Consider the following 55,170-nt stretch of genomic DNA (forward strand, 5'->3'; position numbering starts at 1 on the left):
ATGGCCACCCCCTCGGTTCCACAGGCGCAGGAGACGGCGCCCAGCTCTCCGCCACCCGCCGCCCCGCCGCACTCGCGCCGGGCGGCCCGCAAGGCCGCGTTCGCTGCCGCGGTGTCGACCTCCCTCGAGTGGTACGACTTCTTCATCTATGCCACCGCCGCGGCGCTCGTGTTCAACAAGACGTTCTTCGCCACCGGCAGCGAGGTCGTGGCCGCGCTCAATTCGTTCGCCACCGTCGCGGTCGGCTTCGTCGCCCGCCCCATCGGCGGGATCGTCTCGGGCCACTTCGGCGACAAGTACGGGCGCAAGCCGGTACTCGTGACCGCCATCCTGCTCATGGGTGTCGCGACCACCCTGATCGGCTTCGTGCCGAACACGTCGATCACCTGGCTCGCCCCCGCGATGCTCGTCCTGCTGCGCATCTGCCAGGGACTGGCGGTCGGGGCGCAGTGGGGCGGCGCGGTCCTGCTGGCCACCGAGTACGCCCCGGCCCATCGCCGCGGCTTCTACGGAAGCTTCGCCCAGCTCGGCATCCCGATCGGCGTGGTGATGGGCAACGCGGTCTTCCTGGCGGTGGCGTGGGCGGTCTCGCCCGAGGCGTTCACCTCGTGGGGCTGGCGCGTGCCGTTCTGGATCAGCCTGTTCATGCTGTTCGTCGCCTTCGCCATCCACCGCTACCTCGAGGAGACCCCCGAGTTCCAGCAGGTGGAGGCCAAGCTCGCGGCCGCGCCGGCCCAGCGGCGTTCCCCGGTCCTCGAAGTCCTCCGGCACAACAGCGGCACCGTGCTCATGGCCGGCGGCACCTATCTCGTCGGCATCGTGATGTTCTACATCACCATCACCGGCTCGGTGCAGGTGGCCACGACCAACCTCGGCATCACCCGTTCGGACGTGCTGGCGATCATCCTGATCGCCGCGGGTGTACTCGTGCCGATGGTGCCGCTGACCGCCTACCTGTCGGACCGCTACGGCCGCAAGCTGATCTACGGCATCGGCATCGTCGGCATGGGCCTGTGGGCCGTGCCGATGTGGCTGCTCATCGGGGCGTCCTCGTCGGAGGACATCTGGCCGCTGGCCGTCGCGCTGATCGTCTCCTGCGTGGTGATGTCGTTCCAGACCGGGCCGCAGGCCGCCCTGTTCGCCGAACTCTTCCCCCCGGAGATCCGTTACTCCGGAGCGTCCCTGGGGTACCAGGCGGCATCGATCCTCGGCGGCATGGCGCCCATGGCAATGGTCGCGCTGATCAACGGGGAGGTCGCCAACCTCTGGCGCGTGGGGCTGCTCATCGCGGCGCTCTCGGTCCTCGCCCTCGCCTGCCTGGTGGCCCTCGCCCGTCGTCGCGCCTGACCTCCCGGCGCCACTGACCCTTCGGCGCCACTGCCCCTTCGGCGCCACTGACCCTTCGGCGCCACTGACCCTTCGGCGCCACTGACCCTTCGGCGCCACTGACCCTTCGGCGCCACTGCCCTCCCGGGCGCCACTGACTCTCCGCCCGAACGAACACTGGAGACCCCATGTATCCCGGTGCCTACCTCGACACCACTGCGCACAAGCCGGCCGTGATCATGGCCGACACCGGCCGGACGGTCACCTTCGCCGAGCTCGAAGCCAACTCGATCCGCATCGCCCGCCACCTCCGCACGCTGGGACTGCGCCGCGGAGACCACGTCGCGGTGCTCGCCACCAACACTCCCCGGGTGTTCGACATCTACTGGGCGGCAATGCGGTCGGGCCTCTACGTCACGATGGTGAACTGGCATCTCACTCCCGGCGAGGCCGCCTACATCGTCGACGACTGCGGCGCGAAGGCCGTGCTCGTCGACGCCGCGCTGGAGGAGATCGCCCGGGTGCTTCCCACTCTGCTGCCGAACACCGAACACCGGCTCGCCTTCGGTGGCACGCTCCCCGGATACGCCGACCTGGACGCGGCCGCGGCCGCCGCGTCGGATGCCGCGCCCGCCGATCAGCCCCGGGGGGCGGACATGCTCTACTCGTCCGGCACCACGGGCCGCCCCAAGGGCATCAAGCCCGCGCTGCCCGACCGCCAGGTTCACGAACCCGGTGACACGATGACCGCCATGAACGCCTCGGTGTGGGGCGTAAATCCGGAGACGGTGTACCTGTCCCCCGCACCGCTGTACCACGCGGCACCGTTGCGCACCTGCGCCGCGGTGCAGGCCCTCGGCGGCACGGTCGTCGTGATGGGCCGCTTCGACCCCGAGAAGGCCCTCGAATACATCGAGCGGTACCGGGTCACCTACAGCCAGTGGGTGCCCACCATGTTCGTGCGCATGCTCAAACTGCCGGAGGACGTGCGCTCCCGCTACGACGTGTCCAGCCTGCAGGTCGCCGTGCACGCCGCGGCCCCCTGCCCGGTCGAGGTCAAGCGGCAGATGATCGCGTGGTGGGGCCCGATCCTGTCGGAGTACTACTCCTCCACCGAACTCAACGGCCTCACCCTCGTCGACACGGAGGAATGGCTGCGCAAACCCGGCACGGTGGGCCGGGCCGCGCTCGGCGTCGTCCACATCTGCGGCGAGAACGGCGAAGAACTGCCGGCGGGGCAGATCGGCACGATCTATTTCGAACGCGACCTGCTGCCGTTCGAGTACCACAACGCACCGGAGAAGACCCGCGACGCCCAGCACCCGCACCACCCGGCGTGGACGACGACCGGCGACGTCGGTTACCTGGACGAGGACGGGTATCTGTTCCTCACCGACCGTGATTCGTTCATGATCATCTCCGGCGGAGTCAACATCTACCCGCAGGAGATCGAGAACGCGCTCGTCGAGCACCCCAAGGTCCTCGACGCCGGCGTGATCGGGGTGCCCGATGCCGAGATGGGCGAGATCGTCACCGCGGTGATCCAACCGGCCCCCGGCTTCGACGGCGACGACGCGCTCGCCGCCGAACTGGCCGACCACCTCCGCGGTCGCCTCGCCAAGTACAAGCTCCCGCGCCGGATCGTGTTCAGTGACGACATGCCCCGGACACCGACCGGCAAGCTGGTCAAGCGCAAGCTGAAGGAGCGCTTCGTCGACACACCGGTGTGACGCCGGGCCGGGAAACCCGGTCGACGACGAAAACGACTCGGCCTGCCGCTCGTTGCGAACGCGGCAGGCCGAGTCGTCGTCGGTTCGCGGGTGCGTTCTCGCCGGTTCGGCAGCCCGCAGCCGTCCCGGCCGCAGCAGCGGTTCCAGTTCGCTCCACTGCGCCCGCAGTAGCCGCTACAGCCGAACGTGTCGGCGGCCGCCCACTGCACGGCATCCCGGTGACAGCTCAGTTCGATGCGGTCGCGTCGGGGCCGCTGTCCGCGGGCGGTCACGTCCACATCGAAATCGATGCCGGCGACGCGGTCGCCGGCGGGCGCGGGATCCGGTGCCCGTCCTCGGCGCAGTCACCGCCGACGCCGACGGCAGGGTCAGGCTCCGGTGGCGTGCTCACCCAGGATGGTGGTGAGTTCTTCCGCGTACGCGAGCTGCGTGCGCAGACGAGCGCAACTGTCCTCGGCCCGCCGATGGAACTCCGCCAGCACGCCGCGTGCGTCGGCGGCCCCCTGCCCGGAGGTCGCGGCGGCGGCGATCCGATCGAGAGCGGCGAGCAACGCGCGCATCTCGTCGAGGGTGAACCCGAGCGGTTTCATCCGCCGGATCACCAGCAGGCGCTGCACGTCGTCCTCGGTGTAGAGGCGGAACCCGCCGGCGCTGCGGGCGGACGGGGTGACCAGGCCGACCTCGTCGTAGTGACGGATGGTCTTGATCGACAGCTCGGTGCGCGCAGCCACCTGCCCGATCTGCATATGCCCCGAATCGATAGTCACAGCCGCACCCTTTCCTCCCGGTCGCGCCTCCACCGTAGCGAGCGGCCCGACCCTCGATTCGAACTCTACCCTCACCGGAGGGTAGAGTTCTGCGGGTTCCGCGGACGAGACGATGCCGTCCCGCCCGCGCGGGGGCGTCGCCCCCGGCTTCTCATGGAAAGAAGACACGACTGTGACAACTCCTGCCGGGACAACTCCTGCCGGCAACGCGCCGGCGGTCCACGAGGCGGACGACGATCCCGTCCTCTCGGTGCGCGCCGCCCTGCGCTCCCCGAAACGCCTGAAGACCGAGATCCTGGCCGGCCTGGTCGTGGCCCTGGCACTGATCCCGGAGGCGATTTCGTTCTCGATCATCGCCGGCGTCGACCCGCGGGTCGGGCTGTTCGCCTCGTTCACCATGGCCGTGACGATCTCCATCGTCGGTGGCCGGCCGGCGATGATCTCTGCCGCCACCGCCGCGATCGCGTTGGTCGTCGCGCCGGTGGCCCGCGAGCACGGCTTCGACTATCTCGTCGCCACCGTCCTCCTGGGCGGCCTGTTCCAGGTGGTGCTGTCGGTCCTCGGAGTGGCCAAGCTGATGCGGTTCATCCCGCGCAGCGTCATGGTGGGCTTCGTCAACGCCCTGGCCGTCCTGATCTTCACCGCCCAGCTGCCGCACCTGATCGACGTCCCGTGGTTGGTCTACCCGCTGGTCGCCGTCGGACTCGGCGTGATGGTGTTCCTCCCCAAGCTCACTTCCGTGGTCCCGGCGCCGCTGGTGGCGATCGCGGTGCTCACCGCCGCCGTGCTCGCCTTCGGCTGGGACGTGCCGAACGTCGGCGACGAGGGTGCGCTGCCCGAGTCCCTCCCGGCGCTGTTCCTCCCCGACGTGCCGCTGACCACGCAGACCTTCGCGATCATCGCCCCCTACGCGCTCGCGATGGCCCTGGTCGGCCTGCTCGAATCCCTGATGACCGCCAAACTGGTCGACGACATCACCGACACCCACTCGAACAAGACCCGTGAGGGCTGGGGCCAGGGGGTTGCCAACCTGGTCACCGGATTCTTCGGCGGCATGGGCGGCTGCGCGATGATCGGCCAGACCATGATCAACGTCAAGGTCTCCGGGGCCCGCACCCGCATCTCCACCTTCCTGGCCGGGGTGTTCCTCCTGATCCTCGTCGTCGCCCTCGGTGACGTCGTCGCCCTGATCCCCATGGCCGCCCTCGTGGCGGTGATGATCATGGTGTCGGTCGCCACCCTCGACTGGCACAGCATCGCCCCGCGCACCCTGAAGCTGATGCCGCGCAGCGAAACCCTCGTGATGCTGGTGACGGTCGCCGCGACCGTGATCACCCACAACCTCGCGATCGGGGTGATCCTCGGCGTGGTCACCGCGATGGTGCTCTTCGCCCGCCGGGTCGCCCACCTGACCAGCATCGAGAAGGTCTCCGAAGCCGACACCGACCACGACGGCAAGGTCGACACCCGTGTCTACAAGGTGCACGGCGAGCTGTTCTTCGCCTCCTCCAACGACCTGATCTACCAGTTCGACTACGTGGGCGACCCGCGCAACGTCGTCATCGACCTGACCGGCGCCGACATCTGGGACGCCTCCACCGTGGCCACCCTCGACGCGATCCGGCACAAGTACGCCAACAAAGGTAAGAGCGTCGAGATCGTCGGCCTCGACGGCGCCGGCCTCGAACGCCTCGACCGGCTCTCCGGGCGACTCGGCGAAGGTCACTAGCTGCCGGTGTGCTCGCCTCGTCCATGCGGGCGCGTGCTCGACGAGCTGCGCACCGCCCGGCCGGTGCGAGTGGTGGATCTACCGGTTCCGAAGTCGCGCGGATCGACGCCGGAGTGTGGCCGACCGAGTGCGATCCCTCGGGGCACCTGCACACCCGGTGTTGGGCGGCCGTCGTTCTCGTCGCGAATCCGGATGTCGACGGCGCGCAGGAGCGGCCCCGCCACGACGAGCACACTCCGGCGTGGATGCTCGCCGTCTCCCCTGCCGCCCGCACTCACCCTGCCGTCGTCGTCGCGGTGGGGTGTAGTCCTATCCGCGGACCTCGCGCAGCACCGGAGTCGCGGCGAACTCGGCGCGAGCGAGGGACCTGCGGTGCACCTGATCGGGGCCGTCGGCGATCTGCAGGAACCGCGCCTGCGAGTACAGCATTGCGAGCGGTGTGTCCTGGGACAGGCCCGCACCGCCGAAGATCTGGATGGCGTCGTCGACGATCTTCTTCACCGTCAGCGGCACCATGACCTTGGCGGCGGCGATGTCGTGCCGGGCGGCCTTGGCGCCCTCGACATCCATCCGCCACGCGGCGCGCAGCACCATCAGGCGGGCCGCATCCACCTGGATGCGTGCGTCGGCGACAGTGGCCTGCACGACCCCTTCGTCGGCCAGCGGCCTGCCGAATGCGACGCGGGTGCGCGCCCGCTCCGTCATCAGCGCGACGGCGCGTTCGGCCATGCCGATCAGGCGCATGCAGTGGTGGATCCGGCCCGGTCCCAGGCGGGCCTGCGCGACGGCGAATCCCTTGCCGCGCGGGCCGAGCAGGTTCGCCTTGGGCACCCGCACCCGGTCGAAGACGATCTCGCCGTGCCCGCCCTCATGCCGGTCGTCGAACCCGAGCACGGACGTGGAGCGGACGATGTCCAGGCCCGGCGTCTCCATCGGGACCAGCACGATGGAGTGCCGGGATCCGGCCGGAGCGCCGGGATCGGTGACCCCCATGACCATCGCGACGCGGCAGTCCTCCCGCAGTGCGGCGGTGGACCACCATTTGCGTCCGGTGAGCACCCACTCGTCGCCGTCGTCGGCGATCTCGAGGCGGACGTTGCTCGCGTCCGAGCTGGCGACGTCGGGTTCGGTCATCGAGAAGCAGGACCGGATCTCACCTTCCAGCAGGGGGCCGAGCCACTGCTGCTTCTGGGCGTCGGTGCCGTATCGGGCGAGCAGCTCCATGTTCCCGGTGTCCGGCGCGGCGCAGTTGAGCGCCTCCGGGGCGAGATGCGGGCTCCATCCGGTCAATTCGGCCAGCGGGGCGTATTCGAGATTGGTCAGGCCGGCCCCGCCCGCCTCGGGGAGGAAGAGGTTCCACAGCCCCTGCCGCTTGGCGGAAGCCTTGAGGTCGGCCATGATCGGCGGGGCACCCCAGTAGTCGGGCTTGCTCGCGAGCTGCTGCGCGGCGATCGGCTCGGCCGGCAGGATGCGTTCCTGCAGGAAGCCGGTGAGCCGGTCCTGCAGTTCGCGGACCTTGGGGCTGTATTCGAAATCCATTGTTGCTCCGATTCTGAGGGAGTGATCGCCTAGCGGCGCAGTTCGGGAAGGGCCGAGGTGGCAGCGAGATCGAGGGCGCGCCGGAGCAACGGCCCGACCATGTCGGCGATGCCGTCGAAGCCCTCCCCCACCGTCTCGCCCCGGTCGTGGCGGGCACCGATGCCCTCGAGGATGACGGCGATCTTGAAGTCGGCGAAGACGGTGTACCAGTCGATGTCGGCGAGATCGATTCCGCGCGCGGCGGCGTAGCGCTCGAGCAGCTCCGTGCGGGTGGGGAATCCGTCGAGGGTGGCGAGGCCGCGGGTGATGGGGTTGTATGCCGCACCGGGAACATCCCAGAAGCTCAGCATGATTCCCACGTCGGCGAGGGTGTCGCCGAGGGTGGCCATCTCCCAGTCGAGCACGGCGGCGATGCGTCCGCGATCCTGCGGCGCGGCGAGGACGTTGTCGAGCTTGACGTCGCCGTGGACGATCCCGGGGTGGCGGGTCTGCGGCAGCGCGCGACGGAGCTTGTCGAGCAGCACCGCCACCTCGGGCCGGTCGACGCGGCGAGAGGCCTCCCACTGCTTCGCCCACCGGCCGAGCTGGCGCTCGAGGTAGCCGTCCGGACGGCCGAAGCTGCCGAGCCCGACGGCGTCGGGGTCGATGTCGTGCAGCGCGGCCAGGGTGTCGGCGAGCGAGAACCCGAGGCGGCGACGCTCGTCGGCGGTGAGGGCCGAGGCCTGTTCGACGGTACCGACGGCCACGCCGTCGACGAGTTCCATCAGATAGAACTTCGCGCCGAGGATGCTCTCGTCCTCGCACAGGTGCACCGCGCGGGGCACGGGGACGGACGTGCCACCGAGGGCGTTGATGACGGTGAACTCGCGCCGCATGTCGTGCGCGCTGGGCAGCACGTGCCCGTACGGCGGTCGGCGCAGCACCCATGCGTGCTCGTCGTCGGCGAGCCGGTAGGTGGGGTTGGAGCGGCCACCGCCGATGAGGGAGGCGGTGAGCGCGCCGGTGACCTCACCGCCGAGTACGCGCTGCAGGTGGACGGTCAGCGCGTCGAGATCGAGGTCGGCGACGGCGCCCGCAGGCGATGCAGTCATCGCGGATTCCTTCCTGCGTAGGCCTGTCGGCCAAACGATCGTTCGGATGACCTACAGAGTCGCCGAACGAGCGTTCGGTGTCAACACGGCTACCGAAGGACGGGATCCCATCTGCGATAATGCCGATGCGGAAGGAAGATGCTGCAGCACCGAAGAGGCGGCAGCCGATCAATCGTTAGGAATCGGAGAGGCCGCCGTGACGGGGACGGTGCTGCACCATCGCCAGGGCCAGATCCGCGTAGCGGTCCGCGAGCTCCTCCGGCCGCAGCGGCCCGTCGGACCGCCACCAGGCGCACACCGACTGGCCCATGTTGATGATTCCGCGCACCGCATCGCGCGGGAACTCCACCTCGAAGGCCCCCTCCTCGACGCCCCGCTCGACGACGTCGCGGAACAGACCCTCCTGTTCGTCACGCAGCGCGACGACGAGCCGGCGGCCGGCCTCGTTCAGGCTGCGCAGTTCCGTCGCACCGACCAGCGCATCGAGCTGCCGGGTGGTGTGGAACATGACCCACGCGCGCACCAGCGCCTGCAGCTGCGCGTCCGGCGAACCCCCCGCCCGCAGCAACGCCCCGCGGGTCATGGCGATCGCATCGTGCAGCGCCCGGGTCATGATGTCCTGCAGGATCTCCTGCTTGGACTTGAAGTGGTGGTAGATCGAGGCGACGGTGATGTCGGCGTCCCGGGCGATGTCGCGCATCGAGGTGCCGTGGTACCCGCGCTCGTTCATGTTCCGCATCGCCGAGTCGAGGATCGCCTGCCGGCCGTTGCCGGTCCCGACCGTAGCCGCCTTCGCCGCGCACATCGTCAACTCCGTCCCGCCGGTCGTGAACCGGTGACAGCGTAGTCGCAGGGCACGGGCCGGGATCGGCCGGATCCGCACCGCGAACCCCGCGGATCTGCCGTCCCCGCGTGCCGGAACGACGAATTGTCGGTCCGACCTGGCAGCATCAGCCGCGGCAGCCTCGCCCGGGGCCGCTCACCATCGGACAACACAGGGGGCCGTCATGCCAGCACCCGTTCTCACCGACGAACAGCGCACCGCCGCACTCGCCAAGGCCGCCGAAGTGCGCAAGGCCCGCAGCGAGCTGCTCGCCGCCGTCAAGGCCGGAGAGCTCGACGTCTCGGCCGTGCTCGACAAGGCGGAGACCGACGAGGTCGTGAAGAAGACGAAGGTCTCGGCCCTGATCAAGGCGCTGCCCGGCGTCGGCGCGGTCAAGGCCGCCAAGCTCCTCGAGCAGCTGTCGATCCCGGACACCCGCCGCATCGGAGGCCTCGGCGCCAACCAGCGTCAGGCGCTGCTCGACGCCACGACGGCCGCCTGACGCACCGTCCGACCCGACGCAGGTGTTCCCGCGCCCCGAAGTGGGAACACCTGTCCGGGCGCGTTCTGCGCCGACCGCGCGCTCCGCGACCGAGGAGACCGACGGACCGGGAGGAGCCGGATGGGGACGACGTCGACGCCCGAATCGCGGCAGCGGCAGGATCGGCTGCTGTTCCGCTTCATGCTGCTCTCGCTGGCCGCCGCCGTGGTCACCATCGTCCTCAAGGCGAGCGCCGCGTGGGCAACCGGCTCGGTCGGGTTCCTCTCCGACGCCCTCGAATCCGGGGTCAACCTCGTCGCCGCAGTGGTGGCGCTGATCGCACTGCGGGTGGCGGCCCGGCCCCCGGACGCCAGCCACCACTTCGGTCACGGCAAGGCCGAGTACGTCTCCGCCCTGGTCGAGGGTGCGATGATCTTCGTCGCGGCCACCGCGATCGTCTGGACCGCGATCGAACGCCTGATCAGTCCGATTCCGCTCGTCCAGCCCGGGCTCGGGCTGGCCCTGACGACCGTCGCCTCCCTGATCAACCTGGCCGTCGGGATCACCCTGCAGCGCGTGGGTCGCACGCACCGCTCGATCACGCTCGTCGCGGACGGCAAGCACCTGTTGACCGACGTGTGGACCTCCGCCGGAGTGATCGTCGGCATCGTGCTGGTCACCGTCACCGGCTGGGAACCCCTGGATCCGATCGTGGCCCTCGTCGTGGGTGTCAACATCCTGTGGACCGGATACCGGCTGCTTCGCGGCTCGGTCAGCGGCCTGCTCAGCGCCGCCCTCCCCCAGCACGAACAGGACCAGGTCAACGCCGTGCTGGACCGGTTCCGCGCCGAGTGCCCGGTCGAGTTCGCGCCGCTGCGCACCGTCGAATCGGGCCGGCAACGCCAGGTGTTCGTCGTCGTGACCGTTCCGGGCGACTGGACCGTGCGGACCGCCCACGACATGGCCGACCGCATCGAGGCGGCCATCGACGCGGTGCTGCCGCACACCGAGACCTTCATCCACGTGGAACCGGCCACCACCGGGCCCGGCAACGCCTGACCTCGGTCCGCCTCGTCACGGTCGTCGGCTCGGCTCGATCGGGTTCAAGGCAACGCCGGCACCGACGGCCTCAGCCCACGGCCTTCCTCACGAGCGCGCTGATGCGCTGTTCTTGGGCTGCGGTCAGCTCCTTCAGGGCGTAGGCGATCGGCCACATGGCGCCGTCGTCGAGCGCCGCCTCGTCGCTGAAGCCGAGCGTGGCATACCTCGACCCGAACTTCTGCGCGCTCTGGAAGTGGCAGAGGACCTTGCCGTTTCTGGCGTACGCGGGCATCCCGTACCAGAGCTTCGGCGCGAGGTCCGGAGCGGCGGTCTTGATGATGTCGTGGATCCGCTCGGCGAGGACCCGGTCCGCTTCCGGCATCTCGGCGATCTTCGCGAGCACGTCCCGCTCCGCTGCCGCCTCCTTCTCCGCCCGCGAACCGCGCCGCGCCGCCGCCTTCTTCTGCTCCTGCGCGTGCTCCTTCATCGCGGCCCGCTCCTCGGCGGTGAATCCGTGGTACTGCTCGGCGCTCGCGCCGGAGTTCTCGGTGGACGACTTCGCTTGCTGCATGGCAGGTTTCCTCTCACAACAGGGATGAGGCAGGTCAGGACTGTGCAGGCACCGCGGGCGGCGCGGGGGTGAGCGATGTGGCAGCCTCCCAGGCGAATCCGTCCGGGTCGATGAAGGGGCCGGCCGTGCTGCCGAGGACGATGCGGTGCGAGCCGGTGCCGTCGGCGGGGACGCCGAGGTCCTTGGCCAGGCCGCGACGCTTGTACAGCGCCAGCTTGACGGGGCTGGACTCGCCGGCAGTGAACTGGGCATACTTGCCGCCGAAGCTCTTGGCCACGGTCAGGCCCCGGCCGACGTAGAACTGCTTGCTGGCCTTCACGTCCTCCACACCGAGCAGCAGGACGATCTCGTCGATCTCAGAGGTGGCCGGGCCGGTGTCCTTCTTCGCCGAGGTCGCGACCTTCCAGATCGTCCCGTCCGGGGCCTGGACGACTCCGCCGTAGCCCCAGAGCGACTTCGCGGCGGGTCTGAGCACCGTGGCGCCGGCGTCCACGGCGGCGCCGAGGAAGCTGTCGACGGTGGCCGGCCGGGACACCGTGAGCGCCAGGGTGAAGCCACGGAATCCGGTGGAGTGCGACTCGGATGCCCGCAGGCGTAGGTACGTGTCCACGCCGAAGGCGGTGTAGAAGCGGTGGGCGGTCTCGGGGTCGGCCACCTCGAGGGTGACAGATGCGATGGACGTGTCGGATGCGGTGGTTGTCATGACCATCACGCTAGGGACTGCTTGCAGGCCGGGGCTTCTCGATTCCTGACCGGTCGTGCCACCTGCTTCGCCACACACGCCGGCATCCCGCCCGTCATGACCGCAGAGCCCGCATCGCGGGCCGTACCCGCAGCATCGTCATGGCCGGACGCAACATCCGCCGCCAGGCGCCGGAAGACGCCGGGCGGCATGCCGACCAGCTCGGTGAAGCGGGTGGTGAACGTGCCCAGCGACGCGCAGCCGACCGCGAAACACACCTCGGTGACGCTGAGATCGCCGCGACGCAACAGCGCCATCGCGCGTTCGATGCGCCGCGTCATCAGGTACGCGTACGGCGACTCGCCGTACGCGGCCCGGAACTGGCGGCTGAGGTGCCCGGCCGACATGTGCACGCCACGGGCGAGCGCCTCGACGTCCAGCGGCTGCGCGTACTCCCGATCGATCCGGTCGCGAACGCGGCGCAGCCGCGCGAGATCGGTCCGGCGCTGCGCGTCGGCGCGTGCACGCCGCCATTCGGGCCGACACATGAGAGCACTCCCCTCTCCGTCTTCCGCGCGGCCCTGGTGGGCCGTCGGCAGGGCGGGCACCTCTGCGACGGTGCGCTGCCGCCCTTGTTGCCGGTGGTCGCCGTGCCGGCCGGCACGGCCGCATCGACGCCCGTACGTCTCAGCGAAGTTCCTGGATGCGGACCATGTTGCCCGCGGGGTCGCGGAAGGCGCAGTCGCGGATGCCGTACGGCTGTTCGGTCGGCTCCTGGACGACCTCGGTGTCGCCGGCCTGCACCTTTTCGAATGTGGCGTCGAGGTCCCGGGTGGCCAGCAGGATCCAGCCGTAGGTGCCCTTCGCCATCATCTCCGAGATAGTGCGGCGCTCGTCGTCGGTGATGCCCGGGTCGGCGGCCGGCGGCGCCAGGAGGAGGGACGTGTCGGGCTGACCGGCCGGGCCGACCGTGATCCAGCGCATCCTGCCCTGCCCCACGTCGCTGCGGACCTCGAAGCCGAGGACGTCGCGGTAGAAGGCGAGCGACGCGTCCGGGTCGTCGTGCGGCAGGAAGCTCGTGTGAATGGTGATATCCATGACGAGCAGGTTAGGAGCGGCTCCGTGTCCCGCGCTTCTCGATTCCTGATCGATCCGGCCTCGTGGGGGGGCGGTCGGCAGCGCTGGGCAACTCCGCTGCGACGTGGCACGATCGCGTGGGTGACCAGCAGACCCGCTGACGCGCAGCACCTGCGTGACCTCGCGCGGCTGCGCCGCGTCCGTGACCGGATCGATCGGGAGTACGCGCAGCCGCTGGACGTCGAGGCGCTCGCCCGTGGCGTGCACATGTCGGCCGGGCACCTCAGCCGCCAGTTCCGGGCCGCGTACGGGGAGTCGCCGTACGCGTACCTGATGACGCGGCGCATCGAACGCGCGATGGCGCTGTTGCGTCGCGGCGATCTCAGCGTCACCGAGGTGTGTTTCGCGGTCGGCTGCGCGTCGCTGGGGACCTTCAGCACTCGCTTCACCGAATTGGTCGGTGTGCCCCCCAGCGTCTATCGGCGTCAGGCCGCGCGCACGGCGGCGGGGATGCCGTCGTGCGTCGCGAAGACGGTGACCAGACCGATCAGGAATCGAGAAGCGGGAGTCACCGAGCCGCACCTAGCCTGACCGCCATGGACGTCACCATTGACTCGAGCTTTCCCTTCCCGGCAGATGGAGACACCATGAGCATGGCCACGAGGACGGACACGCGGTCGTCTGCGCCGCACATTGCCGACAGTCACGATCTGATCCGCGTGCACGGTGCGCGCGTGAACAACCTCAAGGACATCAGCGTCGAGATCCCGAAGCGCCGGCTGACGGTGTTCACCGGCGTCTCCGGTTCGGGCAAGAGCTCTCTGGTGTTCGGCACCATCGCCGCGGAGTCGCAGCGGATGATCAACGAGACCTACAGCGCCTTCGTGCAGGGTTTCATGCCGACGCTGGCGCGGCCCGAGGTCGACGTCCTCGAAGGATTGACGACCGCGATCATCGTCGACCAGGAGCGGATGGGCTCGAACCCCCGCTCCACCGTCGGCACCGCCACCGACGCAAACGCGATGCTGCGCATCCTCTTCAGCCGGCTGGGGCAGCCGCACATCGGCTCGCCCAACGCGTACTCGTTCAACGTCCCCTCGGTGAAGGCCAGCGGTGCGATCACGGTCGAACGCGGCGCCGGCAAGACGAAGACCGAGAGGGCGACCTTCACCCGGCTCGGCGGCATGTGTCCGCGCTGTGAGGGGATGGGCGCGGTCACCGACTTCGACCTGTCCGCGTTGTACGACGACGGTCTGTCGCTCAACGAGGGTGCGCTCACGATCCCCGGTTACAGCATGGACGGCTGGTACGGCCGGATCTACCGGGGCTGCGGCTTCTTCGACCCGGACAAACCGATCCGCAAGTACACCAGGAAGGAACTGCACGACCTGCTGTACAAGGAGCCGACCAAGATCAAGGTCGAAGGGATCAACCTGACGTACGAGGGGCTGATCCCGAAGATCCAGAAGTCGATGCTGTCCAAGGACGTCGACGCACTGCAGCCGCATATCCGGGCGTTCGTGGAACGGGCCGTGACCTTCTCCACCTGCCCCGAGTGCGACGGCACCCGGCTCGGCAAGGAGGCCCGGTCGTCGAAGATCAAGGGAAAGAACATCGCCGACGTCTGCTCGATGCAGATCAGCGACCTGGCCGTCTGGGTCCGGAGCCTCGACGAACCGTCGGTGGCCCCGCTGCTCACCGGGCTGCAACACCTTCTCGACTCGTTCGCCGAGATCGGGTTGGGGTACCTCTCACTCGACCGGCCGGCGGGCACCCTCTCCGGAGGAGAGGCACAGCGCACCAAGATGATCCGCCACCTCGGTTCCTCGCTCACCGACGTCACGTACGTGTTCGACGAACCCACCATCGGCCTGCACCCGCACGACATCGCGCGTATGAACGACCTGCTGCTGCAGCTGCGCGACAAGGGCAACACGGTGCTCGTCGTCGAGCACAAGCCGGAGGCGATCGCGATCGCCGACCACGTCGTCGACCTCGGACCGCGCGCCGGCACCGAGGGCGGCGAGGTGGTGTTCGAGGGCACCGTCGAGGGGCTGCGTGCCAGTGGCACGCTCACCGGGCGGCACCTGGACGACCGGGCGTCGGTGAAGCCCTCGGTGCGGACACCGTCGGGTGTGCTGGAAGTGCGCGGCGCCGGCACCCACAACCTGCAGGACGTCGACGTGGACATTCCGCTCGGCGTGCTGGTCGTCCTCACCGGGGTGGCGGGCTCGGGCAAGAGCTCGCTGATCGACGGTTCGGTGTCCGGGCGCGACGGAGTGGTGTCGGTCGACCAGGGGGCGATCAAGGGCTCGCGGCGGAGCAACCCGGCGACGTACACCGGACTGCTCGACCCGATCCGGAAGGCGTTCGCGAAGACCAACGGCGTGAAGCCGGCGTTGTTCAGCGCCAACTCCGAGGGCGCGTGCCCCGCCTGCAACGGCGCCGGAGTCATCTACACCGACCTGGGCGTCATGGCCACCGTCGAATCCACCTGCGAGGACTGCGAGGGGAGGCGGTTCCAGGCCGAGGTGCTGGAGTACACGTTCGGCGGCCGGAGCATCGCCGACGTGCTCGCGATGCCGGTGGCCGAGGCCGAGGAGTTCTTCGGCGCCGGCGAGGCGCGGATCCCGGCGGCCCACAAGATTCTGCAGCGGCTCGCCGACGTCGGGCTCGGCTACGTCACCCTCGGCCAGCCGCTCACCACGTTGTCCGGCGGTGAGCGGCAGCGACTCAAGCTGGCCACCCGGATGGCCGAGAAGGGCGGCGTCTACGTCCTCGACGAACCGACAACCGGCCTCCACCTCGCCGACGTCGAGCAACTGCTCGGCCTGCTCGACAGGCTCGTCGACTCCGGCAAGTCCGTCATCGTCATCGAGCACCACCAGGCGGTCATGGCGCACGCCGACTGGATCATCGACCTCGGCCCCGGCGCCGGCCACGACGGTGGCCGGATCGTCTTCGAGGGCACACCCGCCGACCTCGTCACCACCCGCTCCACCCTCACCGGCGAGCACCTCGCGGCCTATGTCGGCGCCCGGCCGGGCCCGTCGCGGACACCGTGAGGCGAGTTCGCCCCACGGGTGCGACAGCCCTCGCCGTCAGTTGGGGCGGACGGTGAGGATCTGGGACACGGTGCCGACGGGGCCGTGCGTGTCGTGGAGGACGCTGCTGGTCAGCCCCAGGCCCTCGGGACCGAACGAGACGGTGGTGTCGAAGCCGAGCCAGTCGCCCCGGGGTTCGGTGAACAGGTGGGCGGTGAGGTCGACGTTGGGGAAGGCGACGTCTTTCGGGGACACGCGCACGGTCATGCCGTTGGCGATGTCGAACAGTCCCGCGGCACCGGCCAGCGCGCTGACCTTCTCGTCGAGCACGAGGGGCAGCGGCGTGCGCACCCAGTACGCCGCCCGGCCGGGCTCGAGCTGGATGCGGCGGATCTCGGTGGAGGCGATGAACCCGCCCGGCCACACCGTCGAGGCGTCCCAGGGAGCCATGGCGTCGGGCGGGTCGATCCGCGGCAGCGACGTCGCCTCCAGCGCGGGGGTGGGGCGGGATTGCATGAGCCAGGCCCGCAGCCGTACGACGGCGCGACCGTCGTGGGCGAGGACGGCCTCGACGAGCTCGATGGTGCGCCCGGGACGCAGGACGGTGACGGTGGTCTCGACCGTGTCGACCGGGACGGTGCCGAGGATGTCGTAGGACAGGCGGCCGACGACCAGTCCGTCGTCGCGGCGTGCGTCACGGTCGCATTCCACGGCGTGCACCAGCAGACCCAGTGCGGGCGCGATGTGCTGCTCCTGCGGGTTCCAGGCACCGCTGACGTGGTGGGTCGGCCGGAACGCGGCCGGACCGATCCGTTCGAAGTAGGTCATCTGCTGCTCCTTGCGCGGGGTCGGTGACTCATCCGGGCATGATCCCAGTCGATCACGACCCCTCTTCGGACCGGACGGGTGCGGCGCAGAGCGACGGCAGCCCGCCCCCTGGTCGGCCAGGGGGCGGGCTGCCGCGTATTTCGGACGGTGCGGGATCAGGCGGGGACGTGGGCCTCGGCCCAGGCGTTGTAACCGCCGAGCAGGTCCGAGACGTTGTCGAAGCCCTGCGCCCGCAGCAGCGACGCGGCCACACTCGAACGCCACCCACCGGCGCAGTGCACCACGATCGGCTTGCCGGTCGGCACCTGCCCGAGCCGGGTCCGCAGCTGCGCCAACGGGATCGGCACCGCCCCCGGAATCACCCCGAACTCGCGTTCACCGGGATTACGGATGTCGACCAGCGTCACCGCATCGGCGGCGAGCAACTCGTCGAGCTGCGCGACGGTGGTCCGCGGCGCGGTCTGCACCAGATCCGCCAGCTCCGCCGGGAACACCCCGTCGTGATCGACGGTGAGATAACCGGCCGCGTTGTCCGACCCGATCCGGGCCAGCCGCACCGCCGCGTCCTGCTCCTCCCCCGGATAGGTGATCAACACGATCTTCTCCCCCACCTCGGCGACCATCCCGCCGGTCTCGGCGAACCGGCCGTCGAACCCGACGTTGACCGACCCGCGCAGATGCCCCGCCGCGAAATCGTCCACACCGCGCGCATCGAGCACCCGGGTCCCGGCGGCCAGCTCCGCCCGCACCCGCGCCGGGCTCAGCTCCGGGATGGTGCGCCCCCGATCGAGCAGCGGATGCACGCTCTTGTTCAACCCGGCATCGACCGAGAAGTAGGCCGGCGCGGCCGGCTGCCCCTCGGTGACCAACGCCACGAACGCCTCCTCGCTCATCGGCTGCACCGACGGATTGCTCACCCGCTGCTCCCCGATCGTCGAGGTCAGCTCCGTCGACAGGTTCTTCCCGCACGACGAGCCGGCACCGTGCGCGGGCAGCACCGTGACCGCATCGGGCAGGGTCAGCAGCTTCTCGTGCACCGTGTGGTACATCGCCCGCGCCAGATCCTCGGTCGACGAATCCCCCAGATTCACCAGGTCCGGACGGCCCACATCACCGATGAACAACGAATCCCCGGTCAGCACCGCGGCCGGGGTCGCCCCCGGATGCTCGCGCACCAACACCGAGATCGACTCCCAGGTGTGCCCCGGGGTGGCCAGGATCTCGAGGTCCACCTCCCCGAGGGACAGGTGCTCCCCGTCGCGCAGCCGCCGGATCGGGTAGTCCGCCTCGGCGGCCTCCCCGAACCCGATCCACGCCCCGGTCGCCTCGAGCAGCTCCAGATGCCCGGAGACGAAATCCGCGTGGAAATGCGTGTTGATCACACCCTCGATGCGCAGCCCGTGCCGCGCGGCGTCGTCGAGGTACTCGGTGACATCGCGGCGCGGATCGACCACCACCGCCCGGCCGGTGCCCTCGTCACCGATCAGGTACGACGCGTGCGACAGGCACTCGATGTAGTACTGCTCGAGAATCATCGTGGTTCCTCCGTATGGGTCGATTTCGTCCTCGATATGGACAACCCTGCCACATACCCCCTAGGGTATGTCAAGTACCCCATGGGGTATCCCTTCGAACCTCGTCCCCTACCGCAGGAAGCACAGCGATGAACACTCCCGTCGACCCCGTCCCCAGGACCGCCGTCACCCCCGAAGCCGATACGCAGGTGCTGCACCGGCTGCGCCGCGCGCAGGGGCAGCTCGCCGGCGTGATCGCCATGCTCGAATCCGGCCGCGAGTGCCGGGACGTGGTGACCCAGCTCGCCGCCGTCTCCCGGGCGCTCGACCGCGCCGGGTTCAAGATCGTTGCCGCGCAGCTTCGTCGGTGCATGCTCGACGAGGAGGACGACACGTGCCCGGACCGGCTCACCGAGGAACAACTCGAGCGCCTCTTCCTCGCCCTGGCCTGAGGGAGACCGCCCGACGACGACGTTCGCGACGTGGTGGCGCGATCAGCGCCGTCGGGCCCTGACCACCGTGTCGTGCACGGTGACGGCGCGTCCGTCCGGGTCGGTGACCGACCGCGCGACGGCGGCCTCGGTGACGACGTCCCAGCCGTCGGGATCGAGCAGCGCCACGACGTCCGCTCCCGTGAAGAACAGCTCGGGCCGCGGCGGGCGCGGCACGGTGGTCTGCAGGTCGGTGGGGTGATGCCCGACGATCAGGAGGGTGCCGCCGGGAGCGACCGCCTCCGCGAGCCCTCGAAAGAGGACGTCGCGTTCCGGTGGCGGCAGGTGCATGTACTGCGCGGAGACCAGGTCGTACCGCCCCCGGCCGGGGTCCCACGCGGTGAGATTCTCGTGCAGCCACGTGATGCGCCCGGCGATCTCGGCGCCGGCCCGATCCGCGTGTTCGGCGGCGCGTCGCAGGGCGACGCCGGACACGTCCACGCCGTCGACCCGCCAGCCGCGCCGCGCCAGCCAGATGGCGTCCGCGCCCTCGCCGCAGCCGACGTCGAGGGCGAGGCCGGGCTCGAGTTCGGCCGCCTCCCCCACGAGGTGACGGTTCGGCTCACCGCTCCAGAGCGCGGGACGGGAACGGTAGCGCTCGTCCCAGAGTTCTTCGTCGAGTTGGTTTTCCGGCACTGCGACTCCTTCGGTCGTCGGTACGGGTGGTCGGGCGCGTCAGCCGCGGAGCGGGAAGCCGATGCGGGACAACAGCTTCCGGGGACGAGACACCGGCGCCGGGAGCAGTTCGCCGGCTCGCTCGGGGAGTTCCCGCTCGATCGCGGCCTCGATCTCGCGCACCCCGGGATTGACCAGGGCGACCCGTCCCACGAAGACGGTCGGCACGGTCTCGTCGCCGCCGGTGACCGCACGGACCCGCGCCGCGGCCGCGCGGTCCTGCCAGATGTCGATCTCGCGGGTGTCGATGCCGCGTCGGCGCAGGGCCCGGCGCAGCCGCGAACAGAACGGGCACCCGGGTCGCCACAGCACTTCGATCCCGTCGACGAAGTCCGACGATGCCATCTCCTCGCTCCTCTCACAGCACGTCCCGACCAATATACCGGAGGGGGTATGTTTCCTCCGGTGTTGCGCGCGGTCTCGTACGGACGCGGCTCGGAAGGTCTCGAACTCGCCGATCCGCCCCGGCGGTGACTTTCGACCCTTCCCGGCCGCGGTCCACGAGCGCACGGTGAAGGCAACCGCGACCTGCTGCGGGATGGGAGGAACGTCGTGACCACCTGGATCATCCTCGCCGCCGTGCTCCTCGTCGTGGTGATGTTCGTGTTGTCGCAGTCGGTGCACGTCGTCACCCAGTACGAGAAGGGCGTGCTCTTCCGGTTCGGCCGGCTGCTCGGGGTGAAGGAACCCGGCCTGCATCTGATCATCCCGATCGTCGACCGCCTCACGAAGGTGTCGTTGCGGATCGTCACGATGCCGATCCAGTCCCAGGGGATCATCACGCGCGACAACGTCAGCGTGGACATCTCCGCAGTCGCCTATTTCCGTGTCATCGACGCCGTGAAGTCGGTCGTCGCGATCGAGAACGTCGCCGCTGCGATCGACCAGATCGCCCAGACCACGCTGCGCAGGGTGGTCGGCCGCCACACCCTCGACGAGGCGTTGTCGGAGACCGACGTCATCAACGTCCACATTCGAGAATTCCTCGACGTGTCCACCCTCGAATGGGGCGTGGAGGTGACCCTGGTGGAGTTGAAGGACATCCAGCTTCCCGACAGCATGAAACGCGCCATGGCCCGCCAGGCCGAGGCCGAGCGGGAGAAGCGCGCCAAGATCATCGCGGCGGAAGGCGAGTCGATGGCGGCCGCCGCGCTCGGAGACGCCTCCGACACGATGATGGCCCACCCCCTGGCCCTGCAACTGCGCAACCTGCAGACCCTGGTGGAGCTGGGGGTCGAGAAGAACACCACCGTGGTGTTCCCGGCCCCCATGATGAGTGCCATCGGCGAACTGAAGACCTTCCTCGAACACGAAGCCACCGCGGCAGCGGCAGCGGCCGCCCAGCGCACACCGGTGACGCCCACCTCCGGCCTCGTCGGCAACGGCACGTCGGCATCCGTCGCGACGACCCCCACCGCGCCGGCGCGAGGAGGGTAGGGCCAGGACGGGACTCGACGGTGGAGCGGTGATCGTCCCCGGTGGCAGCCGCGGCATTGCGGTCGACGACGATGCCACCACGGGCGTGATTCTCGATCTCCGGCGGACCGGCATGCAGTGACCGCAGGTGAGCCCACTGCCTTCTTTCCGGCCCGGGGGGCGACACCCGGGTGCTTCAATGGTCGGGTGTGCAGATGGATGGCCTACTCGGGCGAGCCGATCCTCGTGGAGGATCTGCTGTTCAAGCCCGAGCATTCACTCATCGACCAGAGCCTGCACTCCCATCTCGGAGCCACCACCACCAACGGTGACGGATTCGGAATCGGCTGGTACGGAATAGGTTCCGAACCGGCGATGTTCAAGAGCATCGATCCGGCGTGGAACAACCACAACCTGCGGGAGATCGCCGGGCAGATCCGCACCCCGCTGCTGTTCGCGCACGTGCGGTCCTCGACCGGCACGCAGGTGCAGCGCAGCAATTGCCACCCGTTCCGGCACGAGGAATGGCTGTGGATGCACAACGGCGAGATCCTCGGCTTCCGGGACATCAAGCGGGAACTGATGATGGCCGTGGATCCGTCGCTGTACCCGGACATCGCGGGTACCACGGACTCCGAGGTGCTGTTCTTCCTCGCTCTCACGTTCGGTCTCCGGGACGATCCGTTCACCGCGGTCGGCCGTGCGATCGGGATGGTCGAGAAAGTCGCCCGCCACCGCGGGATCGACGATCCCGTGCAGATGACCGTGGCCACCACGGCCGGCGACACCATCTGGGTGTTCCGCTACTCCAGCGAGGGCCGGACCCGGTCGCTGTTCTACTCCACCGAGGTCGCCAAGCTCCGCGAGCTGCACCCCGAGGTGGAGATGTTCCATCGTCTGGGCATCGACGCCCGGTTCGTCGTGTCCGAACCGCTCCGCGATCTGCCGGGCGCATGGAACGAGATGCCCGAGTCCTCCGCCGCCGTGGTCGGCCCCGCGGGCAACGACATCCGGCCGTTCCGGCCGCTCGAGCCCGTCTGACGCGAGAGGTCGATGCATGAGTCTTGACAGTTCGCCGAAGGGTCCGGCGGTGGCCTCGGGTTCCGCACTGGTGCTCGCAGTACTGGCTGCGGGGCAGTTCCTGATGACGCTCGACAGCTCCGTGATGAACGTGTCGATGGCGACAGTGGCCGCGGACGTGGGCACCACCATCACCGGCATCCAGACCGCCATCACCCTCTACACCCTGGTGATGGCCAGCTTGATGATCACCGGCGGCAAGATCGGCACCATCCTCGGGCGGCGCCGCGCGTTCGGGCTCGGCCTGATCATCTACGGCGCCGGGTCGTTCGTCACCGGGATCGCGCCGAATCTCACCGTCCTCCTCATCGGCTGGTCCCTGCTCGAGGGCATCGGCGCCGCCCTGATCATGCCCGCGATCGTTTCCCTGGTCGCGGCGAACTTCCCCGCCGAACGCCGCCCCGCCGCCTACGGATTGGTGGCCGCGGCGGGTGCCGCGGCAGTCGCGGTGGGGCCGTTGCTCGGTGGGGCGGTGACCACGTTCGCGTCCTGGCGCTACGTCTTCTTCGGCGAGGTCGTCATCGTCGTCCTGATCCTGCTCGCGCTGCGTCGCGTGGAAGACATTCCACCGCAGCGGATCCGGCTCGACCTCGTCGGCTCGCTCCTGTCGGTCGCCGGCCTGGGAATGTTCGTCTACGGCGTGCTGCGCTCGAGCGAATGGGGCTGGATCCAGACCAAACCCGGCGGACCGGCGATCCTGGGACTGTCCCCCGTCATCTGGTTGCTGCTGGGTGGACTCTTCGTGCTCTACCTGTTCCTGCGGCGGGAGACGTACCTGGCGAAGACGGGCGGCGAACCGCTGGTCGACCCCGCGCTGCTGAGGAACAGTCAGCTCACCGGCGGTCTGAGCATGTTCTTCGCCCAATTCCTCATTCAGGCCGGGGTGTTCTTCTCCGTCCCCCTGTTCCTGTCCGTGGTCCTCGAACTCAGTGCGCTCGAGACGGGTGTGCGGATCCTTCCGCTGTCGATCGCTCTGGTCCTGGCCGCGGTCGGCATCCCCAAGCTGCGACCCCAGGCGAATCCCCGGCGCATCGTCCGGATCGGCCTCGGGATCATGGTCGTCGGCATCCTCATCCTCGTGGGTGGGATGGATCCCGGCGCAAATGCGGCGGTCGTGTCGATCCCGATGCTGCTGATGGGTCTCGGACTGGGTGCGCTGGCCTCCCAGCTCGGTGCGGTCACGGTGTCCGCGGTGCCGGACTCGCAGAGCGCCGAGGTCGGCGGTCTGCAGAACACGGCGACCAATCTCGGCGCGTCACTGGGGACCGCCCTGATCGGCTCCATCCTGATCGCCACCCTGACCACCTCCGTCATCGCCGGCATCGAGAACAACCCGGCCGTGCCGGAATCGGTGCAACAGCAGGCCACCACGGACATGGCTGCCGGGGTGCCGTTCCTGTCCGACACCCAGTTGGAGGGTGCCCTGGACGAGGCCGGGGTGGACGAGGCCACCGCGGATGCGATCGTGGAGGTCAACTCGGACGCGCGGCTCGAGGCCCTGCAGGTGGCCTTCGCCGTCACGGCACTGATCACCGTCGCCGCACTGTTCGGCACCGGATCCCTACCGCGCCGGCCGGTGGGCGCACGGCCCGGCGAGGGTCAGCGCAGGCCCGACGAGACCGACGACGAGCGCTGAGGCCGGAAGGCCAGGTCCCGGAGCCGCGCCCAGTCCCAGGTCGGCGCCGAGACCAGGGTTCCCGGACGGCGCCGGGGCACCCGCACCCGCAGCGCCTGCGGCTCGACGGTGCAGCGCACCGGCGTGGGCAGCATCAGCGCTTCCCCGTCCACCCCGACCGGAATCTCCGGTGCCTCCGCGTCGACGATCACCTCGGTGGCCACGCGCTGAACCAGCCCCCGGCTGTGCGTGCGGCGCAGCAGGTCGACCGCCTGCCCCGCGCCGGCTACCGAGATCGTCACCACCCCGAGCACCCCGCGATCCAGCCGGGGCCGTCGTCCCAGCCCCGCGAGGTCGTCGGTCGCGTACGGGTCGTTGCTCACCAGGACGGCCTGCGCGCCTTCCACCGTCGTGTCGCCGTCGATGCGGGCCCTCAGCCGGGTGGCGCTGTCGCGAGCGAGCAGGTCGGGCATCATCCGCAGGGCCGTCCCGGCCTTGTCGTCCCGGTATTCCGGGCTCTGCACCACGTCGGCGTAGACGCCGAACGAGGCGTTGTTGACGAACACCCGTCCCCCGATCCTGCCGAGATCGATGCGCAGTTCCACCCCGTCCCGCAGAGCGTCCAGGCCTGCGGCCGGGTCCTCCCGGTCCAGTCCCAGATCCAGCGCGAAGTGGTTCCGTGTGCCGGCGCTGATCACCAGGAACGGCAGACCGTGCTCGGCCGCGATCGCCGCCACCAGGGCCTGTGTCCCGTCGCCCCCGGCGACACCGAGCAGGTCGGCGCCCCGCTCCACCGCCTGCCGGGCCAGGGCCTCGACGTCGACGGGCCCCGGTCCCGCGAGCAGGGCTACCTCGGCACCGAGTTCCTCGGCCTTGCGTTGCAGATCGAACTTCACGACCTTGCCGCCCCCCGAACGGGGGTTCATCACCAGGAACGGGCGGTGGACCGGCGCGGCGGGGTACTCGGGCATCCCCTGCTCTGTGTCACGGCGCAGGGCCGCCCGCGCGCACGCCAAGGCGAGCAGCACCAGCGCGACCGACACCAACGCGACCCAGAGCACGCGCTCCCGCACGAACAGCACGGGCAGCGCGAGGGGGGCGACCACTGCGAGACCCAGTGACAGCGCGCGCAGCAGCCCCCGGCTCGCGAGGAACCAGTAGAGAGCCGCGACCGTCACCGCTGCCACCGTCACGCTCACCGCCAGGAGTGCGAGGGCGCCGCGCAGGCCCGCGACGATCACCGGAACGGCGGCAGCGCCGAGGACGGCGGCGAACGCCGCACGCGCCCACCATCGGCGAGAGACCGGCACCTCGTCGCCGGGAACGGCGTCCACCGGGCTCACGTCCCGGTCTTCGAGTCCGCGTCGGGCACGATCTCCGTCGGTTGCTCCCAGGTTCGTGCCGGCCGGATCAGCACCTCGAGCGCGAGCAACGCCAGCAGGGCACCGAGAACGATCCACACGACCACGAGACCGGTCGGGTACCGCCAGAACATCAGCATCACGGCGGCGATGCCGATGATCGCCAGCCGCAACGCCGTCCGGGCCCGGTAGGCCCCGGCTTCCACCTGGTTCGGTGGCCGCGGCTTACGGGACCGCTGCACCGCGTCCATGCCTCGCCCGAATCCGCGACGGACGGCAGTCGCGGAGGCTGATCCCCCGGTCAGGTACGCCCCGACCGCGATCACCAGGCCGAGGATCGCCACCGCCCGCAGTGCGGTCCGCAGCGGCACCAGCATCGTGTCGGCGATCGCCGAGGCGGCGTCCGGGGACAGCACGTCCGGGGGAATGTCGCCGAGATAGAGGGATCGGGCGACGATCAGCGCGATCGCGAGGATCAGCATCCCCACGAGCAGTGCCGTCCCGACGAACGCCAGGGCACGACGGCGACGCCCGGGCGGAGCCACGGCCACCGCGGCCACCGCGGCGGCGATCGTCAGCCACGGCAGCACATCCGACGCCGTGTCCAGAGCGCTGACCGCCCGTTGCGCCCTGATCAGCTCCGGCGACTGGAACAGCACGAACTGCTTGTCGATGTCCGGGATCTTCTCGGCGAAGGAGAATCCCCGGTCCAGCAGGCGGGCCTTGACGTTGTCGATGATCGTGCCGAGGGAGATGCTGACCGTGCCGCTCTCGTCCACCGTTACCGAGGACGGGCCGCCCTCACCGGTGACGACTGCCACCAGCCCGGTGTGCGCTGCACGGTTGGCCTGGATCCACAGATCCTCGAACTGGTCGGTCTGCACCAGCGACAGCACCGTCTCGTACACGAAGTTGCGTGCCTGCCCGGCGATCACCGGCGCGAGCCCCTCCACCGCCCGGTCCACGCGCGGCGCGTCCGCGGTCGCCGGAACGGCATCGGTCAGGGCGGTCAGCGCGTCGGACGTGAGGCCTTCGACATCGACCCGCGCGAAGATCTCGTCGGTGACCGTGCCCGCGATCTCGGTCTGCACCGCGGGATCGGAACCGAGCGGGGCCACCGTGGTGACGTACCGGTCCGTGTCGAGGATCTCGCTGCGCACGAACCGCGCCGTCACCGACGCGATCGCCAGCAGTGCGACCAGCACCGTCAGAATCGCCACCGCAGTCCAGCGCAGCGCGTGCCGCGGCGGACGCGATACGGGCGGGGGTGGCGGCGGGGCCTCGGGCGCGGCCTCTGTCCGCGCCCGCAGTGCGGCCACCTCGGCCCGCAACCGCTCCAGCTCGGCCCGCTCGGCGGTGTCGAGCGGAGCGGTGCCCGTGCCGCTGCGCGAAATGTCGCTGTCCATCGTCTTCTCTTTCCACTCGGTGACAGAGGCACGGCAGCACGGACGAAGCGTGCCCTCCGGCGGCACGAGTCCGAGATGCAGTTCGATGTGACTGTGTGAAATGTCTTGCTGTATGCCTCCTTTTCCCTCATCCGCCGGGTGAACGGACCGGGGACGCAGTTCGGGTCTGCGCCCAGGACTCGGGCTTCAGGTCGTCGACCTGCACGCCGGGACCATAGAACTCGTGAACCAGGCCGAGGACACGGGCGAGCACCTCCGCGTCCGTGAGATCGTCGCGGAGCACCATATGCAGCTGAGCCGGACTGTCGCCGGATTCCGTCGACACCACCAACCGGCAGACCCAGTCGCTCATCTCGGCCTCCCCGCGTATCTTCTTGTGCTGCGACCGGATCGAGGAATCCTCTCCGCGCTGCCGAGCATCGCCGTGTGCGCTGCTGACCGGCCTGCAGACCCCCGGCCCGCAGACCCGGGGGCGGTCAACCCAACGTCCATCCCGGGCTCCGTCCGGTTTCGTTCCATTCGCGATCCAATGCCGACAGCCTCCGCCGCACGCCGACACGATGAACTCCGTAGAGGAGCAGCAGGGCGATGCCGGAGCCCACCCCCCACACCGTGAGTGCGGCACTGACACCGGCCACGACGCCGTCCGAGCCGGTCCTGGGCGCGGCGACGGGATCACCGGTCGAATCGATCCAGATGTCGATCGTCTCGCCCGGCTTCGCGCCGAAGGGCGTCTCCACCTTCCCCGTGCGCGTTTCGTCGGTCCCGGTCGTCCACCGCGCGGTCGCTCGGTCCGGGTCCCCCGGACCCCGGGTCGCAGTGTCCGTCATCGAACTGGTGCCCGTCGGTCCCGGCTCCTCGAGGAGGATCGCCGTCACCTGGTGGCGTTCCAGGCGTTCCTCCAGCGCAAGCTGGCCGACCCGCGCGTAGGTCGCCGTCCCGTACGCGGCGGCGAGGGGCACCATGACGAGCACGAACATCGCGACGACCAGAACGAGTGCGGATTCGACTCGCTCGGATCGTCGCATCAGCGGGTTGCCGCTCCACGGAGCGCGGCGCCATAACCGGAGGGCCAGGGGCTGCTCTGCGTTCATCTCGAAACTCCTGCAGTTACTTGACTACAGTGTTCCGCCGGCGAGGGCCTGTGGCGTAGGGCACAAGGTCATCGCTCGATTCGGTTGATCAGGGACGGGGACCTGTTGGAGTCCCCTGTCTCCCGGCACGGTCTGCACCCGGTCCCGCCTACCCCGACGCAGAGGCTCTGCTCCGCCGGGCCTACACCGGTGCGAGCGGCCGGAACGGCCGGATCTCGTCCTCGCCGGGCCGGACCACGCCCGCGGAGGACTCGGGTACTTCGTTCCATGCGTCCGGCAGATCGCGCAGCGGTTCGGAGACGATGAAGCGGGTCTCGGCACCGAGCTGGTGCAGCACCTCCACCTCGGGATGCAGCTCGAGGAGCCTGGCGAGCTTGGTGGAGAAGAACAGCGATCGGCTCTTGCCTTCGCTGGAATAACGGAACACCCACATCGACTCTCCGTCCGTGGTCGCCACGGTCATCTGCACGGGATGCTCGATCGCATGGGCGTGCGCGATCTTCTCCACGTATCCGACAGCCCGGGCGACGGCAGTGAACGGGTCCTCGGTGAGACCGAACGTCAGCGCGAGATAGAACAGCATCTCGGAGTCGGTCGAGCCCTCGATGTCGGGGTAGAGCGCCGGATCCACCGCCAGCACGAGCTCGCGTTTGATCTCCCGGAACCCGTTGAGGACCCCGTTGTGCATCCACAACCAGCGCCCGTGCCGGAAGGGATGGCAGTTGCTGCGCTGGACGTGCGTCCCGGTCGAGGCCCGCACGTGTGCGAACAGCAGCGGTGTCTCCACCTGAGCGGCGAGCTCGCGCAGGTTCCGGTCGTTCCAGGCCGGATCGATGCTCTTGAACACCGCCGGCTCCGGCCCTCTCCCGTACCATCCGATGCCGAAACCGTCACCGTTGGTGGTGGTGGCTCCGAGGCGCGAATGCAGGCTCTGATCGATCAGCGAGTGCTGCGGGCGGAACAGCAGATCCTCGGCAAGGATCGGGTCGCCGGAATATGCCATCCATCTGCACATCTCACCATTGAATCACCGCTTCGACCGCGAGCACGTCTCGAAACGGACACAGGTCGCGCCGCGTTCGTGTCGGATGCGGGCCCGGCCCGCGTACGGGCGTCTTCGTGTCGAGGACACGCGGGGGGACGGTGGGTTTCAGGGTCGGGGTGGGTTTCAAGGTCTTTATCCCCTGCGGAGACGCCGGTTGGGGTGTCATTCTCGATGTGAGTCGCCCGATATCGCGGAGGTTCGGTCCATCGCCGGAGCCGCTCACAGGAGGTGCACATCATGGATTCGTTCTGGGATTACGTGTGGTACACGATCATCGTGTTCGCGTTCGTGGCGTACCTGATCGTGCTGTTCCAGATCTTGGTCGACCTGTTCCGCGATCACACCGTTTCCGGCTTCGCCAAAGCCCTCTGGGTGATCGGGCTGGTCGTCCTCCCGTACCTGACCGCGTTCGTGTATCTGATCGCCCGGGGCCGCGGCATGGCGGAGCGGTCGATGCGTGCCCAGCAGGAGACCAAGCAGGCCACCGACGAGTACATCCGGCAGGTGGCCGGCAAGTCCCCGGCCGAGCAGATCGCCGATGCGAAGGCGCTGTACGACTCGGGAGTGATCACCCAAGCGGAGTTCGAGCAACTCAAGGCCACGGCTCTGGGACAGGCATCCGCGGGACAGACCGGAATGCAGGTCTGACAGGCCAGGACCTGCGCGGACCTGCGCGGCATCCCGAGGACCCGCTCGCAGCGAGCCGGTTCCGAGATACTCGACGCATGCAGCCAGCGGCGTCGGCGGGTCGAGCACCGAAGAAGATGACCTGGATTCCGGGCGGAACCTTCTGGATGGGGTCGGAGGAGTTCTACCCCGAGGAGCGTCCGGTCCACCAGGTGAGTGTGGACGGATTCTGGATGGACATTCATCCGGTCACGGTCGCCGAGTTCCGGCGTTTCGTGAAGGACACCGGTCACGTCACCACCGCCGAGGTCGCGCCCGAACCCGCCGATTATCCCGATGCCGACCCGGCGCTGCTGGTACCCGGGTCGCTGGTGTTCACCCCGCCGGCTCGGCGCGTACCCCTCGACGACTACCGCCGGTGGTGGTCGTGGGTGCCCGGTGCGGATTGGCGGCATCCCGAGGGCCCCGGAAGTTCGGCCGGCGGCCGCGAACACCATCCGGTGACGCACGTGTCCCACTACGACGCGCTCGCCTACGCTCGGTGGGCGGGCAAGGAGCTGCCGACCGAGTCCGAGTGGGAGTTCGCGGCCCGCGGCGGCCTGGATCGGGCCCGGTTCGTGTGGGGCGACGAGTACACCCCGAAGGGGCGGTACCTGGCCAACACCTGGCAGGGCGAGTTCCCGTGGCAGAACCTCGCCGAAGACGGGTACGTCGGCACGTCTCCGGTGGGCAGCTTCCGGCCCAACGGTTACGGCCTGGTCGACGTGGCAGGCAACGTATGGGAATGGACGACGGACTACTTCACCGCTCGTCACGGGGCGGACGGACGTGACACCGCCCCCGCCACGGCGTGCTGCATTCCCGCCAACCCACGCACGCTCGCGCCGGAGACCGGTGCCGAGGCCCATCCCCGGCGGGTCATCAAGGGCGGATCGCACCTCTGCGCCCCCAATTACTGCTTGCGCTACCGGCCCGCAGCCAGGCAGGGGGAAAGCGCGGAAACCTCCACCTGCCACATCGGATTCCGCTGCATCGTGCGCGGCCGCTGAGCAGCGCCGGTCAATCGATCGAGAACCAGGCCCGCACCTGCGCCTCGTGGTCGACATAGCGTTCGCCGGAAACGTCGACGACGACCTTGTCGATCGTTCCCCCGGTGAACCGGAACGGGGACACGTAGTCCGGGGTGACCGGAGAGGCACTGTCCCGCCCGACGCAGATACCGTCACCGACGAGGCAGAACACCCCCGGCTGGGTGACGATCTCACCGGTGGCCACCTGCTGATCGTCGACGTAGAGGGTCAGGGTGCCGGCGAAGCCCGGCATCGCCGGATCGGTGTTCTTCCCGGCGACGGCGAATTCGGCGGTGCACACGTGGGCACCGGGAGTGATGTCCCGGTCGGCGACCACGGTCTGCAGGTGTGTGCCGACCCAGTTGAAGGCATAGCGCAGACGGCAGTCCTTGACGTAGAGGCTGTGGCCGCCGGCCAGGCCGCCGTGGGCGTAGAGGACGCCCTCGGCATCGGCCGAGTCCACGTGGACTCCGGCGACGATCGTGTAGGACCGTCCGGTGATGGCGACACCGGCCGCCTCGGGGACGTCCGCGCAGTCCGGGTAGTAGACGTAGCGGTCTCGCGCTTTTCCCGGGCGGGGGCGTTCGGCGAGCACCTGTTCGAGGGCGCTGCGGTCGTCCAGCGGTAGCCCGTGGTAGCGGCCGGCGTAGTAGAACCACAGGCTCTTCAGGGTTTCCAGCCGCTCGGGTTCGGCGTCGGCGAGGTTGTGCAGTTGCGCCCGGTCCTCCGCGAGGTGGTACAGCTCCCACACATCCTTGTCGAAGTGGCCCCACCCGGACAGCGGCGGATGCACGGAACAGACGAGCCACCCTTCGTGATACAGCGAGCGCTGCCCCAGCATCGCGTAGAACTGCACGGCCTTGCCCGGCGCTGCGGGATCGGTCAGCGAGGACGCGAAGCTCTCTCCCTCGAGCGGACTCTGGGTGTACCCCTTCAGGACCTCGGGCGGGGTGATGCCGAGCAACTCGTAGATCGTCGGGACGACATCGACGGCGTGGACGTACTGCGGGCGGGGCTCGGCCGAGGCGTCGATCCGCGCCGGCCACGAGAGCACGCACATGTCGGCGACGCCACCCTCGTAGCCGGCCCAGCGCTTCCAGTACGGAAACGGTGTGTCGAAGGCCCACGCCCAGCCGGTGTTGTAGTGGTTGTACGACAGCGGTGTGCCGAGCTCGTCGAGGTGCGGCAGGGTGCCCTCGGTGGTGTCGGGAACCCCGTTGAAGAAACGCCATTCGTTGAACGATCCGTTCGGCCCTCCTTCACCACTGGCACCGTTGTCGGAGACCACGACGATGAGGGTGTTGTCGAGCTCGCCGGTCGTTTCGAGCAGGTCGATCACCCGGCCGAGCTGATCGTCCGTGTAGGAGATGTAGCCGGCGAAGACCTCGGCCATCCGTACGAACAGGCGTTGCTCGTCGGCGGTGAGCGAGTCCCAGGGCCGGACGGTGTCGAGCAGCGGCCACGGCTGTCCGTCGGGTCCGGTGGTGGCCGGTTCCCCGTGCGGATTGATCGGGGAAAGCTCGGTGCCCTCGGGCAGCAACCCGAGGTCCTTCTGCCGCTGCAGTATCTCGGCACGGATGGCCTCGTAGCCCTGGTCGAACCTGCCCTTGTACCGGTCGGCCCATTCGGTGAACACGTGATGCGGGGCGTGCCCGGCCTGCGGGGCCAGGTACATGAAGAACGGTTTGTCCGGGTCGACGACCTTGGCGTCGCGGATGAATTCGATTGCCTTGTCCGCCAGGTCTTTCGACAGGTGATAGCCGTCCTCCGGGGTGCCGGGGGCGTCGACCGGATGGTTGTCGTACACCAGGTCGGGGTACCAGCTGCTCGACTCGCCGCCGAGGAAGCCGTAGAACCGCTCGAACCCGCGGCCCAACGGCCACCGGGCCTTGACCGCCGACATGTTCGTCTCGTCGCCCGGGGTCAGGTGCCACTTGCCGACGCAGTAGGTGTTCCACCCTTGCTCGGCCAGCACCTCGGAGACGAACCCGTTCTCGAAGGGAATGTGGGTGGAGATGCCCGGGAACCCGGAGCTGAACTCGGCGATGGTCGCCATGCCGTTGGTCGTCGCGTTTCGCCCGGTCAGCAGCGACGCCCGCGTCGGGGAGCACAGCGCGGTGGTGTGGAAGTTCGAGTACTTCACACCCCGGTCGGCGATGCGGCGCATGGTGGGTGCCTCGATCGGGCCCCCGAAGATGTCCATGCTGCCGTACCCGACGTCGTCCCACGCGATGATCAGGACGTTCGGGGCGCCCTCGGGCGCCTGCGCAGGCAGATACGGCGCCCAGTCCGGCACGGAGTCGCGGATGTCGACGGCGATCTTTCCGTGGTGGGTCCTTGCCATGGCGACGCTCCCGATCTCGAGCAGACCTGTCGGTCTCCGGCATCTCGAGCGTACCGACCGTCCGAATCGCCGACCATGCAAACGGCCCGATCCGCCGAAGTTCTTCGCACGATGTCTCGGATTCGGCAGAATATGACGACGCCGCCCCTCCGGTCGAGCCGGTCCCGGAAATCCGGTGCGGCGAGGCGAGAAGGACCCGACTCATGACGTGGATCATCTTGGTGTTCATGGGAATTCCGCTGTGGTTGGGTGTGGCAGCTCTCGTTCTGCCGCGCGGACGCCGATGGCCGGCCGACGCACCCCGCCACCGCCCTCCGCCCGCGAAGGGGGCATCGTGACCTGGGCGCTTCCGGCGATCGCCGGAATCCTGCTCGTATTCGCGGCGATCTCCGGACGGGTCGCAGGCACTTCCATCACGGCCCCGATGGTCTTCACTGTCGGCGGCCTCGTGCTGGGCGCACAGGCTGCCGGGCTGATCGACATCGAGGCCACCAGCGAAACGGTGAAACTTCTCGCCGAGGTCACCCTCGCCCTCGTGCTGTTCTCCGACGCCGCCCGCGTGGACCCGACCGCTCTACGAGCCGAAATCTCACTTCCTGCACGCCTTCTCTGTATAGGACTACCGCTGACCATCGCGGCCGGGTTCGGCGCCGCGGTGCTCGTGCTGGGCGACCTCTCCTGGCCCGAGGCGCTGCTGCTCGCCGTGCTCCTCGCGCCCACCGACGCCGCTCTCGGGCAGGCGGTGGTCACCCTGCCGATCCTGCCGTCGCGGGTGCGCCAGGGACTCAACGTCGAAAGCGGCCTCAACGACGGCATCTGCGTACCGCTGTTCCTGATCGTGCTGGCGATCGCACGCGCCGAGTCCGGGGCAATCGGCGGCGGTGCAGCCGTACGGCTGGTCACCGAGCAGATCGGCTACGGCATCGTCGCCGGGGTAGGTGCCGGAGCGGTCGCGGCGGCGGTGCTGATCCTCGCCGGGCGGCACCGCACGATCGACCCGTTGTGGGTTCAGATCGTGCCGGTGGCCGCCGCCACGCTGGCCTACACCGTCGCCGTGCCCCTCGGCGGCTCGGGATTCATCGCCGCGTTCGTCGGCGGGCTGACCTTCGGGGCGATCCGGCGCCGCGCCGAGGGGGAGGTCTCCCACCTGATCGACGAGGCCGGGGATGTGTTCAGTGCCGTCACGTTCATCGTCTTCGGGGCGGTGTTGCTCAGCCCGGCCCTCGGACACCTGTCGTGGCCGGTGCTCGCCTACGCCGTGCTGAGCCTGACCGTCGTCCGCATGGTCCCCGTCGCGCTGTCGCTGCTCGGCACCCACGCCCGCACCCCGACCCTTGCCTTCCTCGGCTGGTTCGGCCCCCGCGGACTGGCCACCATCGTCTTCGTCATCCTGATTCTCGAAGAACCCGGTGCCTTGCCCCACGAGGACCTGCTGCTGCTCACCGCCGTCGTCACCGTGGGCCTGTCGGTCCTCGCCCACGGGGTCACCGCCGCCCCCCTCGCCGACCGGTACGCCGCATGGTTCCGCCGTCACCCCCGTCCCGAACAGCAGCCGGCACACGAGGCGTAGACGGCGCGGCACCGGATCTGTGTCCGGAACATCCGATCTGCCTTGCTCGGGTCCATTTCCGGCACGGTAGGTCATCGGATCGAGCGGCCTTCACCGGATCCCCTTTCCGGGCGCAGCCATCAGGTCTAGCGTCGACTCTGTCGGAAAACACCGGCAGACCGACTTGCCAGGTCGTCATCGGACTCTCCGACAAGCCGGCCATCCGAGACGAGGCGGCTCGTAGAAGAACCGCCCGTCGGACGTGGAACCCACGAACGATCTGTCGCCCTTGGTATTCCACGGACGGCAGCTCGGCAGAGGAGATGACGAGATGACCGAACAAGTCCAACAACAACTCGGCGACGACATCGACGAACTCGGTCCGGTGGACTGGATCGTGGTGGAGTTCCCGGGCAGCAGGTTCAGAGGCGAGATCGCACCCGCGCTCGACGACCTCGTCGAACGCGGAACAGTACGCGTACTGGATCTGCTGTTGCTGAAGAAGGACGCCGACGGATCGCTCGAAGCGTTCGAGCTCGCCGACCTGGACGAGAGCGAGATCGGCGCGCTCCGCTCCTACGAAGCCGAGCTGGCGATGTTGCTCAGCGAGGAGGACGTCGAAGCGGTCGCCGCGGCCGTCGAGCCCGGCAGCACCGCGGCCCTGCTGGTGTGGGAGAACCTGTGGGCCGCGCCGTTCGCATCGGCGGTACGCAGGGCCGGCGGACAGCTGGTGGCCAGCGGCCGCATCCCCGTACAAGCCCTGCTGGCCGCAATCGAGGCCGACGAACAAGAAGGAGACTGACATGCCCCTCGCAGCCAGGCGTATGCGTCGCGCCGCGGTGATCGGACCCGCACCCGTGGCTCGCACGGCCACGACCGTCGCGACGGCGGCGGTGGTCGCTCACGGTGTCCGCCGTCGTTCCGACCGCCGGGAAGATCGACGAGAGGACCGCAGAGACCGGCGCTGACCGTGCCGACGAAACACCAACAGGCTCCCCCGACGGCGTGCGCACCGTCGTGGAGCCGCCCGGACCGCAGAGGGCCGATCGCGCCACTCCGGCCTCCACCGATCCGGCAGTGACATGGCGGCGGAATCCGCAGGTTCGGACCCTACAGCGAATGAGGCTCTCATGACTGCCACGACGTCAGCTGCGACAGCACCTCGGCCCGCCCTCGAACGGCTGCGCGAAGCCGAACACCTCGTCCTGGACCTGCCGATCATGGGCCGCATCAGCATTCCGCCACCCGAGCAGCTCGCCTACCTCGCGGGTATCGGCACCTTGGTTGCCCTCGAGCTCCTCGAATGGCCGGTTGCAGTTGCTCTCACCGCGGGTCACCTTCTGGCCGAGGCGCATCACCACCGCCTCCTCCAGGGAATCGGTGAGGCGTTGGAAGAGGCATGATCGCCAGCTCGGCGAGGTGGCCCGACAGGATCAGATACCTCGCCGGGCGGTGATCCGCCCCTCGGAGATCGCACCGAGGAGTGCGGCGTGGTCGCGTGTGTTCTGTTCGGCGTAGGCGATCGCGAATGCCGTGATGGCGTCGTCGAATTCGGTGCCGGAACCGAGATACTCGGCGATCGCGATGCGGTCGCCGGATCGGGCGTGCCCATACGCCAGTACCCGTCCGCACAGCCGCCCGTACAGCGTCATTCCGGTGGGAGTCATCGCCTCGACGACCGCCGAGCCCTTGCCGTCCCGCAACTGACGCAGGTAGAAATCTCGCCGGACGCCGTCCGGTCCGGGGCCCTGCTGCCAGCCGAGGAAGATGTCGCTGGCCGCCTGCATCAAACGTTGGCCGTTGACCACACGTTCGCCCTCGTTGGCAAACGTGGGCCCGTCCACGTAGTACGAGAGCACGGACCGTTGCGCCTCCTTGGCCTGCAGGAAGAGCGGGTCGTCGTCACCCGTGCCGCGCAACAGGAAGATCCAGGCCCGGGTTCCGACGCTGCCGACACCGACCACCTTGCGCGCCGCCTGCACGAACTCGAACTGTTCGAGGAGCACCCGCCGGTCCCACTGGAGCGTCGACCGATAGTCACGCAGGCGCTGGTGCAGATCCGCGTAGAGTTCGTCGGCGTCCGCGTCGGGCAGGACCTCCTCGATGGGGACGATGAGCGGCGGGGCGCTGATGATCCGGCGCCGGCCGTCGACCACCTCGGTCAACTTGGCGAGCGCTTGGACGCTGTCCCGGTGGCGCGACTTCTCGAGCGTCTTGCGCAGGCGCTTCTTCATGGAGGAGTCGAGTTCGTCGCGCAGTTCCGTGAGTTCGGTGCTGGGCTCGATGTGCGAATACCACACCGCCAGATTTCCCCGCTCCGCCTGCCGGGCAATCGTCTCGCGATACTCCGCTGCGCAGGCGCGGGCGATGCGCGCCTGCTGCTTGCCCGTGAAACCGTTGTCCCGCGCGGCGATCACGAGGCTGGTGACCAGTCGCTTGACGTCCCACTCGAACGGGCCGGGGTAGGTCTCGTCGAAGTCGTTGATGTCGAAGGTCAGCTTGCGTTCCGGGGTGGCGAAGATTCCGAAATTGCTCATGTGCGCGTCCCCGCACAGCTGGGTGAGGACGGTCGTGGTGGGCCCGCGGGACAGATCGTCCGCCATCACCAGAGCCGCACCCCGGTAGAAGGAGAACGGCGTTTCTGCCATGCGGCCGTAGCGCACCGGAACCAGCTCCGGCACCCGGGACGTCGCCTGCCGCTCCAGCAGGTCGAGCGGATCGGGGCGACGGCTCGTATCGAACTCGGCGAGCGCGGACAGCGGGGTCCGGCTGCGGGCCGCCCGCCCCCGTTCCGCCCGCTCCTCCCTGGTGGGGTGTTCGACCACTGGCTCGCTTCTCGAGGTCTCGGTCATCAGGTTCTCCCTCTCACGTCTTCTTCTGCTGTTGGCGCCACTTCACGGCGGCGGTCAGGAACCGGAGGCCGAGCGCCAGGAGGACGAGGTTGCCGACCATCTGTGCGGTGACGACCGCCCGCGCGGCCTGGGTGGTGGCGACGATGTCTCCGAAACCCACTGTCGCGAAAACGGTCACGCAGAAATACAGGGCATCGATCCGTGAGAGCGGCACGTCGAACGATTCCGGAACGTTGTACGACAGGACGTGATACGCGGTCGCGTACCCGACCAGGTAGACGGCGACCGTCAGCAGCAGCGCCTCGATCGCCTGCACGGCAGGGTACGGTGACCGCAGCACCTGCCGGATCTGCCAGGCGCACACGGCGCACACCACCAGGAACCCACCGGCGAGCACTGCCACGGCCGAGACATCGTCGAAATCCTCGAACGGCAGCACGAAGTACGCGATCAACAACACGATCGTGGTGAGCGCCGGCCGCAGCACAGCCAGCCACAGCAACCGGCGGCCCCCCACCCCCGGCAGGCTCGGCCCGGCCTCACCGTCGGTCATCGGCGACGCCCCGGCCCGGCGGTGCCGCGGTCAGTAGTAGTCCCGGCGCGGATTCCACGTGGCCACCGCCCAGATGACGACCACATCGAGCGCAATGATGAGCACCGACCACCACGGGTAGTACGGCAGCCACATGAAGTTGGCGAGAATCGACAGCGACGCAAGCACGATGGCCGCCACCCTCGACCAGGTCGCGCCGGTGAACAGCGCGAAACCCACCAGAGCGATCACCGCACCGAGCACGATGTGGATCCATCCCCAGGTGGTGAAGTCGAACTTGTAGGTGTACTCGATCCCGACGACGAACAACTCGTCCTCCGCCACGGCGGCGATCCCCTGGAAGACCTGGAGGATGCCGATCGTGACGAGAATGATCGCGGCGCCCATGGAGGTACCGGCCGCCACATCGTGTTTGACACTCGTGTCCTGGGACATGCCAATCGCCTTCCCTTCGATTCGGCCCGACGTACGGTATTGTGCGCGCGCCACCGGCCGCCTCGCATAGAGTTGATGATCTTCGCCGGACCTCGACCGCCCGACGACCGGCATTCCAGGGATGCGAGAGGCCTTTGGTCACCACATCGACCGAAGCGAGGGCATTCCGGGACCGAGCGGAGCAGGATGGTGGCTGCCGGGGTCGGTCGCGTGCACCAGCCACCGAGTCGACGCGGGTGGACACGGCCCGATGGCCCCGTTCCCGGCACAGCGAAAAGAGGTATACCCGTGAACGATGCCGACATCGACGAAATAGGTCCCATCGACTATCTCGTCGTCGAGTTCCCGGCAGACCGTCAGCCCGACGGCTCGGCCCTGCCGCTGCTGCGTGACCTCGTCGCGCGCGGAATCATCCGCGTGCTCGACCTCGCCTTCGTCCGCAAGGACACCGACGGCTCGCTGAGCGGGATCGACATCTCCGAGGTCGGACTCGAGGGCGACATCGACGTGACCCTCTTCGCCGAGGCGGCCACCGGCCTGCTCGACGACACCGACCTCGGCGAGGCCGGTGCGGCTCTCGAACCGGGATGCTCGGCGGCGATCGTCGTCTACGAGAACACCTGGGCCGCACCCTTCGCGGCCGCCCTGCGCCGCAACGGAGCCCAACTCGTCGCCTCCGGCCGCATCCCGGTTCAGAGCATCCTCGCATCACTCGAGGCGCTCGACGCCCAGACCTGAACCACCGCAGCAGGATCCGATTCCGACTACGCCGAACGCCCACCCGAGGAGAACACCGTCATGCCCGGACTGCTTCGCGGGGTCGCCCGCACCGCCGTGGTGGCCGGAACCGCCACCGCTGTTTCCAACCGGGTCTCCCGGCGCCAGGGCCGGCGCTGGGCGGCGGAGGAACAGCCCCAGTACGCGCCACCACCGCCCGCCCCGGCGCCGGCCGCCGCTCCCCCCGCAGAGAGCGGCGCCGGCGGCATGGACCGGATCACCGCCCTGAAGGAACTCGCCGAACTGAAGACGCAGGGTGTGCTGACCGAGGCCGAGTTCGAGGCCGAGAAGGCCCGGATCCTCGCGTCGTAGCGGTTCCCGGAGCCGTCACTCCGCGCGCCACACCGGCGCGCGCTTCTCGGCGAACGCGCGGGCCCCTTCCTGCGCGTCCGCGGAGGCGAACACCGGCTCGACGAGTGCACGCTGCGACGCGAACGCCTCCGCGTCGGTGTACTGCACGGCCGACGCCATGATCTGCTTGGAGGCACGGACGGCGAGCGGTCCGTTGCCGCTGATGCGGGCGGCGAGCGCCCGCGCGCCGTCGAGGGCCGCGCCCGGCTCGGTGAGGGTGTTGACCAGGCCGTGCGCGTGCGCCACCTCGGCGGTGAGGGGGTCACCGGTGAGCACGATCTCCATGGCGAGCTGGTAGGGCAGCACCTTGGGCAGGCGCAGCAGACCGCCGGCCGCGGCGACGAGCCCGCGCTTGACCTCGGGCAGGCCGAACTTGGCGCCCCGGGCGGCGACGACGAGGTCCGCCGAGAGGGCGAGCTCGCACCCGCCGGCGAGTGCCCAGCCTTCGACCGCGGCGATCAGCGGCTTGGTCGGCGGCCGCTCCGTGAGCCCGGCGAATCCCCGTCCGGGCAGCGAGGGCCGCTCGCCCCGGGTGAACGCCTTGAGGTCCATGCCGGCGCAGAAGGTGCCGCCGGCGCCGGTGATGATCCCGACGACCAGGTCCGGTCGCGCCTCGAACTCGTCGACGGCGGCGGCGAGCGCCTTGGCGACCTCGAGATCGACGGCGTTGCGCGCCTCGGGCCGGTTGATGGTCATGACGGCGATGCCGTCGCCGAACTCGGTCAGTACAGCGCTCACGTGGTGTCTCCTCGGGATCCTCGGGGTTCCGGCCGGGCACGGGGCGGAACGTCCCGTCGAGTCGATCACCGGACCGGCGCCCGAGACAAAGTCCGAACGGGGTATCGACCCATAGCCGAAACCTATGTAGGGAGGCCGGGGTCATGAGGTACCCGTCACTGTTCGCGCACGGGCGGGAAGAACCCGGCCGCGGGGCGTGTTGGACCCGACCGATCGACGACGGCCACGACACGGAAGGCCACGACACGGAAGGAGGCATGCGATGTGCACATCACCCCCGGCTGCGCCGGTGCGACAGCCGATGCGGCATCCCGTCGCGGGCATCCTTCCGCCGGCCGGGCCCCGACATGCGGGGCCGCCGGCGGCACCACCCGGCAGGTGCTGACCGCCGGGCGGACACCCCTCGTCCGGTGACCGCCGCTCCGACTTCGTTTACGGCACCGAGAACCCATCTGCCACAAGCGGATTCGAGACACCGCACTGGGCGGCAGCGAATCCGTCGCAAGTCCTGCGCCGCCCCGACCAGATCTGCATCCCCATCCTCGGAAGGAGGACCTGCCCGTGACCACGATGCTCACCGACCTGCTCGCCCCGTCGGACGCCACGCCGGACTGGGACCTGGCCGCGTGCCGCGGCGACGCGACCCCGGACGCCTGGTTCCCGGACCCGTCGGAGTCGTTCGACTACGCCCGCAACGTGTGCGCCCGCTGCCCCCTTGCCACCGCGTGCGCCACCTACGCCACCGAGACCCGGCAGTCCGGCATCTGGGGCGGCCGGGAGTTCCGCCGCGGCCGCGTGACCCGCGGATAAGCCCGCACGCCGCGCCCTGCGCCCCCGTCGCCGACTCCCGTGGTGACGGGGGCGCCGCGCTGTGCACGGCCCTGACACCTACCGATCGTTCAGTAAACATGTCATGCTGGCCGGCGTGGAACACATCGCACTCGCCGTGGCCGACGGCATCGCCACCATCACCCTCGACCGCCCCGACCGGCTCAACGCCTTCACCACCACGATGGAGCACGAGCTGATCGCGGCCTACGACCGCTGCGACGCCGACGATTCCGTGCGCGCCGTCGTACTCACCGGCGCCGGGCGCGCATTCTGCGCCGGCGCCGACCTCTCCGGCGGTGCCGACACGTTCGCGCAGCGGCTCGACGAGCCGAGCGACGACGCGACCGCCGACGTCCGGCGCGATGACACGGCCGCCGACGTCCGGCGCGACGGTGGCGGCCGCGTCGTGCTGCGCATGTTCGAGTGCCGCAAGCCGATCATCGCGGCGATCAACGGCCCGGCCGTCGGCGTCGGCATCACCATGACGCTCGCGGCGGATTTCCGCCTCGCCGCCGACGACGCCCGCATCGGCTTCGTGTTCAACCGCCGCGGCCTCGTCCCCGAGTCGTGCTCCACCTGGTTCCTGCCCCGCCTGGTTCCGCTGCAGACCGCCCTGGACTGGGTGTATTCGGGACGGATCTTCGACGCGGCCGAGGCCCACACGGCCGGGCTCGTCTATGCGCTGTATCCCGGGGCCGAACTGCTCGAGCGGGCGTATGCGCTGGCCCGCAGCCTCACCGAGCACTCGGCCCCGGTGTCGGTGGCGCTCTCGCGGCAGATGATGTGGCGCACGCTGGGCGCCGAGCACCCCATGGTCGCGCACCGCATCGAGACGCGCGGCATCAACCTCCGCGGCGTCGGGCGCGACGCCCGCGAGGGCATCTCTGCGTTTCTCGAGAAGCGTCCCGCGGCGTTCCCGGACAGTGTGTCCGCCGACCTGCCGGACCTGTTCCGCGACGATCTGCCCGTACCGCCGTTCCGCGGGTGAACGGTCACCATTGACTGTTTAGTGGCGCGGCCCCTACGCTCGAAGCGACGAACACAGAGAGGGAACCATGACCACTCGTACCCGGCCCCCCGTCGTCGAACGCTGGCATCACATCGTCGAGCACGAGGACATGGCCGCCCTCGAGGACCTGATCGCCGACGACGCCGTGTTCTCCTCCCCCGCGGTGTTCACACCGCAGGAAGGCAAGGCCAAGACCGTCGCCTACCTGCGGGCGGCGCTCACCGTGTTCTCCGGTGCGGGGTTCCGCTACGTCGACGAGTGGTACAACGACGACTCGGCGGTTCTCGAGTTCACCGCCGATCTCGACGGCATCCACGTCAACGGCATCGACCTGATCCGCTGGGACGACCGCGGCCGGATCATCTCGTTCAAGGTCATGGCCCGCCCGCTGAAGGGCCTGCAGGCCCTCATCCCGCTCATGGCCGCCCAGCTCGGGCAGTCGTAACACCGAAATCACCAAGGAGATTCGCATGGCCCTGCCTTCGATCCTGCAAGACCGGCTGCGCCTGCCCGTCGTGGCGTCGCCGATGTTCATCGTCTCCGGTCCGGACCTGGTGATCGCCCAGTGCACCTCCGGCGTCGTCGGCTCCTTCCCCTCGCTCAACGCGCGCCCCCAGGCGATGCTGCGCGAGTGGCTCACCCGCATCACCGAGGCCCTCGCCAAGCACGACGCCAACCACCCCGAGGCGCCGTCCGCGCCCTACGCGGTCAACCTCATCGTGCACCGCTCCAACGACCGCCTCGAAGAAGACCTCGCCACGATCGTCGAGTTCGAGGTCCCGGTCGTCATCACCTCCCTCGGCGCCCGCACCGACGTCAACGACGCCATCCACTCCTACGGCGGCATCGTCCTGCACGACGTCATCAACAACACCTTCGCCCGCAAGGCCGTCGACAAGGGCGCCGACGGCCTCATCGCCGTCGCCGCCGGCGCCGGCGGCCACGCGGGCGCCCAGTCACCGTTCGCGCTGGTCCAGGAGATCCGTGAGTGGTTCGACGGCCCGCTGCTGCTGTCGGGCTCGATCGCGCACGGCCGTTCGATCCTCGCGGCCCAGGCCGCCGGCGCCGATCTCGCCTACGTCGGTTCGGCGTTCATCGCCACCGCCGAGGCCAACGCCGACGCCCGCTACAAGCAGATGATCGTCGACTCCACCGCCGCCGACATCGTCTACTCCAACCTGTTCACCGGCGTGCACGGCAACTACCTGCGCGGCAGCATCGAAGCCGCCGGGCTCGACCCGAACAACCTCGCCGTGTCCGACCCGTCGGCCATGGACTTCGGCACCGGCGAGAGTTCCGGAACCGGCGCGAAGGCGAAGGCCTGGCGCGACATCTGGGGTTCCGGGCAGGGCGTCGGCGCGGTCGACGCCGTCGTCCCCGCCGCCGAGCTCGTCGACCGGCTCGCCACCGAGTACCGCGCGGCGCGGGAGCGGCTCGCCGGCCTGTAGGCGCACCGTCCGGCTGACCGCGGTCGCCACGACCACCCCGCCGAGGAGCGCGGCGAGCATCCACGCGGTGCTCGCCGCGCCGACGGCCGTCGTCAGCACGCCCACCGTCAGCGGGGCGAACATCGCCGGCAACGAGGTGATCAGCCCGGTCGCCGCGCCGACCCGGCCCCGCACCTCGTCGGGCACCAGTTCGGCACAGCGTGCGGTCACCACCACCGACCACGACGGGGTCACCGCCAGCAGGGCGGCATAACCGGCGGCGGCGACGACCGGCGACCCCGTGGCCGCCGCGAGGACCGCCAGGACACCGAGGCCCGCCGAGAGCACGAGCAGACGGTGGGCCGGGATCCGGCGGCGGAGCCGCGGCACCGCCAGCGCCCCGAGCATGCCCCCGCCGTACGCGACGGCGAGCGCGATCCCGACCGTCGAGGACGGCGCGCCGCTGCCGGCCAGGAGCACGACCACCACCAGACCACAGCCGTTGACCACGAACTCGGCGACGGCCGTCAGCGCCGCGGTGGTGCGAACGAACGGGTGGGATGCGAACCACCGCAACCCGTCCCGGATGGCGGCCCACGGCCGTTCCGCGGCGGAACCGGGGACGCGCGGCGCCTGCAGCGGGGTGCGCACCCGGGCCGCGGCCGCTCCCGCCACCACGAACGACACGGCATGGCCCGCGAAGGGCAGCGCGGCGCCGAGACCGTAGAGGGTCGCAGCGAGCGGCGGGCCGGCCACCCCGGTCGCGTACCCCCGCGCCTCGAAAAGCCCGTACGCCGTGCCGATCTGCTCGCGCTCGACCACCTGCGGCACAGCCGCGTCCTCGGCGAGTCCGCGCACCGCCCACCCCGCCCCGAGCACCGACACCGCGACGAGGACGGGCACCGGATGGAACAGACCGCGCCACGCGCAGCCCGCGAGCACCGCGGCGGCGGCCGCCGAGCAGGCGTCGACGGTGATCATGACGCGACGGCGATCGAAGCGGTCGACGATCCAGCCGGCCGGGACCGTCGCGGCCGTGAAGGCACCCATCGTCACGGTCGAGACCAGCCCGACCGTCGCGGCCGAACCGCTGACCGCGAGCACCCACAACATGATCGCGACGCCGTAGCCGCGGCTGCCGAGCTGCGCGACCGCCTGACCGGCGCACAGCCGCGCGAAGTCGGGGTTGCGGAGCGCACCACCGCCGGCGGACAACGGGCGTCACCCGAGTCCGGCGGCGGGGCGGCCCAGCGCGGTGACCGCCAGGGCCGGCTCGGCGGTGGGATCGCAGCCGAGCAGGTCCTCGAGCTCGCGGTCGCGCATCGCCGTCGCCGTCACCGCGCCCAGGCCCAGCGCGGTGGCGGTGAGCAGGACGGTCTGACTGACGTGGCCGAGTTCGATGAGGATGTCGCGGTAGGCGCGGGAACGTTCGTACCGCCACCGGGTCCGGGCCGGTACCGCCGTGTAGATCAGCAACGCCGCGCAGTCCGACAGCCACGGCTGCTCGCCGAGCGCCGCGCCCAGCACGGAGCCGGGCACGCTGTCGCCGATCCGTTCCAGCCCGCCGCGCAGCGGCGCGTAGTGGAAGAACCCCGGCGCGAGCCCGTCGACGCGGTTCGCGTAGAGGTACAGCTCGATGGGGGTGCGGGCGCCGGCGGACGGGCTGGTCTTCAACAGCACCTGCCCCACCTGCGGATGGTCGATCACTTCGACGGGTCCCGTCGCGACGCGGGCGACGGTGCCCACCGCGTCCAGGGACACGGGGTCGGAGGTGAACTGCCGGACCGAGCGGCGCTCGAACAGGGCGTCGACGAGTCCCGGGCGCCGCCACCCGGACGAGTCCGGCCGGTCGCCGGGCACGGGAATCATCGGATGCTGCGGGTAGGACTTGGCCGGCGCAGGGGCGGGCTGCTCGCTCGCCTTGGCCGCCGACCGCAGCTCGTCGTCGAGCACGTCGGCGAACCGGACGTCGGAGCCGGTGCGGGCCGCGAAGTGCAGGTAGCGGGCCGAGGGGCCCCACGTGCCCCACTCGGCGAGCATCTGCTGTTGTTCGACGTGCTCGGCCGATCCCTCGGCGACGAGGACCTGCGCCTCGAGCAGCCGGCGAGCGATTCCGAGCGGCAGCTCCCCCAGTTCGGCGATGCTGTCGAGTTCGCGCCACGACGCGAACCAGCGCAGCACCCGCTCGCTGTCGGGGGTGAGCGCGAACTGCCGGTGGTGCAGGTAGTCGTCCCACACCAGCGTGCCGTCACGCCAGAACAGCACCGCATACTCGGCAACGGCGACGCGGGTCATCGGTTCTCTCCTCGGGGGGCGGGGGCGGTCGCGGCGGCGATCAGGGCGCGCACCGCGTTCGTGGTGTCGGTGGCACCGGCGCCGTGTTCGGTCCAGCGCCAGTCGAATTCGGGGTTGACCTCGAGAAACACCGGGCCGCCGGGCGTGTCGAGCAGGTCGAAGGCGGCGAGGTCGAGCCGGAACCGGTCGAGGAGCGTCCGCAGCGATGCGGCCACGTCGGCGGGAATGTCGCAGCGCCGCACGGTGATCGACTCCGGCCGGGTCCACAGCGACTCGGGGGTGGGCCGGGTGACCGCGTAGCCGATCAGCGTTCCGCCCACGGCGTGGATCCGCAGCTCCCGGTCGGCGGCCACATACTCCTGCACGAGCACCGGTGCGCCCGTGCGGTGTTCGCCGTCGAGTGACGCGCGGCTGACGCGCTGCGGGTAGACGCCCCGCAGGCGGCCGGGTTGCGGTTCGACGCAGTGCCGGCCGAGGCTCTTGACCAGCAGGTCGCCGGGCCCCGGCAGGGCCCGGGCCGCGACGTCGAGCCGCGTGGTCACGAGGGTGGCGGGCACACGCAGCCCGGCCGCGCGGGCGGCGGCGAGCTGGGTCAGGCGGTCGGGGGTTCCGGGCCGGGCCCCGGAGTTGAGCGTGTGCAGGCCGGGGTGCGCGGCAAGGGCGGCGACGAGGGCCTGCCACTGGTCGCGCACGTGCTGCACTGCGTCGGGGGTGGTCTGCGCGGTGCGCAGTGCGTCGACGTCGAAGTAGCGCAGCCAGCACGCCCGGGGCCGGAACGTCCGGCCGTCGCGGGTGAGCAGGCCGGCGAACGGATCCCACTGCACGTCCGTGTCGGCACACCGGTCGCTGTCGAGACGCACCAGCGCGATGCCGCGGGCGGCGAGCCACAGCGACAGCTCGTCGATCTCGCGGTCGGCGGCCCGGGTGAGGACGAGGACACACGGCGCCGGATCCGTCGCCGCGGGATGCCCGACGCGGGCCTGGAAGTCCCGGGATTCGGCGGAGGCGGTGGTGAGGTGGGGGTGCGAGCGCAGCAGCAACGGCAGCGCAGCGGTCATGAGGGGTTCCTTCGGTGGCGGTCGTCGGGACGGTACGGCCGGGGCACCGTGGTGCCCCGGCCGTTGCACGCCCGCCGATCAGCCGCCGTGGCAGCCCTTGCAGCCGGGCCGCGTCATGGCCTCGACGTAGTCGCTCGCGTAGGCCGCGAAGGTGGCGTCCTCGATCGCTGCGACGCTGCGCAGCGCGGCTTCGTCACCGGCGTCGAGGGTGAGCAGGGTCCGGGCCATCTCTTCGATGTTCATGGCGTCCGCCTTTTCTGGGAGGTTCCGCCGTTCCCGGGACCGGGTAGGCGGGCGTCGATCCGACGTATCGATCGTCGGCGACGGCGCCGCCCCCGGCCAGGCACCCCAGGGCGGGATCTGCCCACCCCTGCCGGTCAGACCTCGTTGTAGTAGGTCAGCTTCGGCGCACCCGCGAGCAGCGGACCGAGATCGGTGATTGCACCGGGCCCGGCCCGGAACTCGCGGTACGCGGCGTCGTGCTGCTCCGACTCCCACTTCTCCACGACCACCCAGCGGGCCTCGTTCGAACGGTCGGCGAGCACCTCGAGGCCCAGGCAGCCGTCGAACGCGCGGGTTTCCTTCAGAACACGATCCATCAGCGCGCGGGCCTCCCCGAGCACGTCGGGCTTGAACTCGAGCTCCAGGAATGCGGTCAGTGCCATAGCTTCTCCTCGTGGACGAACTTGCTGGACAACACTTCCGGCGACGTCAGAAGATCGAGTAGCCGCCGTCGATCAGGGTGGACGATCCGGTCTGGAACGCGGACGCGTCGCTCGCGAGGTACACGGCGATGCCGGCGAAGTCCTCGGGAGTTCCCCACCGGCCCAACGGTACCCGGGAAATAACGTGCGTGGTGAACGATTCGGAGCCCTGGAGCGGTCCGGTCATGTCGGTGGCGATCCAGCCGGGCAGCACGCTGTTGACGCGGATGCGGTGCCGGGCGAGTTCCACCGCGCACCCGTTGGCCAGGGCCAGGACCCCTGCCTTGGTGGCGGCGTAGGCCTGATTGCGCCCGGCGCCCTGGATCGCACCCAGGCTGGAGGTGACGATCACCGATCCGCCGGTGCCCTGGTCGACGAGCACCCTGGCCGTCTCGCGCAGGGTGAAGTACGCCCCGTCGAGGTTGGCGGCCGTCACCTTCCGGTAGTCCTCGGTACTCGACTCGACGAACTTGACGAGGGGCACACCGATTCCGGCGTTGACCACGACGATGTCGAGGCCGCCGAGCTCCGCGACCGTCGCGGCGACACCGTCGCGCACGGCCTCCTCGTCGGACACGTCCACCGATCGGGTCACCACGCGCGCCCCGGTCGTCGCGAGATCGGCCGCCGCCTTCTCGAGGCGTTCGGCGCCGCGGCCCCACAGCGCCACGTCGGCACCTGCGGAGGCGAGCCCGCGCGCCATGCCCAGCCCGATTCCGGCCGAGCCGCCGGTGACCAGTGCCCGCTTGCCGGACAGATCGAACATGGTGTCTCTCCTTCGGATACGGGGTGGATCAGGCGTATTCGGCGGCGATGTCGCGTCCGATGATCTCCTTCATGATCTCGGTGGTGCCACCGTAGATGGTCTGGATGCGGGTGTCGACGTAGGCGCGGCCGATGGGGTACTCCATCATGTAGCCGTAGCCGCCGTGCAACTGCACGCACCGGTCGACGACGCGCTTCTGCAGCTCGCTGGCCCACCATTTGGCCTTGGCGGCGTCGACCGCGGTCAGCTCGCCCGCGTTGAGCGCCAGGACGCACCGGTCGATGTGCGAGCCGGTGACCTCGATCTCGGTGAGCATCTCGGCGAGGGCGAAGCGGGTGTTCTGCAGGTCGCCGATCGGCTTGCCGAACGCCCTGCGTTCGAACACGTAGTCCTTGGTCCACTCGTACGCCGCCCGCGCGGCCGCGATCGCGGCGACGGCGATGGAGAGGCGCTCGAGGGGCAGGTGCTCCATCAGGTGGAAGAATCCCTGCCCTTCGGTGCCGAGCAGGTTCGCGGCCGGCACCCGCACGCCCTCGAAGGACAGTTCGGCGGTGTCCTGCCCGGCCAGGCCCACCTTGTGCAGCTTGCGGCCGCGGGAAAAGCCCGGCATGTCGCGTTCGACGACGAGCAGGGAGAATCCGCGGGCACCGGCGTGCGGGTCGGTGCGGGCGACGACGATGACCAGATCGGAGTGGATACCGTTGGTGATGAACGTCTTCTGCCCGGTCAGGATCCAGTCGTCGCCGTCGCGCACGGCGGTGGTCTTGACGGCTTGCAGGTCCGAGCCGGTGCCGGGTTCGGTCATGGCGATCGCGCCGATCAGCTCCCCGGCGGCCATGCCGGGCAGCCAGCGCCGCTTCTGGTCCTCGGTGCCGAGGTCGGCGACATAGGGGATGGCGATGTCGTCCTGCAGGCTCATGCCGGAGCCGAAGGAGGTGGTGCCGGTGCGGGCGATCTCCTCGGCGACGACGCAGCGGAACCGGTAGTCGGTCACCCCGGAGCCGCCGTATTCTTCGGGGACGCCGAGGCCGACGATGCCGGACTTGCCGGCGGCGAGCCAGGCGGAGCGGTCGATGAGCCGCTCGGTCTCCCACCGTTCGTAGTGCGGTTCGACCTCGCGGGCGAGGAATTCGCGCACGGTGTCCCGGTACGCCTCGTGGTCGGCTTCGAAAAGGTTGCGGTGCATCGGTTCTCTCCCAGGAGGGCGAAGGACGGTCGGGTCGGCGGGCGATCGGCGCTCAGTTCCTCCGCACCGGCGACGAGCCGCTGGGCGGGTCCGGCGCGGCCCGGTATCCCACGATGCGCAGGGCGATGACGGTGTAGCGGGCGGTGACCTGGTCGGGAGTGAGCGGGCCGCCGAGCCGGAACCAGCGGGCGATGGACTGGCACATGCCGAGCAGGGCACGCACGGATTCGGCGATGTCGTCGACGGCGAAGACGCCGCGCTCGACCCCGTCGTCGACGAGGTCGAGGGCCATGAGCTCGAGGCGCTTCCGGGTCGCGGCGTAGTTGCGGCGGTTCTGCGGGGACACGTGCCGCAGTTCGGAGTCGAGTGCGGACTGCGGGGCGCGGTGCGTCGAGTTCAGCACGATCGCCTCGACGAAGTTGGTGAAGCGCCGGACGGGGTCGTCACCACCGTCGCCGACGGCGGCGAGGGCGCGTTCGATCAGGTCCCGGACGGCGGTGTCGAGCAGGGTGACGAGAACGGCTTCCTTGTTCTCGTGGTGGTAGTACAGCGCGGGCACCGTCACCCCGACCCGGCGGGCCAGGTCGCGGACGGTGGTTCCGTGGAAACCGTTCTCTCCGAAGGCTTCCAGCGCGTGATCGAGGATGGGGCCGAGCTGTAGGGGCTCGAACTCCCGCCAGTTCGCGAACCTGGGGGGTGCGGGCTCCACAGTCATCGGCCCCGTCCTCTCACGCGTCGATCAGCTCAGGCGGCGCTCAGCGCGGGGCCATGCGGATGGCGCCGTCGAGGCGGATGACCTCGCCGTTGAGCATCGGGTTGGAGACGATGTGCGCGGCCAGGGCGCCGTACTCGGACGGGTCGCCGAGGCGGGCCGGGTGGGGCACCTGCTGGCCGAGCGAGGCCTGCGCCTCCTCCGGCAGGGAGCCGAGGAGCGGGGTCTTGAACAGGCCGGGGGCGATGGTGACGACGCGGATCAGCAGCGACGCGAGATCGCGGGCGATCGGCAGGGTCATGCCGACGACGCCGCCCTTGGACGCGGAGTAGGCGGCCTGGCCGATCTGGCCGTCGAACGCGGCGACGGAGGCGGTGTTGATGATGACGCCGCGCTCGCCGTCGATCGGCTCGGTCTTGGCGATGCGCTCGGCGGCCAGGCGGATCACGTTGAACGTGCCGACGAGATTCACGTTGATGATCTTGGTGAAGTCGGCGAGCGGGAACGCGCCCTTCTTGCTCACGGTCTTGATGGCGTTGCCGATGCCGGCGCAGTTGACCGCGACGCGCAGCGGGCCGAGCGATTCGGCGAGGTCGAGGGCCTCGACGACGGCGGCCTCGTCGGTGACGTCGGCGGCGGCGAAGCGGACGCGGTCGCCGAGCTCCTTGGCGACGGTCTCACCGTTGGAGGAGGGCAGGTCGATGATGACGACCTGCGCGCCGTCGGCGAGCAGGGCCTTGACGGTGGCCAGGCCGAGGCCGGAGGCACCGCCGGTGACGACGGCAACGCTGTCGTTGACGATCATGAGATTCCTTTCGGATGTGGTTGCGGGTCAGAGACGTTCGATGATGGTGGCATTGGCCATGCCGGCGCCCTCGCACATGGTCTGCAGGCCGTACCGGCCGCCGGTGGCCTCGAGGTGGTTGACCAGCGTGGTCAGCAGCCGGGTGCCGGACGAGCCGAGGGCGTGTCCGAGGGCGATCGCGCCGCCGCGCGGGTTGAGCCGGGCCGGATCCGCCCCGAACTCGTGCGCCCACATCAGCGGCACCGGGGCGAACGCCTCGTTGACCTCGTAGGCGTCGATGTCGTCGATGCCCAGACCCGAGCGGGCCAGGATCTTCTTCGTCGCGGGGATGGGGGCGGTGAGCATGAACATCGGATCGTCGCCGGCGACGGCGAAGGAATGGAACCGCGCCCGCGGGGTCAGGCCCAGCTTGGCGGCGGCCTCCTCGCTCATGATCAGCACCGCCGACGCCCCGTCGGTCAGCGGCGACGAGTTGCCCGGGGTGATGTGCCAGCCGGCCTCCGGGAAGCGCGCGGCGTACGCCTCGGTGTAGAACGACGGCTTCAGCCCGGCCAGGGCCTCGGCGGTGGTGGCGGCGCGCACCGTCTCGTCGACGGTGTGCCGGACCTGCTCACCGGCGGCATTGGTGACCGTGATCGGGACGATCTCCTTGTCGAAGAAACCGGCGGCGATCGCCTCGGCGGCCCGCTGGTGCGACTGCGCCGAGAACGCGTCGAGGGCCTCGCGGTCGAACTTCCACTTCGCGGCGATCAGCTCGGCGGAGATGCCCTGGTTGACCAGGCCCTCGGGGTAGCGGGCGGCGATGCCCGGGCCGGAGGCGTCCTGCCCCATCGACGACGTACCCATCGGCACCCGGCTCATCGACTCCACACCGCACGCGATGACGATGTCGTAGGCGCCGGCGATGATGCCCTGGGCGGCGAAGTGGGCGGCCTGCTGGCTCGAGCCGCACTGCCGGTCGATGGTGGTGGCCGGCACCGACTCGGGGAAGCCGGCCGACAGCAGGGCGGTGCGGGAGATGTTCAGGGCCTGCTCGCCCGCCTGGTTGACGCAGCCGCCGATGACGTCGTCGACGAGGGCGGGGTCGAGGTCGTTGCGCGAGGTGATCTCACGCAGCACGTGGGCGAGCAGCTCGACGGGATGGGTGCCGGACAGGGCGCCGCCGGGCTTGCCCTTGCCGACCGCGGTGCGGACCACGTCGACGATGACAGCGTTGGTCATGAGGAGTTCCTTTCGAGGGTTGGAGCGGCCCGGGTGCCCCGGAGGGGATCGACGAGACCCCGGGCCGAGATCAGGGGGTCAGCGACCCTTCCAGACCGGCTGCCGCTTCTGTGCGAAGGCGGTCGGGCCTTCCTTGGCGTCGTCGCTGGTGAACACCACCTTCACCGCGGCGGCGTTGGCCTCCCACACACCCGGCTCCCAGTCGGCGCCGTGCGCGGTCCGGTGGATCATCGACTTCGATTCGCGTACCGAGAGCGGAGCGTTCGCGGCGATGGTCTCGGCCAGCCCGAGCGCCATCTCGAGCGCCGTGCCGTGCGGTGCGACCCGGTTGACCAGGCCCAGTTCCTTGCCCTGCGCAGCGGAGATCGGCTCACCGGTCAGCGCCAGTTCCAGCGCGACCTTGCGGGGGATCTGCTGTTGGAGCCGGATCACCCCGCCCGCGGCGGCGAAGAGACCTCGCTTGACCTCGGGCAGGCCCAGCTGGGCCTCCTCGTCGACGACGGCGAGGTCGGACGCGAGCACCAGCTCGGTGCCGCCGCCGAGGGCGAACCCGTTGACCGCGGCGATGGTCGGCTTGCTGATCCAGTGCTGGGCATAGCCGGCGAAACCCCATTCGGGGTGCCCGTCGGCGGCGATGCTCTCGCCCGTGGCCAGGGCCTTGAGGTCGGCGCCCGCGCAGAACGCGCGGCCCGCACCGGTGAGCACCACGACGCGCACGTCGTCGTCCGCCTCCGCCTGCTCGAGCAGCGTGCCGACCGCCGTCGCCAGCGCTGCGTTCACGGCGTTGAGCGCCCGGGGGCGGTTGAGCGTGATGACGGCGATGCCGCCACGCCGCTCGTACTGTGCGGCAGGTTCGGTAACGGTGGACTCGTCGGCCATGTGCGCCCCTATCGGATACAGTCGGCGTTACTTATCGATCGCTAAAGGACTATCACGGATCGATCGATCGGTCAATGGTCTGGTCTAACTAGCGTCCGATCAGACGGTTCTGGTATGGATGAGGCCGTACGCGTGAGCCGCGACACGGATTCCCGAAGACACGGGCCCCCGAGACACGGAGCCCCGAGACAGGCTCGGCCACCAGGACGGCAGGAGAACTCATGCAGGCGGTACAACTGACCGAAGCAACCGGGCCCGACGGCGTACGGCTCGTGGACCTTCCCGAGCCCGACGCGGACGGCCTCGTCGTCGTCGATCTGCACGCGGCCGGAGTCTCGTTCCCAGACCTGCTGCAGACCACAGCGAGCTACCAGGTCGTGCGCCCCCTGCCGTCCGTGCTCGGCGTCGAAGGCGCCGGCACCGTGCGCACCGCCCCGGCCGGCAGCGGCCTGAGCCCGGGGCAGCGCGTCGCCGTCCTCGCCACCGGCGGCGCCTGGCAGCAGACCGTCGCGGTGGATCCGAAATCCGTCTTTCCGCTTCCCGATTCGGTGTCCCTGACGGCCGGAGCCGGATTCCTCATGAACTACCTGACCGTCCACTTCGCCCTCGACGAACGCGCCCGCTACCGCGCCGGCGAGACGGTGCTCGTGCACGGCGCCGCAGGCGGGGTCGGCGTCGCCGCCCTGCAGGTCGCGGCCGCGCTCGGACTCGAGACCATCGCGGTGGTGAGCACCGAGGAGAAGGCCGCGGTCGCGAAGGCCAACCGCGCCACCCACACCGTCGCCGTGGAGGGCTTCAAGGACCGGGTCCTCGAGCTCACCGGCGGACGCGGCGTCGACATCGTTCTCGATCCCGTCGGCGGCGACCGGTTCACCGACAGCCTGCGCAGCCTGGCACCGAACGGACGGGTCGTGGTCCTCGGCTTCACCGGCGGCGAGATTCCCACCGTCAAAGTGAATCGTCTTCTGCTCAAGAACATCTCGGTCCTCGGCGCCGGATGGGGCGAATACGTGCGTACCTTCCCCGGCTACACCGCCCAGCAATGGGCGCAGCTCGAGCCGCTGCTGCGCTCCGGGGCCCTGCAGATCCCCGAACCCACCGTCCACCCGATGACGCACGCCGCCGAGGCGCTGCGGTCGCTCGCACATCGCTCCGCCACCGGCAAGGTCGCCCTCGCGCTGCGCCCCTGACGTCCCGAGAGACCCTGACCGTCCCGAGAACCCCACCCCCGGAGGACCCATGACCATCGATCCCGTCGGCGTCGACGTCACCGTCGACGACGGCATCCTGCGCGTCACCCTCAACCGGCCCGCACGGATGAACGCCGTCACCACCGCCACCCTCGAGGCCGTCGCCGACGCCTTCGAGAAGCACGCCGGCGACGACGCCGTGCGCGTCGCAGTCCTCACCGGCACCGGTCGCGCCTTCTGCACCGGCGCCGACCTCGCCGGCAAGGACCTGTCCGCTCCGCCGTCGGCCGGGACCATCGACGCCGCCAACCGCACCGTCGCCGCGATCCGCGCCTTCCCGCGCCCGGTCATCGGCGCCGTCAACGGCCCCGCCGCCGGCGTCGGCGTGTCCCTCGCCCTGGGCTGCGACCTCACCGTCGCGGCCGAGTCCGCCTACCTGCTGCTCGCCTTCACCCGCATCGGCCTCATGCCCGACGGCGGCGCGACCGCACTCGTCGCCGCGTCGATCGGCCGTGCCCGTGCCCTGAAGATGGCGCTGCTCGCCGAACGGCTGCCCGTCACCGAGGCACTCGCGGCCGGGCTGATCGCCGAGGTGCACCCCGACGACGACTTCGCCGCCGCCGTCGACGCGCTCGCCACCCGGCTCGCCGCCGGACCGGCCGAGGCCTTCCACGCCACCAAGGACGCGATCAACGACGCGACCCTCGGCGAGCTCGACAGCGCGTTCACCCGCGAGCGCGCCGGGCAGCTCGAGCTGCTGGCGTCCGCGGACTTCCACGAGGGCGTGAGCGCCTTCCAGGAGAAGCGGACGGCGGTGTTCGGCCGGAGCTGAGCCCGCCCCTCAGGGCTTCGGGGGAGGGGTAGCGCCGACCGTCTTGAGGGCGATCGCGACGTACTTGCGCGCCACCTCCTCCGGGCTCAGGGAGCCCTCGCGGTGGTACCACCGCGGGATGGACTGGCACATGCCGAGCAGCGCACGGGTCGTCTCGGCCGGATCCTCGACGTCGAACGCCCCGCGCCGGGTCCCGTCCTCGACGATCTCGAAGACGAGCTTCTCGATCTCCTTGCGCACCGCGCGGTAGCGCTGCCGGTTCTCGGGGCTGAGGTAGCGCACCTCGCCCTCGAGGGCGGCGAGGCGGGGACGGTTCGTCATGCGCAGCACGATCGCCTCGATGGCGTTGGAGAGCCGCTGCACCGGATCGTCGCCGCCGTCGGCGTCGGCGGCGTAGGCCCGGGTCATCACGTCGCTGGTCGAGAGCTCGAGCAGCGCGATGAGCAGGCCTTCCTTGTTCTCGTGGTGGTAGTACAGCGCGGGAACGGTGACGCCGACCCGGCGGGCGATCTCCCGTACCGAGGTGCCGTGGA

57 protein-coding genes and 1 pseudogene (1 of these 58 only partly in view) are annotated in these 55,170 nt (G+C 69.9%); 24 read left to right on the forward strand and 34 right to left on the reverse strand.

Annotated elements, in window-relative coordinates; translation table 11 throughout:
- On the forward strand, window positions 1-1,347 hold the full coding sequence (locus OCS65_RS00005; protein WP_185713440.1) for an MFS transporter: 1,347 nt from the start codon (window positions 1-3) through the stop codon (window positions 1,345-1,347).
- 167 nt (window positions 1,348-1,514) lie between these two features.
- Window positions 1,515-3,056, forward strand: a complete 1,542-nt coding sequence (locus tag OCS65_RS00010) for an acyl-CoA synthetase (RefSeq protein ID WP_102800185.1) — start codon at window positions 1,515-1,517, stop codon at window positions 3,054-3,056.
- Between the two features lie 368 nt (window positions 3,057-3,424).
- On the opposite strand, the gene OCS65_RS00015 is transcribed toward OCS65_RS00010, so the two are convergent.
- Window positions 3,425-3,802: a MerR family transcriptional regulator gene (locus OCS65_RS00015; RefSeq protein ID WP_006944555.1), complete on the reverse strand. Its 378-nt coding sequence runs from the start codon at window positions 3,800-3,802 to the stop codon at window positions 3,425-3,427.
- A 133-nt stretch (window positions 3,803-3,935) separates the two neighbouring features.
- Here OCS65_RS00015 and OCS65_RS00020 point away from each other — a divergent pair, with 133 nt between their 5' ends.
- Window positions 3,936-5,552, forward strand: coding sequence for a SulP family inorganic anion transporter (locus tag OCS65_RS00020; protein ID WP_006944556.1), 1,617 nt, complete (start codon window positions 3,936-3,938; stop codon window positions 5,550-5,552).
- A 309-nt stretch (window positions 5,553-5,861) separates the two neighbouring features.
- On the opposite strand, the gene OCS65_RS00025 is transcribed toward OCS65_RS00020, so the two are convergent.
- The 3 genes from OCS65_RS00025 to OCS65_RS00035 form a co-directional block, all read right to left on the reverse strand.
- Window positions 5,862-7,091, reverse strand: a complete 1,230-nt coding sequence (locus OCS65_RS00025) for an acyl-CoA dehydrogenase family protein (protein ID WP_006944558.1) — start codon at window positions 7,089-7,091, stop codon at window positions 5,862-5,864.
- 29 nt (window positions 7,092-7,120) lie between these two features.
- Window positions 7,121-8,182: a phosphotransferase family protein gene (locus tag OCS65_RS00030; RefSeq protein WP_029546980.1), complete on the reverse strand. Its 1,062-nt coding sequence runs from the start codon at window positions 8,180-8,182 to the stop codon at window positions 7,121-7,123.
- Window positions 8,183-8,357: 175 nt separating this feature from the next.
- Window positions 8,358-8,987, reverse strand: coding sequence for a TetR/AcrR family transcriptional regulator (locus tag OCS65_RS00035; RefSeq protein ID WP_044476384.1), 630 nt, complete (start codon window positions 8,985-8,987; stop codon window positions 8,358-8,360).
- Between the two features lie 202 nt (window positions 8,988-9,189).
- Between OCS65_RS00035 and mihF the strand changes: the two genes are divergently transcribed.
- Together mihF and OCS65_RS00045 are read left to right on the forward strand one after the other, a co-directional pair.
- The gene (mihF, locus tag OCS65_RS00040) at window positions 9,190-9,507 is read left to right on the forward strand and encodes an integration host factor, actinobacterial type (RefSeq protein ID WP_006944561.1); all 318 of its coding nucleotides are present in this window, start codon (window positions 9,190-9,192) and stop codon (window positions 9,505-9,507) included.
- Window positions 9,508-9,627: 120 nt separating this feature from the next.
- On the forward strand, window positions 9,628-10,545 hold the full coding sequence (locus OCS65_RS00045) for a cation diffusion facilitator family transporter (protein WP_029546978.1): 918 nt from the start codon (window positions 9,628-9,630) through the stop codon (window positions 10,543-10,545).
- Window positions 10,546-10,615: 70 nt separating this feature from the next.
- On the opposite strand, the gene OCS65_RS00050 is transcribed toward OCS65_RS00045, so the two are convergent.
- From OCS65_RS00050 to OCS65_RS00065, 4 genes are all read right to left on the reverse strand, one after another.
- A complete protein-coding gene (locus tag OCS65_RS00050) occupies window positions 10,616-11,098 on the reverse strand; it encodes an iron chaperone (RefSeq protein WP_065923206.1) in 483 nt (160 codons plus the stop codon).
- A 34-nt stretch (window positions 11,099-11,132) separates the two neighbouring features.
- The gene (locus tag OCS65_RS00055) at window positions 11,133-11,801 is read right to left on the reverse strand and encodes a VOC family protein (protein WP_065923572.1); all 669 of its coding nucleotides are present in this window, start codon (window positions 11,799-11,801) and stop codon (window positions 11,133-11,135) included.
- Window positions 11,802-11,806: 5 nt separating this feature from the next.
- On the reverse strand, window positions 11,807-12,328 hold the full coding sequence (locus tag OCS65_RS00060; protein ID WP_102800187.1) for a helix-turn-helix transcriptional regulator: 522 nt from the start codon (window positions 12,326-12,328) through the stop codon (window positions 11,807-11,809).
- Between the two features lie 139 nt (window positions 12,329-12,467).
- Window positions 12,468-12,878: a VOC family protein gene (locus tag OCS65_RS00065; protein ID WP_050034359.1), complete on the reverse strand. Its 411-nt coding sequence runs from the start codon at window positions 12,876-12,878 to the stop codon at window positions 12,468-12,470.
- Window positions 12,879-12,998: 120 nt separating this feature from the next.
- Between OCS65_RS00065 and OCS65_RS00070 the strand changes: the two genes are divergently transcribed.
- Window positions 12,999-13,448 (forward strand): helix-turn-helix transcriptional regulator, encoded by a 450-nt coding sequence (locus OCS65_RS00070; RefSeq protein ID WP_029546973.1) that lies wholly within the window; start codon window positions 12,999-13,001, stop codon window positions 13,446-13,448.
- 56 nt (window positions 13,449-13,504) lie between these two features.
- On the forward strand, window positions 13,505-15,922 hold the full coding sequence (locus OCS65_RS00075) for an ATP-binding cassette domain-containing protein (RefSeq protein WP_373566492.1): 2,418 nt from the start codon (window positions 13,505-13,507) through the stop codon (window positions 15,920-15,922).
- Between the two features lie 36 nt (window positions 15,923-15,958).
- On the opposite strand, the gene OCS65_RS00080 is transcribed toward OCS65_RS00075, so the two are convergent.
- Window positions 15,959-16,729: a thioesterase family protein gene (locus OCS65_RS00080; protein WP_263508359.1), complete on the reverse strand. Its 771-nt coding sequence runs from the start codon at window positions 16,727-16,729 to the stop codon at window positions 15,959-15,961.
- 155 nt (window positions 16,730-16,884) lie between these two features.
- The gene (locus OCS65_RS00085) at window positions 16,885-18,264 is read right to left on the reverse strand and encodes an MBL fold metallo-hydrolase (RefSeq protein WP_006942079.1); all 1,380 of its coding nucleotides are present in this window, start codon (window positions 18,262-18,264) and stop codon (window positions 16,885-16,887) included.
- 128 nt (window positions 18,265-18,392) lie between these two features.
- On the opposite strand from OCS65_RS00085, the gene OCS65_RS00090 reads away from it, so the two are divergent.
- Window positions 18,393-18,695 (forward strand): metal-sensitive transcriptional regulator, encoded by a 303-nt coding sequence (locus OCS65_RS00090; RefSeq protein ID WP_006940428.1) that lies wholly within the window; start codon window positions 18,393-18,395, stop codon window positions 18,693-18,695.
- Window positions 18,696-18,737: 42 nt separating this feature from the next.
- Here the strand turns inward: OCS65_RS00090 and OCS65_RS00095 are convergent, their stop codons facing one another.
- Both OCS65_RS00095 and OCS65_RS00100 read right to left on the reverse strand, forming a co-directional pair.
- A complete protein-coding gene (locus tag OCS65_RS00095; RefSeq protein ID WP_102800064.1) occupies window positions 18,738-19,370 on the reverse strand; it encodes a class I SAM-dependent methyltransferase in 633 nt (210 codons plus the stop codon).
- A gap of 39 nt (window positions 19,371-19,409) precedes the next feature.
- Window positions 19,410-19,754, reverse strand: a complete 345-nt coding sequence (locus OCS65_RS00100; protein WP_263508363.1) for a glutaredoxin domain-containing protein — start codon at window positions 19,752-19,754, stop codon at window positions 19,410-19,412.
- Between the two features lie 207 nt (window positions 19,755-19,961).
- Between OCS65_RS00100 and OCS65_RS00105 the strand changes: the two genes are divergently transcribed.
- The 3 genes from OCS65_RS00105 to OCS65_RS00115 all read left to right on the forward strand — a co-directional run bounded on the left by OCS65_RS00105 (window position 19,962) and on the right by OCS65_RS00115 (window position 23,541).
- Entirely contained in the window at window positions 19,962-20,846 is an 885-nt protein-coding gene (locus tag OCS65_RS00105) for a slipin family protein (protein WP_263508365.1), read from the forward strand.
- 198 nt (window positions 20,847-21,044) lie between these two features.
- Window positions 21,045-21,866 (forward strand): class II glutamine amidotransferase, encoded by an 822-nt coding sequence (locus OCS65_RS00110; protein ID WP_006940434.1) that lies wholly within the window; start codon window positions 21,045-21,047, stop codon window positions 21,864-21,866.
- A gap of 16 nt (window positions 21,867-21,882) precedes the next feature.
- Window positions 21,883-23,541, forward strand: coding sequence for an MFS transporter (locus OCS65_RS00115; protein ID WP_006940435.1), 1,659 nt, complete (start codon window positions 21,883-21,885; stop codon window positions 23,539-23,541).
- Here the strand turns inward: OCS65_RS00115 and OCS65_RS00120 are convergent.
- From OCS65_RS00120 to OCS65_RS00140, 5 genes are all read right to left on the reverse strand, one after another.
- The gene (locus OCS65_RS00120; protein ID WP_043798325.1) at window positions 23,505-24,863 is read right to left on the reverse strand and encodes a diacylglycerol/lipid kinase family protein; all 1,359 of its coding nucleotides are present in this window, start codon (window positions 24,861-24,863) and stop codon (window positions 23,505-23,507) included. The genes OCS65_RS00115 and OCS65_RS00120 overlap by 37 nt on opposite strands.
- Window positions 24,860-26,287: a hypothetical protein gene (locus OCS65_RS00125; RefSeq protein WP_043798321.1), complete on the reverse strand. Its 1,428-nt coding sequence runs from the start codon at window positions 26,285-26,287 to the stop codon at window positions 24,860-24,862. Before OCS65_RS00125 ends, OCS65_RS00120 begins: the two co-directional genes overlap by 4 nt.
- 127 nt (window positions 26,288-26,414) lie before the next feature.
- Window positions 26,415-26,639 (reverse strand): hypothetical protein, encoded by a 225-nt coding sequence (locus OCS65_RS00130; RefSeq protein WP_006940443.1) that lies wholly within the window; start codon window positions 26,637-26,639, stop codon window positions 26,415-26,417.
- Between the two features lie 124 nt (window positions 26,640-26,763).
- On the reverse strand, window positions 26,764-27,381 hold the full coding sequence (locus OCS65_RS00135; protein ID WP_161996333.1) for an Rv1733c family protein: 618 nt from the start codon (window positions 27,379-27,381) through the stop codon (window positions 26,764-26,766).
- A 181-nt stretch (window positions 27,382-27,562) separates the two neighbouring features.
- Window positions 27,563-28,384, reverse strand: coding sequence for a class II glutamine amidotransferase (locus OCS65_RS00140; RefSeq protein ID WP_043798319.1), 822 nt, complete (start codon window positions 28,382-28,384; stop codon window positions 27,563-27,565).
- A gap of 279 nt (window positions 28,385-28,663) precedes the next feature.
- Here OCS65_RS00140 and OCS65_RS00145 point away from each other — a divergent pair, with 279 nt between their 5' ends.
- Window positions 28,664-29,074: an SHOCT domain-containing protein gene (locus OCS65_RS00145; RefSeq protein ID WP_029546963.1), complete on the forward strand. Its 411-nt coding sequence runs from the start codon at window positions 28,664-28,666 to the stop codon at window positions 29,072-29,074.
- Between the two features lie 116 nt (window positions 29,075-29,190).
- Entirely contained in the window at window positions 29,191-30,102 is a 912-nt protein-coding gene (locus OCS65_RS00150; protein WP_006940454.1) for a formylglycine-generating enzyme family protein, read from the forward strand.
- A gap of 10 nt (window positions 30,103-30,112) precedes the next feature.
- Here OCS65_RS00150 and OCS65_RS00155 read toward each other — a convergent pair whose 3' ends face one another.
- Window positions 30,113-32,467 (reverse strand): arylsulfatase, encoded by a 2,355-nt coding sequence (locus tag OCS65_RS00155; RefSeq protein ID WP_102800067.1) that lies wholly within the window; start codon window positions 32,465-32,467, stop codon window positions 30,113-30,115.
- A gap of 334 nt (window positions 32,468-32,801) precedes the next feature.
- Here OCS65_RS00155 and OCS65_RS00160 point away from each other — a divergent pair, with 334 nt between their 5' ends.
- The 3 genes from OCS65_RS00160 (at window position 32,802) to OCS65_RS00170 (ending at window position 35,419) form a co-directional block, all read left to right on the forward strand.
- Entirely contained in the window at window positions 32,802-34,037 is a 1,236-nt protein-coding gene (locus OCS65_RS00160; RefSeq protein WP_263508372.1) for a cation:proton antiporter, read from the forward strand.
- Window positions 34,038-34,347: 310 nt separating this feature from the next.
- Window positions 34,348-34,818, forward strand: a complete 471-nt coding sequence (locus OCS65_RS00165) for a DUF6325 family protein (protein WP_029546959.1) — start codon at window positions 34,348-34,350, stop codon at window positions 34,816-34,818.
- Between the two features lie 328 nt (window positions 34,819-35,146).
- Window positions 35,147-35,419 (forward strand): hypothetical protein, encoded by a 273-nt coding sequence (locus tag OCS65_RS00170; protein WP_006940466.1) that lies wholly within the window; start codon window positions 35,147-35,149, stop codon window positions 35,417-35,419.
- Window positions 35,420-35,449: 30 nt separating this feature from the next.
- Here OCS65_RS00170 and OCS65_RS00175 read toward each other — a convergent pair whose 3' ends face one another.
- The 3 genes from OCS65_RS00175 to OCS65_RS00185 are packed head-to-tail and all read right to left on the reverse strand — an operon-like array spanning window position 35,450 to window position 37,856.
- Window positions 35,450-36,868, reverse strand: a complete 1,419-nt coding sequence (locus OCS65_RS00175; RefSeq protein WP_043798309.1) for a DUF2252 domain-containing protein — start codon at window positions 36,866-36,868, stop codon at window positions 35,450-35,452.
- Between the two features lie 13 nt (window positions 36,869-36,881).
- Entirely contained in the window at window positions 36,882-37,421 is a 540-nt protein-coding gene (locus tag OCS65_RS00180) for a potassium channel family protein (RefSeq protein WP_006940470.1), read from the reverse strand.
- 30 nt (window positions 37,422-37,451) lie between these two features.
- Window positions 37,452-37,856, reverse strand: a complete 405-nt coding sequence (locus tag OCS65_RS00185) for a DUF7144 family membrane protein (RefSeq protein WP_043798307.1) — start codon at window positions 37,854-37,856, stop codon at window positions 37,452-37,454.
- 288 nt (window positions 37,857-38,144) lie between these two features.
- Between OCS65_RS00185 and OCS65_RS00190 the strand changes: the two genes are divergently transcribed.
- Together OCS65_RS00190 and OCS65_RS00195 are read left to right on the forward strand one after the other, a co-directional pair.
- Window positions 38,145-38,594, forward strand: coding sequence for a DUF6325 family protein (locus OCS65_RS00190; protein WP_006940473.1), 450 nt, complete (start codon window positions 38,145-38,147; stop codon window positions 38,592-38,594).
- 60 nt (window positions 38,595-38,654) lie between these two features.
- Window positions 38,655-38,945, forward strand: coding sequence for an SHOCT domain-containing protein (locus OCS65_RS00195; RefSeq protein ID WP_029546956.1), 291 nt, complete (start codon window positions 38,655-38,657; stop codon window positions 38,943-38,945).
- Between the two features lie 15 nt (window positions 38,946-38,960).
- Here the strand turns inward: OCS65_RS00195 and OCS65_RS00200 are convergent, their stop codons facing one another.
- Window positions 38,961-39,722, reverse strand: a complete 762-nt coding sequence (locus OCS65_RS00200) for a crotonase/enoyl-CoA hydratase family protein (RefSeq protein WP_006940476.1) — start codon at window positions 39,720-39,722, stop codon at window positions 38,961-38,963.
- Window positions 39,723-40,283: 561 nt separating this feature from the next.
- Between OCS65_RS00200 and OCS65_RS00205 the strand changes: the two genes are divergently transcribed.
- From OCS65_RS00205 to OCS65_RS00220, 4 genes are all read left to right on the forward strand, one after another.
- Window positions 40,284-40,532: a WhiB family transcriptional regulator gene (locus tag OCS65_RS00205; protein ID WP_006940478.1), complete on the forward strand. Its 249-nt coding sequence runs from the start codon at window positions 40,284-40,286 to the stop codon at window positions 40,530-40,532.
- A gap of 115 nt (window positions 40,533-40,647) precedes the next feature.
- On the forward strand, window positions 40,648-41,541 hold the full coding sequence (locus OCS65_RS00210; RefSeq protein ID WP_180987034.1) for a crotonase/enoyl-CoA hydratase family protein: 894 nt from the start codon (window positions 40,648-40,650) through the stop codon (window positions 41,539-41,541).
- Between the two features lie 67 nt (window positions 41,542-41,608).
- A complete protein-coding gene (locus OCS65_RS00215) occupies window positions 41,609-42,007 on the forward strand; it encodes a nuclear transport factor 2 family protein (RefSeq protein WP_006944592.1) in 399 nt (132 codons plus the stop codon).
- 25 nt (window positions 42,008-42,032) lie between these two features.
- The gene (locus OCS65_RS00220) at window positions 42,033-43,010 is read left to right on the forward strand and encodes an NAD(P)H-dependent flavin oxidoreductase (protein WP_006944593.1); all 978 of its coding nucleotides are present in this window, start codon (window positions 42,033-42,035) and stop codon (window positions 43,008-43,010) included.
- 51 nt (window positions 43,011-43,061) lie between these two features.
- Here the strand turns inward: OCS65_RS00220 and OCS65_RS00225 are convergent.
- The 11 genes and pseudogenes from OCS65_RS00225 to OCS65_RS00275 form a co-directional block, all read right to left on the reverse strand.
- Window positions 43,062-44,204: pseudogene (locus OCS65_RS00225) on the reverse strand (MFS transporter); the annotation flags it as partial.
- Window positions 44,205-44,210: 6 nt separating this feature from the next.
- The gene (locus OCS65_RS00230) at window positions 44,211-45,284 is read right to left on the reverse strand and encodes a SagB/ThcOx family dehydrogenase (protein WP_231772163.1); all 1,074 of its coding nucleotides are present in this window, start codon (window positions 45,282-45,284) and stop codon (window positions 44,211-44,213) included.
- The gene (locus OCS65_RS00235; RefSeq protein WP_263508381.1) at window positions 45,281-46,342 is read right to left on the reverse strand and encodes an ATP-grasp domain-containing protein; all 1,062 of its coding nucleotides are present in this window, start codon (window positions 46,340-46,342) and stop codon (window positions 45,281-45,283) included. Before OCS65_RS00235 ends, OCS65_RS00230 begins: the two co-directional genes overlap by 4 nt.
- 78 nt (window positions 46,343-46,420) lie before the next feature.
- Entirely contained in the window at window positions 46,421-46,585 is a 165-nt protein-coding gene (locus OCS65_RS00240; protein ID WP_006944596.1) for a hypothetical protein, read from the reverse strand.
- A 134-nt stretch (window positions 46,586-46,719) separates the two neighbouring features.
- Window positions 46,720-47,007, reverse strand: coding sequence for a putative quinol monooxygenase (locus OCS65_RS00245; RefSeq protein ID WP_029546949.1), 288 nt, complete (start codon window positions 47,005-47,007; stop codon window positions 46,720-46,722).
- Between the two features lie 46 nt (window positions 47,008-47,053).
- On the reverse strand, window positions 47,054-47,812 hold the full coding sequence (locus OCS65_RS00250) for an SDR family NAD(P)-dependent oxidoreductase (RefSeq protein WP_043798289.1): 759 nt from the start codon (window positions 47,810-47,812) through the stop codon (window positions 47,054-47,056).
- A gap of 28 nt (window positions 47,813-47,840) precedes the next feature.
- Window positions 47,841-48,998 (reverse strand): acyl-CoA dehydrogenase family protein, encoded by a 1,158-nt coding sequence (locus OCS65_RS00255; RefSeq protein WP_006944601.1) that lies wholly within the window; start codon window positions 48,996-48,998, stop codon window positions 47,841-47,843.
- A 52-nt stretch (window positions 48,999-49,050) separates the two neighbouring features.
- Window positions 49,051-49,713: a TetR/AcrR family transcriptional regulator gene (locus OCS65_RS00260; protein ID WP_044476387.1), complete on the reverse strand. Its 663-nt coding sequence runs from the start codon at window positions 49,711-49,713 to the stop codon at window positions 49,051-49,053.
- 40 nt (window positions 49,714-49,753) lie between these two features.
- A complete protein-coding gene (locus OCS65_RS00265) occupies window positions 49,754-50,515 on the reverse strand; it encodes a 3-hydroxyacyl-CoA dehydrogenase (protein ID WP_006944612.1) in 762 nt (253 codons plus the stop codon).
- Between the two features lie 27 nt (window positions 50,516-50,542).
- Window positions 50,543-51,736, reverse strand: coding sequence for a thiolase family protein (locus OCS65_RS00270; RefSeq protein WP_029546945.1), 1,194 nt, complete (start codon window positions 51,734-51,736; stop codon window positions 50,543-50,545).
- Window positions 51,737-51,814: 78 nt separating this feature from the next.
- Entirely contained in the window at window positions 51,815-52,615 is an 801-nt protein-coding gene (locus tag OCS65_RS00275) for a crotonase/enoyl-CoA hydratase family protein (RefSeq protein WP_006944628.1), read from the reverse strand.
- A gap of 221 nt (window positions 52,616-52,836) precedes the next feature.
- Between OCS65_RS00275 and OCS65_RS00280 the strand changes: the two genes are divergently transcribed.
- The gene (locus tag OCS65_RS00280) at window positions 52,837-53,805 is read left to right on the forward strand and encodes an NADPH:quinone oxidoreductase family protein (protein ID WP_006944629.1); all 969 of its coding nucleotides are present in this window, start codon (window positions 52,837-52,839) and stop codon (window positions 53,803-53,805) included.
- Between the two features lie 49 nt (window positions 53,806-53,854).
- Complete coding sequence (locus OCS65_RS00285; protein ID WP_263508386.1) at window positions 53,855-54,637, forward strand: enoyl-CoA hydratase; 783 nt, start codon at window positions 53,855-53,857, stop codon at window positions 54,635-54,637.
- Between the two features lie 9 nt (window positions 54,638-54,646).
- Here the strand turns inward: OCS65_RS00285 and OCS65_RS00290 are convergent, their stop codons facing one another.
- Window positions 54,647-55,170: the 3' portion of a TetR/AcrR family transcriptional regulator gene (locus OCS65_RS00290; protein ID WP_006944631.1), read on the reverse strand. It continues 124 nt past the right edge of the window; 524 of the gene's 648 nt are visible here — the last part of the coding sequence; the start codon falls outside the window, past its right edge; its stop codon occupies window positions 54,647-54,649.

This window comes from Rhodococcus aetherivorans, from assembly GCF_025722975.1.
GTDB classification, from domain to species: domain Bacteria; phylum Actinomycetota; class Actinomycetes; order Mycobacteriales; family Mycobacteriaceae; genus Rhodococcus; species Rhodococcus aetherivorans.

Excerpts from the sequence above, each read along its gene's own strand:
- OCS65_RS00085 (WP_006942079.1), bottom strand. The coding sequence starts at position 18,264 with ATGATTCTCGAGCAGTACTACATCGAGTGCCTGTCGCACGCGTCGTAC.
- OCS65_RS00255 (WP_006944601.1), bottom strand. The coding sequence starts at position 48,998 with ATGCACCGCAACCTTTTCGAAGCCGACCACGAGGCGTACCGGGACACC.
- OCS65_RS00285 (WP_263508386.1), top strand. The coding sequence starts at position 53,855 with ATGACCATCGATCCCGTCGGCGTCGACGTCACCGTCGACGACGGCATC.
- OCS65_RS00270 (WP_029546945.1), bottom strand. The coding sequence starts at position 51,736 with ATGACCAACGCTGTCATCGTCGACGTGGTCCGCACCGCGGTCGGCAAG.
- OCS65_RS00015 (WP_006944555.1), bottom strand. The coding sequence starts at position 3,802 with ATGCAGATCGGGCAGGTGGCTGCGCGCACCGAGCTGTCGATCAAGACC.
- OCS65_RS00110 (WP_006940434.1), top strand. The coding sequence starts at position 21,045 with ATGGCCTACTCGGGCGAGCCGATCCTCGTGGAGGATCTGCTGTTCAAG.
- OCS65_RS00230 (WP_231772163.1), bottom strand. The coding sequence starts at position 45,284 with ATGACCCGCGTCGCCGTTGCCGAGTATGCGGTGCTGTTCTGGCGTGAC.
- OCS65_RS00115 (WP_006940435.1), top strand. The coding sequence starts at position 21,883 with ATGAGTCTTGACAGTTCGCCGAAGGGTCCGGCGGTGGCCTCGGGTTCC.
- OCS65_RS00180 (WP_006940470.1), bottom strand. The coding sequence starts at position 37,421 with ATGACCGACGGTGAGGCCGGGCCGAGCCTGCCGGGGGTGGGGGGCCGC.
- OCS65_RS00220 (WP_006944593.1), top strand. The coding sequence starts at position 42,033 with ATGGCCCTGCCTTCGATCCTGCAAGACCGGCTGCGCCTGCCCGTCGTG.
- OCS65_RS00010 (WP_102800185.1), top strand. The coding sequence starts at position 1,515 with ATGTATCCCGGTGCCTACCTCGACACCACTGCGCACAAGCCGGCCGTG.
- OCS65_RS00150 (WP_006940454.1), top strand. The coding sequence starts at position 29,191 with ATGACCTGGATTCCGGGCGGAACCTTCTGGATGGGGTCGGAGGAGTTC.
- OCS65_RS00130 (WP_006940443.1), bottom strand. The coding sequence starts at position 26,639 with ATGAGCGACTGGGTCTGCCGGTTGGTGGTGTCGACGGAATCCGGCGAC.
- OCS65_RS00060 (WP_102800187.1), bottom strand. The coding sequence starts at position 12,328 with ATGTGTCGGCCCGAATGGCGGCGTGCACGCGCCGACGCGCAGCGCCGG.
- OCS65_RS00195 (WP_029546956.1), top strand. The coding sequence starts at position 38,655 with ATGCCCGGACTGCTTCGCGGGGTCGCCCGCACCGCCGTGGTGGCCGGA.
- OCS65_RS00140 (WP_043798319.1), bottom strand. The coding sequence starts at position 28,384 with ATGGCATATTCCGGCGACCCGATCCTTGCCGAGGATCTGCTGTTCCGC.
- mihF (WP_006944561.1), top strand. The coding sequence starts at position 9,190 with ATGCCAGCACCCGTTCTCACCGACGAACAGCGCACCGCCGCACTCGCC.
- OCS65_RS00215 (WP_006944592.1), top strand. The coding sequence starts at position 41,609 with ATGACCACTCGTACCCGGCCCCCCGTCGTCGAACGCTGGCATCACATC.
- OCS65_RS00175 (WP_043798309.1), bottom strand. The coding sequence starts at position 36,868 with ATGACCGAGACCTCGAGAAGCGAGCCAGTGGTCGAACACCCCACCAGG.
- OCS65_RS00020 (WP_006944556.1), top strand. The coding sequence starts at position 3,936 with ATGCCGTCCCGCCCGCGCGGGGGCGTCGCCCCCGGCTTCTCATGGAAA.
- OCS65_RS00090 (WP_006940428.1), top strand. The coding sequence starts at position 18,393 with ATGAACACTCCCGTCGACCCCGTCCCCAGGACCGCCGTCACCCCCGAA.
- OCS65_RS00240 (WP_006944596.1), bottom strand. The coding sequence starts at position 46,585 with ATGAACATCGAAGAGATGGCCCGGACCCTGCTCACCCTCGACGCCGGT.
- OCS65_RS00145 (WP_029546963.1), top strand. The coding sequence starts at position 28,664 with ATGGATTCGTTCTGGGATTACGTGTGGTACACGATCATCGTGTTCGCG.
- OCS65_RS00045 (WP_029546978.1), top strand. The coding sequence starts at position 9,628 with ATGGGGACGACGTCGACGCCCGAATCGCGGCAGCGGCAGGATCGGCTG.
- OCS65_RS00025 (WP_006944558.1), bottom strand. The coding sequence starts at position 7,091 with ATGGATTTCGAATACAGCCCCAAGGTCCGCGAACTGCAGGACCGGCTC.
- OCS65_RS00065 (WP_050034359.1), bottom strand. The coding sequence starts at position 12,878 with ATGGATATCACCATTCACACGAGCTTCCTGCCGCACGACGACCCGGAC.
- OCS65_RS00035 (WP_044476384.1), bottom strand. The coding sequence starts at position 8,987 with ATGTGCGCGGCGAAGGCGGCTACGGTCGGGACCGGCAACGGCCGGCAG.
- OCS65_RS00170 (WP_006940466.1), top strand. The coding sequence starts at position 35,147 with ATGACTGCCACGACGTCAGCTGCGACAGCACCTCGGCCCGCCCTCGAA.
- OCS65_RS00185 (WP_043798307.1), bottom strand. The coding sequence starts at position 37,856 with ATGTCCCAGGACACGAGTGTCAAACACGATGTGGCGGCCGGTACCTCC.
- OCS65_RS00155 (WP_102800067.1), bottom strand. The coding sequence starts at position 32,467 with ATGGCAAGGACCCACCACGGAAAGATCGCCGTCGACATCCGCGACTCC.
- OCS65_RS00135 (WP_161996333.1), bottom strand. The coding sequence starts at position 27,381 with ATGAACGCAGAGCAGCCCCTGGCCCTCCGGTTATGGCGCCGCGCTCCG.
- OCS65_RS00030 (WP_029546980.1), bottom strand. The coding sequence starts at position 8,182 with ATGACTGCATCGCCTGCGGGCGCCGTCGCCGACCTCGATCTCGACGCG.
- OCS65_RS00055 (WP_065923572.1), bottom strand. The coding sequence starts at position 11,801 with ATGACAACCACCGCATCCGACACGTCCATCGCATCTGTCACCCTCGAG.
- OCS65_RS00280 (WP_006944629.1), top strand. The coding sequence starts at position 52,837 with ATGCAGGCGGTACAACTGACCGAAGCAACCGGGCCCGACGGCGTACGG.
- OCS65_RS00125 (WP_043798321.1), bottom strand. The coding sequence starts at position 26,287 with ATGGACAGCGACATTTCGCGCAGCGGCACGGGCACCGCTCCGCTCGAC.
- OCS65_RS00080 (WP_263508359.1), bottom strand. The coding sequence starts at position 16,729 with ATGACCTACTTCGAACGGATCGGTCCGGCCGCGTTCCGGCCGACCCAC.
- OCS65_RS00265 (WP_006944612.1), bottom strand. The coding sequence starts at position 50,515 with ATGATCGTCAACGACAGCGTTGCCGTCGTCACCGGCGGTGCCTCCGGC.
- OCS65_RS00250 (WP_043798289.1), bottom strand. The coding sequence starts at position 47,812 with ATGTTCGATCTGTCCGGCAAGCGGGCACTGGTCACCGGCGGCTCGGCC.
- OCS65_RS00260 (WP_044476387.1), bottom strand. The coding sequence starts at position 49,713 with ATGACTGTGGAGCCCGCACCCCCCAGGTTCGCGAACTGGCGGGAGTTC.
- OCS65_RS00050 (WP_065923206.1), bottom strand. The coding sequence starts at position 11,098 with ATGCAGCAAGCGAAGTCGTCCACCGAGAACTCCGGCGCGAGCGCCGAG.
- OCS65_RS00075 (WP_373566492.1), top strand. The coding sequence starts at position 13,505 with ATGAGCATGGCCACGAGGACGGACACGCGGTCGTCTGCGCCGCACATT.
- OCS65_RS00275 (WP_006944628.1), bottom strand. The coding sequence starts at position 52,615 with ATGGCCGACGAGTCCACCGTTACCGAACCTGCCGCACAGTACGAGCGG.
- OCS65_RS00005 (WP_185713440.1), top strand. The coding sequence starts at position 1 with ATGGCCACCCCCTCGGTTCCACAGGCGCAGGAGACGGCGCCCAGCTCT.
- OCS65_RS00235 (WP_263508381.1), bottom strand. The coding sequence starts at position 46,342 with ATGACCGCTGCGCTGCCGTTGCTGCTGCGCTCGCACCCCCACCTCACC.
- OCS65_RS00165 (WP_029546959.1), top strand. The coding sequence starts at position 34,348 with ATGACCGAACAAGTCCAACAACAACTCGGCGACGACATCGACGAACTC.
- OCS65_RS00100 (WP_263508363.1), bottom strand. The coding sequence starts at position 19,754 with ATGGCATCGTCGGACTTCGTCGACGGGATCGAAGTGCTGTGGCGACCC.
- OCS65_RS00245 (WP_029546949.1), bottom strand. The coding sequence starts at position 47,007 with ATGGCACTGACCGCATTCCTGGAGCTCGAGTTCAAGCCCGACGTGCTC.